The sequence below is a fragment of the Paenirhodobacter sp. genome (assembly GCF_047600745.1).
In the GTDB taxonomy this organism is placed as follows: Bacteria; Pseudomonadota; Alphaproteobacteria; order Rhodobacterales; family Rhodobacteraceae; genus Rhodobacter.
In genome coordinates this window covers 282,811-340,481 of sequence record NZ_JASGKI010000002.1, presented here as the reverse complement: position 1 = coordinate 340,481, position 57,671 = coordinate 282,811, and the positions used below count along the sequence as shown (strand labels likewise).

General features: G+C 66.8%; 47 protein-coding genes and 5 pseudogenes (2 of these 52 only partly in view). 34 read left to right on the top strand and 18 right to left on the bottom strand.

From position 1 onward, the window contains the following. From QM789_RS06040 to purU, 5 genes and pseudogenes are all read left to right on the top strand, one after another. Positions 1–927 carry the 3' portion of a WD40 repeat domain-containing protein gene (locus QM789_RS06040; protein WP_420351058.1) on the top strand. The gene continues 126 nt to the left of window position 1, outside the view, so the window shows 927 of its 1,053 coding nt (coding positions 127–1,053); its start codon lies off the left edge, out of view; it ends in the stop codon at positions 925–927. Positions 928–1,585: 658 nt separating this feature from the next. After that, positions 1,586–2,800 carry a pyridoxal phosphate-dependent aminotransferase gene (locus QM789_RS06035; RefSeq protein WP_420351057.1) on the top strand — a complete coding sequence of 405 codons (1,215 nt, stop codon included), beginning with the start codon at positions 1,586–1,588 and terminating at the stop codon, positions 2,798–2,800. Continuing rightward, the gene (locus QM789_RS06030) at positions 2,797–3,213 is read left to right on the top strand and encodes a RidA family protein (RefSeq protein ID WP_420351056.1); all 417 of its coding nucleotides are present in this window, start codon (positions 2,797–2,799) and stop codon (positions 3,211–3,213) included. The genes QM789_RS06035 and QM789_RS06030 overlap by 4 nt, the downstream gene beginning before the upstream one ends. Positions 3,214–3,350: 137 nt before the next feature. Further along, on the top strand, positions 3,351–4,226 hold the full coding sequence (folD, locus tag QM789_RS06025; protein WP_420351055.1) for a bifunctional methylenetetrahydrofolate dehydrogenase/methenyltetrahydrofolate cyclohydrolase FolD: 876 nt from the start codon (positions 3,351–3,353) through the stop codon (positions 4,224–4,226). A gap of 78 nt (positions 4,227–4,304) precedes the next feature. Next, positions 4,305–5,066: pseudogene (gene purU, locus QM789_RS06020) on the top strand (formyltetrahydrofolate deformylase); the annotation flags it as partial. Positions 5,067–5,908: 842 nt separating this feature from the next. Here purU and QM789_RS06015 read toward each other — a convergent pair. The 6 genes from QM789_RS06015 to QM789_RS05990 form a co-directional block, all read right to left on the bottom strand. Continuing rightward, positions 5,909–7,030, bottom strand: a complete 1,122-nt coding sequence (locus QM789_RS06015) for a c-type cytochrome (RefSeq protein ID WP_420351054.1) — start codon at positions 7,028–7,030, stop codon at positions 5,909–5,911. A 110-nt stretch (positions 7,031–7,140) separates the two neighbouring features. Beyond that, positions 7,141–7,677 (bottom strand): SCO family protein, encoded by a 537-nt coding sequence (locus QM789_RS06010; protein WP_420351053.1) that lies wholly within the window; start codon positions 7,675–7,677, stop codon positions 7,141–7,143. After that, on the bottom strand, positions 7,674–9,536 hold the full coding sequence (locus QM789_RS06005; protein ID WP_420351052.1) for a hypothetical protein: 1,863 nt from the start codon (positions 9,534–9,536) through the stop codon (positions 7,674–7,676). Before QM789_RS06005 ends, QM789_RS06010 begins: the two co-directional genes overlap by 4 nt. After that, positions 9,521–16,492: a hypothetical protein gene (locus QM789_RS06000; RefSeq protein WP_420351051.1), complete on the bottom strand. Its 6,972-nt coding sequence runs from the start codon at positions 16,490–16,492 to the stop codon at positions 9,521–9,523. The genes QM789_RS06005 and QM789_RS06000 overlap by 16 nt, the downstream gene beginning before the upstream one ends. A gap of 57 nt (positions 16,493–16,549) precedes the next feature. Continuing rightward, positions 16,550–17,206 (bottom strand): hypothetical protein, encoded by a 657-nt coding sequence (locus QM789_RS05995; RefSeq protein ID WP_420351050.1) that lies wholly within the window; start codon positions 17,204–17,206, stop codon positions 16,550–16,552. 773 nt (positions 17,207–17,979) lie between these two features. Continuing rightward, positions 17,980–18,114 carry a hypothetical protein gene (locus QM789_RS05990; RefSeq protein WP_420351049.1) on the bottom strand — a complete coding sequence of 45 codons (135 nt, stop codon included), beginning with the start codon at positions 18,112–18,114 and terminating at the stop codon, positions 17,980–17,982. A gap of 452 nt (positions 18,115–18,566) precedes the next feature. Here QM789_RS05990 and QM789_RS05985 point away from each other — a divergent pair, with 452 nt between their 5' ends. Then, positions 18,567–18,818: a helix-turn-helix domain-containing protein gene (locus tag QM789_RS05985; RefSeq protein WP_420351048.1), complete on the top strand. Its 252-nt coding sequence runs from the start codon at positions 18,567–18,569 to the stop codon at positions 18,816–18,818. 232 nt (positions 18,819–19,050) lie between these two features. Here QM789_RS05985 and QM789_RS05980 read toward each other — a convergent pair. From QM789_RS05980 to QM789_RS05970, 3 genes and pseudogenes are all read right to left on the bottom strand, one after another. Beyond that, positions 19,051–19,455, bottom strand: a pseudogene (locus tag QM789_RS05980) (IS5/IS1182 family transposase); the annotation flags it as partial. Positions 19,456–19,501: 46 nt separating this feature from the next. Continuing rightward, positions 19,502–19,627 (bottom strand): annotated as a pseudogene (locus QM789_RS05975) (IS5/IS1182 family transposase); the annotation flags it as partial. A gap of 128 nt (positions 19,628–19,755) precedes the next feature. Continuing rightward, positions 19,756–20,748 carry a GntR family transcriptional regulator gene (locus QM789_RS05970; RefSeq protein WP_420351047.1) on the bottom strand — a complete coding sequence of 331 codons (993 nt, stop codon included), beginning with the start codon at positions 20,746–20,748 and terminating at the stop codon, positions 19,756–19,758. A 281-nt stretch (positions 20,749–21,029) separates the two neighbouring features. Between QM789_RS05970 and QM789_RS05965 the strand changes: the two genes are divergently transcribed. The 12 genes from QM789_RS05965 to QM789_RS05910 are packed head-to-tail and all read left to right on the top strand — an operon-like array spanning position 21,030 to position 32,083. Next, positions 21,030–22,103 carry an ABC transporter ATP-binding protein gene (locus tag QM789_RS05965; protein ID WP_420351046.1) on the top strand — a complete coding sequence of 358 codons (1,074 nt, stop codon included), beginning with the start codon at positions 21,030–21,032 and terminating at the stop codon, positions 22,101–22,103. Then, on the top strand, positions 22,100–22,987 hold the full coding sequence (locus tag QM789_RS05960) for an ABC transporter permease (RefSeq protein WP_420351045.1): 888 nt from the start codon (positions 22,100–22,102) through the stop codon (positions 22,985–22,987). Before QM789_RS05965 ends, QM789_RS05960 begins: the two co-directional genes overlap by 4 nt. Position 22,988: 1 nt before the next feature. Further along, positions 22,989–23,828: an ABC transporter permease gene (locus tag QM789_RS05955; RefSeq protein ID WP_420351044.1), complete on the top strand. Its 840-nt coding sequence runs from the start codon at positions 22,989–22,991 to the stop codon at positions 23,826–23,828. A gap of 2 nt (positions 23,829–23,830) precedes the next feature. Further along, positions 23,831–24,559, top strand: coding sequence for an SDR family NAD(P)-dependent oxidoreductase (locus QM789_RS05950; RefSeq protein ID WP_420351043.1), 729 nt, complete (start codon positions 23,831–23,833; stop codon positions 24,557–24,559). Continuing rightward, positions 24,556–25,311 carry an SDR family NAD(P)-dependent oxidoreductase gene (locus QM789_RS05945; protein WP_420351042.1) on the top strand — a complete coding sequence of 252 codons (756 nt, stop codon included), beginning with the start codon at positions 24,556–24,558 and terminating at the stop codon, positions 25,309–25,311. Before QM789_RS05950 ends, QM789_RS05945 begins: the two co-directional genes overlap by 4 nt. Before the next feature lie 29 nt (positions 25,312–25,340). Beyond that, the gene (locus QM789_RS05940) at positions 25,341–26,567 is read left to right on the top strand and encodes an ABC transporter substrate-binding protein (protein WP_420351041.1); all 1,227 of its coding nucleotides are present in this window, start codon (positions 25,341–25,343) and stop codon (positions 26,565–26,567) included. Between the two features lie 53 nt (positions 26,568–26,620). Next, positions 26,621–27,673, top strand: a complete 1,053-nt coding sequence (locus QM789_RS05935) for an ABC transporter ATP-binding protein (protein WP_420351040.1) — start codon at positions 26,621–26,623, stop codon at positions 27,671–27,673. A gap of 21 nt (positions 27,674–27,694) precedes the next feature. Beyond that, a complete protein-coding gene (locus QM789_RS05930) occupies positions 27,695–28,570 on the top strand; it encodes a polysaccharide deacetylase family protein (protein ID WP_420351039.1) in 876 nt (291 codons plus the stop codon). Between the two features lie 48 nt (positions 28,571–28,618). Further along, complete coding sequence (locus QM789_RS05925; RefSeq protein ID WP_420351038.1) at positions 28,619–28,942, top strand: hypothetical protein; 324 nt, start codon at positions 28,619–28,621, stop codon at positions 28,940–28,942. Then, positions 28,939–29,904 (top strand): CobW family GTP-binding protein, encoded by a 966-nt coding sequence (locus tag QM789_RS05920; protein WP_420351037.1) that lies wholly within the window; start codon positions 28,939–28,941, stop codon positions 29,902–29,904. Before QM789_RS05925 ends, QM789_RS05920 begins: the two co-directional genes overlap by 4 nt. Further along, complete coding sequence (locus QM789_RS05915) at positions 29,901–31,139, top strand: ABC transporter substrate-binding protein (protein WP_420351036.1); 1,239 nt, start codon at positions 29,901–29,903, stop codon at positions 31,137–31,139. The genes QM789_RS05920 and QM789_RS05915 overlap by 4 nt, the downstream gene beginning before the upstream one ends. Next, positions 31,121–32,083 (top strand): asparaginase, encoded by a 963-nt coding sequence (locus tag QM789_RS05910; protein WP_420351035.1) that lies wholly within the window; start codon positions 31,121–31,123, stop codon positions 32,081–32,083. Before QM789_RS05915 ends, QM789_RS05910 begins: the two co-directional genes overlap by 19 nt. Here QM789_RS05910 and QM789_RS05905 read toward each other — a convergent pair. Next, positions 32,080–32,976 carry a LysR family transcriptional regulator gene (locus QM789_RS05905; RefSeq protein ID WP_420351034.1) on the bottom strand — a complete coding sequence of 299 codons (897 nt, stop codon included), beginning with the start codon at positions 32,974–32,976 and terminating at the stop codon, positions 32,080–32,082. The genes QM789_RS05910 and QM789_RS05905 overlap by 4 nt on opposite strands. Before the next feature lie 213 nt (positions 32,977–33,189). Here QM789_RS05905 and QM789_RS05900 point away from each other — a divergent pair, with 213 nt between their 5' ends. The 5 genes from QM789_RS05900 to QM789_RS05880 all read left to right on the top strand — a co-directional run bounded on the left by QM789_RS05900 (position 33,190) and on the right by QM789_RS05880 (position 38,229). Next, positions 33,190–34,224: an acetyl-CoA carboxylase gene (locus tag QM789_RS05900; protein ID WP_420351033.1), complete on the top strand. Its 1,035-nt coding sequence runs from the start codon at positions 33,190–33,192 to the stop codon at positions 34,222–34,224. A 5-nt stretch (positions 34,225–34,229) separates the two neighbouring features. Then, positions 34,230–35,588 carry an acetyl-CoA carboxylase biotin carboxylase subunit gene (locus QM789_RS05895; protein ID WP_420351032.1) on the top strand — a complete coding sequence of 453 codons (1,359 nt, stop codon included), beginning with the start codon at positions 34,230–34,232 and terminating at the stop codon, positions 35,586–35,588. Between the two features lie 9 nt (positions 35,589–35,597). Further along, positions 35,598–36,473, top strand: a complete 876-nt coding sequence (locus QM789_RS05890; RefSeq protein WP_420351031.1) for a 5-oxoprolinase subunit B family protein — start codon at positions 35,598–35,600, stop codon at positions 36,471–36,473. Further along, positions 36,463–37,431: a biotin-dependent carboxyltransferase family protein gene (locus QM789_RS05885; protein WP_420351030.1), complete on the top strand. Its 969-nt coding sequence runs from the start codon at positions 36,463–36,465 to the stop codon at positions 37,429–37,431. The genes QM789_RS05890 and QM789_RS05885 overlap by 11 nt, the downstream gene beginning before the upstream one ends. Before the next feature lie 354 nt (positions 37,432–37,785). Beyond that, on the top strand, positions 37,786–38,229 hold the full coding sequence (locus QM789_RS05880; protein ID WP_420351029.1) for a hypothetical protein: 444 nt from the start codon (positions 37,786–37,788) through the stop codon (positions 38,227–38,229). Between the two features lie 197 nt (positions 38,230–38,426). Here QM789_RS05880 and QM789_RS05875 read toward each other — a convergent pair whose 3' ends face one another. Further along, the gene (locus QM789_RS05875; RefSeq protein WP_420351028.1) at positions 38,427–38,561 is read right to left on the bottom strand and encodes a hypothetical protein; all 135 of its coding nucleotides are present in this window, start codon (positions 38,559–38,561) and stop codon (positions 38,427–38,429) included. Between the two features lie 30 nt (positions 38,562–38,591). Then, a complete protein-coding gene (locus tag QM789_RS05870) occupies positions 38,592–40,097 on the bottom strand; it encodes a PLP-dependent aminotransferase family protein (RefSeq protein ID WP_420351027.1) in 1,506 nt (501 codons plus the stop codon). 103 nt (positions 40,098–40,200) lie between these two features. Between QM789_RS05870 and QM789_RS05865 the strand changes: the two genes are divergently transcribed. The 5 genes from QM789_RS05865 to QM789_RS05845 all read left to right on the top strand — a co-directional run bounded on the left by QM789_RS05865 (position 40,201) and on the right by QM789_RS05845 (position 44,119). After that, a complete protein-coding gene (locus QM789_RS05865; RefSeq protein WP_420351026.1) occupies positions 40,201–41,013 on the top strand; it encodes a YggS family pyridoxal phosphate-dependent enzyme in 813 nt (270 codons plus the stop codon). 40 nt (positions 41,014–41,053) lie between these two features. Continuing rightward, on the top strand, positions 41,054–41,953 hold the full coding sequence (locus QM789_RS05860) for a dihydrodipicolinate synthase family protein (protein ID WP_420351025.1): 900 nt from the start codon (positions 41,054–41,056) through the stop codon (positions 41,951–41,953). Then, positions 41,950–42,432 carry a glutamine amidotransferase-related protein gene (locus tag QM789_RS05855; RefSeq protein WP_420351024.1) on the top strand — a complete coding sequence of 161 codons (483 nt, stop codon included), beginning with the start codon at positions 41,950–41,952 and terminating at the stop codon, positions 42,430–42,432. The genes QM789_RS05860 and QM789_RS05855 overlap by 4 nt, the downstream gene beginning before the upstream one ends. Before the next feature lie 467 nt (positions 42,433–42,899). Next, entirely contained in the window at positions 42,900–43,217 is a 318-nt protein-coding gene (locus QM789_RS05850; protein ID WP_420351023.1) for a hypothetical protein, read from the top strand. Positions 43,218–43,246: 29 nt separating this feature from the next. Then, the gene (locus tag QM789_RS05845; protein WP_420351022.1) at positions 43,247–44,119 is read left to right on the top strand and encodes an L-lactate permease; all 873 of its coding nucleotides are present in this window, start codon (positions 43,247–43,249) and stop codon (positions 44,117–44,119) included. A gap of 860 nt (positions 44,120–44,979) precedes the next feature. On the opposite strand, the pseudogene QM789_RS05840 reads toward QM789_RS05845, so the two are convergent. Beyond that, positions 44,980–45,458: pseudogene (locus tag QM789_RS05840) on the bottom strand (IS630 family transposase); the annotation flags it as partial. On the opposite strand from QM789_RS05840, the gene QM789_RS05835 reads away from it, so the two are divergent. Then, positions 45,458–45,808: an aldolase/citrate lyase family protein gene (locus QM789_RS05835; protein ID WP_420351021.1), complete on the top strand. Its 351-nt coding sequence runs from the start codon at positions 45,458–45,460 to the stop codon at positions 45,806–45,808. The pseudogene QM789_RS05840 and the gene QM789_RS05835 sit on opposite strands and share 1 nt — an antisense overlap. Here QM789_RS05835 and QM789_RS05830 read toward each other — a convergent pair. Further along, positions 45,712–46,638 (bottom strand): LysR family transcriptional regulator, encoded by a 927-nt coding sequence (locus QM789_RS05830; protein WP_420351020.1) that lies wholly within the window; start codon positions 46,636–46,638, stop codon positions 45,712–45,714. The genes QM789_RS05835 and QM789_RS05830 overlap by 97 nt on opposite strands. 155 nt (positions 46,639–46,793) lie before the next feature. Between QM789_RS05830 and QM789_RS05825 the strand changes: the two genes are divergently transcribed. The 3 genes from QM789_RS05825 (at position 46,794) to QM789_RS05815 (ending at position 51,448) form a co-directional block, all read left to right on the top strand. Then, positions 46,794–48,674 carry a bifunctional sugar phosphate isomerase/epimerase/4-hydroxyphenylpyruvate dioxygenase family protein gene (locus QM789_RS05825; protein WP_420351019.1) on the top strand — a complete coding sequence of 627 codons (1,881 nt, stop codon included), beginning with the start codon at positions 46,794–46,796 and terminating at the stop codon, positions 48,672–48,674. A 498-nt stretch (positions 48,675–49,172) separates the two neighbouring features. Further along, positions 49,173–50,558 (top strand): MFS transporter, encoded by a 1,386-nt coding sequence (locus tag QM789_RS05820; RefSeq protein WP_420351018.1) that lies wholly within the window; start codon positions 49,173–49,175, stop codon positions 50,556–50,558. 56 nt (positions 50,559–50,614) lie between these two features. Further along, the gene (locus QM789_RS05815; protein WP_420351017.1) at positions 50,615–51,448 is read left to right on the top strand and encodes a shikimate dehydrogenase family protein; all 834 of its coding nucleotides are present in this window, start codon (positions 50,615–50,617) and stop codon (positions 51,446–51,448) included. Here the strand turns inward: QM789_RS05815 and QM789_RS05810 are convergent. Beyond that, positions 51,442–51,795 carry a hypothetical protein gene (locus QM789_RS05810; RefSeq protein WP_420351016.1) on the bottom strand — a complete coding sequence of 118 codons (354 nt, stop codon included), beginning with the start codon at positions 51,793–51,795 and terminating at the stop codon, positions 51,442–51,444. The genes QM789_RS05815 and QM789_RS05810 overlap by 7 nt on opposite strands. An 8-nt stretch (positions 51,796–51,803) precedes the next feature. Further along, complete coding sequence (locus tag QM789_RS05805) at positions 51,804–53,636, bottom strand: TonB-dependent receptor (protein ID WP_420351154.1); 1,833 nt, start codon at positions 53,634–53,636, stop codon at positions 51,804–51,806. 696 nt (positions 53,637–54,332) lie between these two features. Between QM789_RS05805 and QM789_RS05800 the strand changes: the two genes are divergently transcribed. Continuing rightward, entirely contained in the window at positions 54,333–55,397 is a 1,065-nt protein-coding gene (locus QM789_RS05800; RefSeq protein ID WP_420351015.1) for an aminotransferase class V-fold PLP-dependent enzyme, read from the top strand. Between the two features lie 741 nt (positions 55,398–56,138). Here QM789_RS05800 and QM789_RS05795 read toward each other — a convergent pair. Continuing rightward, positions 56,139–56,396 (bottom strand): annotated as a pseudogene (locus QM789_RS05795) (IS110 family transposase); the annotation flags it as partial. A 261-nt stretch (positions 56,397–56,657) separates the two neighbouring features. On the opposite strand from QM789_RS05795, the gene QM789_RS05790 reads away from it, so the two are divergent. Beyond that, on the top strand, positions 56,658–56,873 hold the full coding sequence (locus QM789_RS05790) for an NAD(P)H-hydrate dehydratase (protein WP_420351014.1): 216 nt from the start codon (positions 56,658–56,660) through the stop codon (positions 56,871–56,873). Positions 56,874–57,053: 180 nt separating this feature from the next. On the opposite strand, the gene QM789_RS05785 is transcribed toward QM789_RS05790, so the two are convergent. Continuing rightward, a protein-coding gene (locus QM789_RS05785) for an ABC transporter permease (RefSeq protein ID WP_420351013.1) crosses the window boundary here: on the bottom strand, positions 57,054–57,671 show its 3' portion. It continues 330 nt past the right edge of the window; 618 of the gene's 948 nt are visible here — the last part of the coding sequence; its start codon lies beyond the right edge, outside the window; the stop codon is at positions 57,054–57,056.

Genomic DNA, 57,671 nt, shown 5'->3' with positions numbered 1-57,671 from the left:
CGGCTGCGGATCTTCCGCCCGGACGATCCGCCCGAGGTCATCCCCCTGCATCGGGGTGCGATCCTGTCGCTGGCGCTGGCCCCGGACGGGGCGATCCTGACCGGAGGCGATGACGGGCGCTTCATCCGCACCCGGCCGGACGGCGTGTCGGAAACGCTGGCCGAGTTCGCGCGCAAATGGGTGGATCACGTCGCCGCCAGCGCGACCGGCGCCCTCGCCTGTTCGGTCGGGCGCGAAGTCCACCTGACCGAGCCTTCCGGCTTTCGCCAGACCTTTGAGCACCCGTCCTCGGTCGGCGGGCTGGCCTTCGATCGCAAGGGCAAGCGCCTTGCCGTTGCGCATTACGGCGGCGTGACGGTCTGGTCGCGCGAAGCCCGGCGCTGGAAGCCAACCTCGCTCAAATGGGCGGGCAGCCATATGCGGGTGATCTGGTCGCCCGACGACCGCTTCCTGATGACCGCGATGCAGGAAAACGCCCTGCACGGCTGGCGGCTGCGCGACAAGGCCGACCTGCGCATGTCGGGCTATCCGGCGAAGGTCGCGGGGCTGGCCTGGGCGGGCGCCCTGCCCTGGCTGGCCACCACCGGCGCCGAAGCGGCGATCCTCTGGCCCTTCGACGGCATGAGCGGCCCGATGGGACGCGCGCCCCTACAGCTTTGCCCCGGCGGCCCGGACCTCGTGACAGCCGTCTGCACCGTTCCGGGGCGCGAGGCGCTGTTCGCCGGCCTCTCGGACGGGAGCGTGCTGTTTTCCGAGATCGGCGAAGAGGCCGAGCCCGCCCTCGTCCGGCGCGGCACCGGCAGCCCCGTCACCGTCATCGCGGCCAGCGGATCCGGCAGGCTGTTCGTCGCCGACGAGGGTGGCGGGGTGCTCTGGGTTTCGCTCGCCGGGGAGGGTTATCAGCCCGTCCGCGCCACGACGACATAACGGCCCGCACCCGTTCCGAAGACCGCGTGGCGGGCGGCCTTCCTGCGACCGGCCCGGCATCGGCAGGCGGATGTTCCAGCGCAGCTTCACGCCCGGACGACACGAACAGATGTCCGCCGGGCTTCGGCCATCGGGGGTGAGCATCACTTCGACGACGGATGGGTCTTGCTGCACTTGCCCGGATATGCGGCGGCGGGTCTCACGTCTACCCGGACGCCAGGCGCATCCTGCCCCCCCCGAGGTCGACGCGCGTCGTCTCCGGCAGCACGTCGAGGTCGCTGTCAGCGCGATCGTTACCTGTCAGGACGGAACCGAAGACATGGGGATCCGGGCCGCGAGTGCGCGGGACAGGCCCTGTTGCAGGGCCTGAGTATCCGCATCGCAAGGATTCCCTGCTGCCAACATCGACGATCCGGGGGCGGCAGCCAATCCGCGCGATCATTTCCCGAACCGACACCGGATCAGGCTCGCCCATGGCGCCACATTTCCATCCCGTCGATCGGATCCATTGGCACCTGAGGGGCGACCCGCTGCTGGGTCATGCGGCTCCGGGAATTCATTTTTCCCATCATCTGAAACTGAAAAAGATGGTTTTTGCCACGCCTCAAACTGGCATAGGCTGCCCGCAACATTCGTCCGCGGGCCAAAGGGGGAAGGCATGACGATCCAGGCCAAGTTCAGCAGGCTGGGCACAGACAATGCACCGGGGCAAGAGGTCCGGCAGGGCGGGGACGGCACGGACTTCCTGCAAGGCGACCGGCTGCCCGGCCGCCGCGTCGATTTCTCGCATGGCGATGTCGATGCGCATGAACCAACGCCGGGTTCATTCGAGGCCTTCGCCGCTGGCGTCGCCTTGGGCGGGGCGCAGGCCTATACCGAATATCGCGGCGACCTGGGCATCCGCGAGGATCTCGCCACACGGCTGGCCGCGTTCACCGGCGCCCCGGTCGATGCCCGCGACGGCATGATCGTCACCCCCGGCACGCAGGGCGCGCTGTTCCTGGCCGTCGCCGCCACCGTGGCGCGCGGCGACAAGGTGGCCATCGTGCAGCCCGACTATTTCGCCAACCGCAAGCTGGTCGAGTTCTTCGAGGGCGATATGATCCCCGTCCAGATGGGCTATCGCGCGGCGGGTCCGGGACAGGCGGGGCTGGACCTCGACGGGCTGGAGGCGGCATTGCGCGCCGGGGCGAAGGTGTTCCTGTTCTCGAATCCCAACAACCCCGCCGGGGTGGTCTATTCGAAGGGCGAAATTGCCCGGATCGCGGCGCTGGCGGCGCAATATGGCGCGACGGTGATCGTGGATCAGCTCTATTCGCGGCTGCTGTATACCGGCGCCAGCTATACCCATCTGCGCGCGATGGATCTGGACCCGGAAAACGTGATTACGATCATGGGCCCGTCGAAGACGGAATCGCTCAGCGGCTATCGGCTGGGCGTGGGGTTCGGGTCCAGAGACATCATCGCGCGGATGGAGAAGTTGCAGGCCATCGTTTCGCTGCGCGCGGCGGGCTATTCGCAGGCCGTTCTGCGCACCTGGTTCAATGAGCCCGAGGGCTGGATGACCGAGCGCATCGCCCGGCATCAGGCGATCCGCGACGACCTGCTGGCACTGTTTCGCGGCATCGACGGCTGCTTTGCCCGCACGCCCGAGGCCGGCAGCTACCTGTTCCCGCGCCTGCCCGCGCTGACGATCACGCATGGCGCATTCGTCAAGGCGCTGCGGCTGCAAGCCGATGTGATCGTGACGCCGGGGACCGAGTTCAGCCCGCATACCGGGGACAGCATCCGCCTGAACTTCTCGCAGGACCACGCGGCGGCGGTCGCGGCGGCAGAGCGGCTGGCCACCCTGGTCGAGCGGTATCGCGCATGAGCGGCGCCCCGATCCCACAGGGCGATTACGTCCCCGCGACCCGGCACGGCGCGCTGATCTTCACCGCCGGGATGACACCGCGCCGGGACGGCAGGCTGATCCAGCAGGGGGTGATCGGCAAGGACACTCCGCTGGACACCTGCCGCGCGGCCGTCGTCCTGGCCTGCGCCAACGCCCTACAGGCCGCGCGCGGCACGCTGGCCGAGGGCGAGCGCATCGCCGCCATTCTGTCGATGACGGTCTATGTCGCCGCCGAGCCGGGCTTCACCGCCCATTCCCGCCTGGCCGATTTCGCCTCGGCATTCCTGCGCGCGGAACTGGGCGATGCCGGGATCGGCAGCCGCTGCGCCGTCGGCGTCGCCACCCTGCCCGGCGATGCACCCGTCGAAATCCAACTGATCGCCGCGGTGTGATCACAGGCCACGCCCCTGCCCCATCCGAACGAAAGGCGAGACGATGACGGCATCCCCGAGGGCCTTCGCATGCGTTCGGCGGCGGGCTCGCTCTGGCATGCGCTGGAAACCGCGATGGAGCGGCAGGGGGAACTGACATGAGCGTTATGATTGACGGGAAGGGCTTCGCTGCGACACTTCGGGCCCGGGTTGCGGGGTATGTTTCGGGTCTGGGCGTGGTCCCCGGTTTGGCGGTGGTGCTGGTTGGGGACGATCCGGCTTCGGCGGTTTACGTCCGCAACAAGGGGATCCAGACGCGCGAAGCCGGGATGAACAGCTTTGAGCACCGGCTGCCCGCGGACACGTCCGAATCCGCCCTGCTCGGGCTGATCCACCGGCTGAACGCCGACCCGGCGGTGCACGGCATCCTGGTGCAACTGCCGCTGCCCGCGCATCTCAACGCCGACCTGGTGATCAACGCCATCGACCCCTCCAAGGACGTCGACGGCTTCCATATCCTCAACGTCGGGCGGCTCGGCACCGGGCAAAAGGCGATGGTGCCCTGCACGCCCCTCGGCTGCCTGATGCTGCTGCGCGACCGGCTCGGCTCGCTCGCGGGCCTCGACGCGGTGGTGATCGGGCGCTCCAACATCGTCGGCAAACCGATGGCGCAGCTGCTGCTGGCCGAGAGCTGCACGGTGACCATCGCCCACAGCCGCACCCGCAACCTGCCCGACGTCTGCCGCCGCGCCGATATCCTCGTCGCCGCCGTCGGCCGGCCGGAAATGGTCAAGGCGGACTGGATCAAACCGGGCGCCACGGTGATCGACGTCGGCATCAACCGCATCATCCGGGACGGCAAATCCCGCCTCGTCGGCGATGTGGACTTCGCCGGCGCCGCCCAAATCGCCGGCGCCATCACCCCCGTCCCCGGCGGCGTCGGCCCGATGACCATCGCCTGCCTGCTGGCCAATACCCTCACCGCCTGCTGCCGCGCCCACCACCTGCCCGAACCCGAGGGCCTGACGGCCTGAGGGGCCCCGGCCCCTCGCGCCGCGCATGCCCCTCGACGGGGCATCGCGGCGCCCACCCCCCATCGACAGGAGCCCCTGATGACCGACTATTGCCTGACCGTGACCTGCCCGACAAAGCGCGGCATCGTCGCGGCGATCTCCACCTACCTCGCCGACAAGGGCTGCAACATCACCGACAGCTCGCAGTTCGACGACACCCTCACCGGCCGCTTCTTCATGCGCGTCAGCTTCGCCTCGGAACAGGGCCTCGGCCTCGCACAGTTGCGGCAGGACTTCGCCGCCACCGCGGAAACCTTTGACATGACAGCGCAATTCCACGGCGAAGCGGAAAAGATGAAGGTCGTCATCATGGTCTCCCGCTTCGGCCACTGCCTCAACGACCTGCTCTACCGCTGGCGCATCGGCGCCCTGCCGATCGACATCGTGGCGGTGATCTCGAACCACATGGACTACCAGAAAGTGGTGGTAAACCACGACATCCCCTTCCACTGCATCCGGGTGACGAAGGAAAACAAGGCCGCCGCCGAGGCCGAACAGATGCGCATCGTCCACGAAACCGGCGCCGAACTGATCGTGCTCGCGCGCTACATGCAGGTTCTGTCGGACGAGATGTGCCGCGAAATGTCGGGCCGGATCATCAACATCCACCACTCCTTCCTGCCCTCGTTCAAAGGCGCGAACCCCTACAAACAGGCCTATGAGCGCGGCGTGAAACTGATCGGCGCAACCTCGCATTACGTCACCGCCGACCTCGACGAAGGCCCGATCATCGAACAGGACACCATCCGCGTCACCCACGCCCAATCCCCCGAAGACTACGTCTCCCTCGGACGAGACGTCGCCGCGATTGCGACGGAAAATCCAGAATATTGCCAACCCTGGCTTGCCACGGTCGAGGCCGGATCAGAGACCGCCTTCCAGGCGATAGCGCGCGAGGACAGGCATCAGAACCAGCCTCCGGCAAACCCGGTGCAGTTCGGTCAAGGGCTTCAGAGGTGGCAACGCCCTGTGCTGTGTGCTTGGTTGCCAATACCCGGCTTTGACCGGGCGGCCCTTGAACCTCAGGACGGAAGATGTCCGCGTGAACGAAACGACCCGGGCCAAACCCCGCCCGCACCTCACCGGCAACGCCGGGCTCAACTATGCCGCATGGCAGCTTTCGCGCCGGGGCTGGCACGTCATGCCGACCATCCGCAACGCACGGGGTTCGGACCTCTTTGCCATCAGCGAGGACGAGACGCTCACTTTGGGAATCCAGTCGAAGGCGCTGAGCAAGCGATCTGCCGTGCCGCTCGGCCGGAACATCGAGAACCTGCGGTCGGACTGGTGGATCATCACCATTCACGCCAACAGCGACAACCCCATCTGCCACATCCTGCGGCTGGACGAGGTGCGGGCGCTGGCCGGGCAGGACAAGAACGGCGGGGCGTGCCGGCTCGCATATCGCCAGAACGACCCTGGAACGCAAAATGCCTCGCGAGGGGCATAGGGGCGCGAACGATGCGCGGGTGGAAGGGGGAAAATTCAAGCTATTGATTACGGCATGATCACAGAAGGTCTTGCCTTTGCAACCGGCCAACGGGCCAAAATCCCTTGGTGCGCAAGGTATTTCTTTACCCCAAGCCGCCAGAGAACCCGTGCGGGTGCTTGACGGCACCCTAGCCGGACGGAACCGGGGCGGGCTATTCGGGCCATGCCTTGCCTGCGAGGGGGCCGATCCTGATCAGCTCCGTCGTGCTCTCGCCCCGGCCGGTAAGGCAGTCCGTGGCTTGCAGCAGGCCCGTCCGGGTCAGGTTGCGACCGGCGTGGAGGATCGCCGCCGCGATGTTGCGCGCGGACGTCAGGGCATAGGCCTCGATCAGGGGCCTGCCGGAACCGACCGCTTCGGAGAGGATATCCGTGCCATAGACCAGCACGAACCCGTCTTGCGCGGCAGCGGCTTCCAGATCCTTGCGCAGAATGCCCTCGGGCAGAAGGAGCGGCCTGATGCCGGGGCGGCCCGGTCCGGCGGCACCGATTTGCAGGAATACGGTAGAAGCGGCATCCGGAACCGGCTGATCCGGCGTCAGTATCCGCAGATGCGGATCCACCGCGCGTTCATCCTCAAGAAGGGGCAGCAGGGGATGATCCCGGTGCGGCACCATGACCGCCTCAATCCCCGCTGCCTTCAGCGCCGCGACGAGATCGCGCGCGATTTGCGCCCATCCCGGAAGCAGGGTGCAGGTGAGGCCCATATCCCCGGGCGCGGAGACAAGAGGGTATATCGGATAAAGCACCGGCACCGCCCGGGCGGCAAGGCAGGGGCGCAGGGGGTCCAGTTCGGGCCCGAGGCCGATCACGGCAGCGGCTCCGGTCAATCCGGGCGGACAGGTGCCCGGCGCGACCTTGACCGCCTCGACCTCCGGCACGCGGCCATAGGCGCCTTGCGGACCCAATGCCTCGGCCAGACCGGCGCGCAAGGTCGCGGCATAGGCCGATGCCCGATCCTCGCCACCGGCTCCGAAGGGCACGGCAAGGCGTATGCTGCGCGCGGTGATCCCGGTCCTTTGCTCGGCGGGAAGACGGTCGAGATAGGCCGTCAGTTCGGACAGGACTTCGGGGGAAAGGGAATAGGCGGGCATCAGGGCGGACAGGATCGACCCGTCCGGGCGGCGGCGCTGTTCCAGCGCCAGTTGCATCCCATGCGCATCCACCGATGCCCCCGTCCTGTCCGCAACGATGGCGGGCGCCGCGCCTTCGTTTCCACCCCGGCCGTCGCGGCCATGGCAGGTGTGACAGGCCCGGAAGGTCCGCCCGTCGATCACCACCGAAGGTCCGCCGTCCGCGCCCTGAAAGATCAGCCGCCCCCCGATCCTCGGCCTGGACCGGTGAACCGGCGAGGCACAGGACGAAGGCAAGCCCTATGAGCCGATGTTCAGGACGACCACTGACCAAGGATATCCAGAACCTCCTCGGCAAGCGGCAGGGATTGCGACCGATACAGCCTGCCGGTCGCGGGATCGCCTACCAGAAACAGCGGTTCGTGCAGGAACAGCTCGTCCGCCCGCGCATCCAGCACCCCGAGCAATCTGTCGATCCCCTCGGGCGCGCCGGTCAACCAGAGCCAGTTGCCGCTGGCGTTCATCTCGCGGGCGGCGCGGCGCATGACGGCGGGCGTGTCATGGCTCGGGTCGATGGTGATGGTGACCAGCCGCACCCCCGGATCGGGACCGAGCGTCTCGTCGATTTCGCGCATCACCTCGTTGCCGATGGGGCAGATCGACTCGCAGGTCGTATAGGCAAAGGTGATGACCATCAGGCCCTCAAGCCCCCCTGCCCCCAGACGGTGGCGCTCACCGTTCTGGTCGAGCAGTTCGACATCCGGCAGGCGCAGCTTTTCGCGGCGGAAGACATCGGCCTGCACCGCGGGCGCAAGCGTCAGGGCAAGCAGGAAGGTGATCAGGCGGATCATGGCTCAACCTCGATGACGGGGGTGGCGTTCAGACGGTATCCGGAGGGAAGGCGCAGCGGCTGGACGGCATAGCTGCCGGGAACGGGGAAGGTAACGTCGAGCTGCGCCCCACCCTCCGGCGCGGGCGTGGTCTCGGTCATCTGGCGCGCCGGACCCGTCAGGCTGGTCAGCAGCAGCGTCATCCGGCGCGGGGTGTGGTCGCGGCCCTCAGGGTCCAACAGGTGCAGCACGACCCGGCCCGGGCGGCCCGCCTGCATCTGCGATGCGGTCAGCGCGGCCTGCAACGGGATCACGGGCAGATGCTCGGGCTCGCCCTCGGCGCGGAACGGAATGCAGCGGGCGAAAGGAGGGTCCGTGCCCGCGAGAACCAGTTCCTGCGGGCCGGGGGGCAACATCGCGGTCGTTTCATAGATCCCGGCGGCCGTACGGCGAAAGCTGCGGTCCAGCAGGTACAGGCCCTGAGGCACTCCCGTCCGCAGGCGGATTGCGTCCATCGCCGGTGTTTCGGTCGTCAGCCCGTCCTCGATCAGCCAGGCAAGCTGCCGCGCCGGATCCAGCGCCAGCGCGCTGGACGACGGCGACAACGACACCAGCAGCGGCCCGGTCAGGTCCGGGTCAGGCTCGGCGGCACCCCCCAGATCGACCGTGGGGGCATCATAGGCGCGCCCGGTTCGTACGCGGTCGAGGTCAATCACCTGCACCAGCCCGCCATCAAGCGACAGAGCCAGCGCCCCCTCGGTTGTGGTGATCAAGCCGGTCACGGTTCCCGCGCGCGGCGGGCGGATCGGATGAACGGTCATCGTCGCGCTGTCGATCAGCGTCATCGAGGCCGAACCGGGATGCCAGGCGACGGCATATCTCCCCTCTGGATGGGCGTCGAGGCGGCTGGCCGGGGCAGGCAGGTCCAGCCGCTCGGCCCGGTCTGGATCGTCGCCATAGCGCAGATGCACCGCCCGCCCGCCCGCCGCGAGGATTGCCACCGATGCGCCGTCAAGCAGCGCCGCGTCACGCGGGGCCGCTTCGCGCAGGCGTGCCGTCAGCGCGCCGGTCTCCGGGTCGATCACCAGCACCTCGCCCCGATCCGTCACCACCCCGAACCGGCCAAGCTGCGGCGGGCCATATCCGCGCGGGTCCGGCCTGTGAACCGACAGGAGCCGCGGCATGCCATCGACCGCGATGCGCGCGATCACGGCGCCATCGGCGGCATGCAAGCCGACTTCGCCCGGCGACGCCGCCCAGAACCGGCCATCCGCCAGGGGTTCGGCACCGCCGATCCCCGGGCGGCCCGACAGAAGCACGGACCGCCCGGCCGAAAAGGGCGACAGCGCCAGCAATTCGCCCCGCTCCGGAAGGGTGACCAGAATCCGCATCCCGTAGGAATCCGCCGCAATGGCAGAGGGACGCTCGGGCAGGCTGTGGGCGGCGGTCAGATTGGCCCTGCGGTTGCCAAGTCGGGGGTCGGCGACATGCACCGTCTCGTCGCTGTTCCGGGAAACGACGAGGATCCCGTTCAGATCCACCGCTCCGAACGGCAGCGACCTTGTGCTGCGAAACGCCGCCACCGCCGCCTGACAGGTGGGATTGGCCGGATCGGCGGGGCGCAGCCACGCCGTCAGCCGCCGGTCGCTGGCAGGCCGCCCGGTCACCGCATCGGTCAGGTCCACGCGAACGCGCAGCGCCCGATCCGAGGGCGGTATCCCGAAGGGCACATCCCCGTCGACGGGCAGGAAGCCAAGCCCGACGTCGATGCCCGGCGTGACGTCTTCCTCTGCGAAAACGTCACCCGGCTGCTGAGCCAGCGCCGCGCCCGGCAGGCCGAGGGCCAGCCACAGCGCCACCCGTTTCACTGACGGGCGCATGGCCGGCCCCTGTCGGGTCTCGCGTCCAAACCGACCTCGGGGCTGACCACCTCAAGCAGACCCCAGGCGCCGCCGCTGCGGGTGGTGGCTGGCCCGTCGAACCACAGATAGCAGCCTTCGGTAACCGGCATGGTCAGCGATGCGGTCACTGCCTTGCCCGGCGCTAGCAGCGCGCCGCGCGGGAAGCCGAAGCCCGGAAACAGGTCGTCATAATCCTGACCGATGGTGACGAAGGCGCGTTGCCTTGCCCGCCCGCCCGGATGCACGACATGAATGACCACCTGCTCGCCCGCGACGGAACGCAGCACCGGCATCGGCGGGGTCTCCGCTTCGTCCGGGCGCAGCCGCCAGAAATCCGTGCCGAAGTCGAAGGCATTCAGGTCGTAATGGCTTTCCGGCGGGTTTCCCGCAGCCGAGGGCTCGGACCGCAGGCGGATGTGGAAGGGTTCGGCGCGATAGCTGACGCCCTTCTCCCCCCAGTCATAGCTGTCGGTGCAGACGAGGCAATTCGCCACCAGCCGCCAGTTCCAGCGGATCAGCCGATCCGGCAGCCGAGCGGACGGACCCCCGGGCGGACCGGTCAACTCCTCCCTCCGGATCGGGTCGAGCAGCTTGAGATCGGCGACATAATCGGCCATCCGGGCCGCGTCGAGTTGCAGCGAACCGGTCCCGCTGTCCCCCGGTCGGGTCGCCTCAAGCAGATCACCGATCTGCGGGGGCAACAGAACCGTGCCGGGCGGGCGGCTGTCGGGCACCCCACCGGCAGGGACAAGCAGGTCCGGACTTTGGGCGGCGACCATCGACAGCAGGCTGGAGCGATGCACATCGCGGGTCGCGGCGTCGCGCAGGTTCAGGCCATCCTGCCAGAAGATGGTGAACTGACGGATGGTGTGCGCCCGCGCCTCATCGCGCTGCGGCATGTGCAGACCGCCCTGCGGCAAAGCGGGCAGGCTGAGGACCGAACTGCCGAAACGCGGGAAGCTCCTGCCGGGCGGCAGGATCAGCTTCATATCGCAAGTGCCGACAGGCAGGGCACCTGCCTCGCAGGCATTCACGGGCAGGCGCGTCAGGTCATCGGAGATCCCGGCCTGCTGCGGAACCACGGTGATCGCACCGAAGAGGCCGTGCGTCACATGCCCGACGACATCCGACATCGACCGCAGCGGCAGCGCGCCGAAGGCATAGGGGATATAACGCCCGTCCGCAGCCAGCTTCTGCCGCGCTTCCGCCTGCGCCGCGTCGATGCGGCGCGCCGCTTCCAGTTGCGCCTGATCAATCCGGCCGCGCAGATCCGCGCTCTGATCGACGGGCAGATGGTCGACACGCGTTTGGAAATCGGCGGGGGCGATGGGCTGAAGGAGACCACCCCCACCTTCGGCCGCCCGCACCGCCTCGGGCAGACCGGCATTTCTCAATGCCAGATTGACCTGGGTCGCGTAGCTTTCGGTCAGGGTGCCGATCTGGGCATTGGACAGCAGGAATTCCATCTGGGCGGGGGTCTTGTCGGGCATCACCGCGAGACCGGCATAAAGCTCGGCCACCTGGATCTGACCGCTGCGCTCCTCGACGGGGGCATTGTCCAGCTGCAACTCCCCGTCTGCCGAGGCCAGCATCGGCGGCCGCGTTTGCGCGCCTCCGACGATACGCGGAAGATCGGACAGCAGCCCGGAGACCGGCAGCGGCAGGTTGATCGCAAGCCCCGAGGATGGCGCCACCGTCGGCACATGCCGCGCGGAGACGGTTTCAGGCTGCAACGGCCTGGTCATCTCGGGCCAGTCGTAATCGACATTGAGCGGCGTGATCGGCGGCATCCGCGCATCACCCGGCTCATCCCGCAACCGTGCCAGCGGATCGTGCCTGTCGGCCTCCAGCGCGTTGATCGTGACGAGTTGCAGGCAGTCCCCGGCGTTGACATGCAGCACCAGCGGCTCGGGCCGGTCATAAGCGTCCAGAACCGCATCCAGCACCGCGTCACGCGGAATGGATGGCCATTCCCGCGGGTTCGCGACCTCCATCTGCGGCCTTCTGTCATCCGGCAGACGGTCACGCACCTGACGGGGGTCGATCAGGGCGAAAAACAGCCCGTCGCGATCCGTCAGACCCGGCCTGTATTCGGTCGCGGCGGGGAAGTTGGCGCCCTGCGCGGATGCACGCGCCGCGAGGCTGCGCACCGATACAGCCGCGATCACCGCCTGAAGGCGCGGGGCCTTCGGGTCGCATTGGGCGATCTGGCGATCCTTTTCTTCCTCCTCGCCCTTGTGGACCCGCAGCAGGCCCCAGGCGCCGTTCCACAGCGCATCCTGCGATCCGAAATGGAGCAGGCTGTCGAAATAAGGCGGTTGGCGGCCCATTTCTTCGATGGGCTTGAAGATACCAGGCCGGGCAATCAGGTCGAGCGCCGTCTCGGGCTGGCTTTCGATACCCTTGGTGATCTCCTCAAGCTGCCGGCGGCCAAGCTCGCTGAGCTGGGCATCGGGCACGCGCCGCAACTCCTCGATCACGCCGGAGCGCAGGCTGGACTGCGGCATCTGCCGGAGCAGCGGTTCGATCCTGTCCGGAAGCTGCTGCAATTCCGGCGAAGGGGGGGTTTGCAGATTGTCCCGGTCAAGATTGAACTTCTCGGGATCAATCAAGCGATCTTTCTCAATCTCTAGCTTTCTGAGCATGTGTATTTCAGAACCACCGTGATTGGTCCCGTAGCGATAGGCAGCGGCGAATTCGAAATGTTCGGATATGCCGATTTCCTGCGTCGTGATGCGCCCCTCGGCGTTGAAGCAGCGGGCAAGGCGCTGTTCATGCGCCTGCCAGTAGGGGCGGCTTGCGGGGGGCAGAGCAGCCACCCCGCCCGCGAACCATCGCCCATATTGATCCGGACGGCCCAGATGGGCGAAGGCCGTGGCGATGCCGCCAAACTGTGCGACCTCGCATTCCCGCACCAGCGTCTCCGCGGGCGTGATGTTGTCCAGCGTCAGCATCCCCGAGGGGAACGCCTGATCTATATTGCGCTGCAACATATGGTCTTCGAGCGTGAAGGCATGCTGCACCTCCTGCGCGCCCTGAATAAGCCGGACCGACACCCGGTCGCCGTCGCGGCTTTCGAGGATCGGCGTGATCGGATCGCCCGCGCCGCCCGTGCGGAAGGCCAGCGACATGTCCCGGGTCTGGGTGTCGATCGAGCAGGTGGGTTGCACGCCGCCCGACTCCAGCCCCGCGACCCAATAGGCAAGCGGGCGCAATGCGCAATCGCCCGAGCCGCCGCCCACCCGCAGCGGAATGGGCTCGCCGCGATAGTTCAGCAGATAGGGGTCGTGATGGTCGACCGAGATGGATTCCGGCCGGGCGGGCGGCGCGACGGGCTTGGCCAGAACCCTGCCATCAAGGCTCGCATATCCGGCGGCATTGGCGCGCCAGATCAGCATATGGTGGCGAAGCGCGTCGATCTCCTCGCCCGTGATGACCGGCGCGCCCGGTTCCCATGCGCCGCGATAATACAGTTGATGCGAGGGCTGATCGCCGGGCCGACCGAAGGCATACCATGCCGGGGGCACCTGACCTTCGGGGCCGTGCCAGGCGTTGCCGTCGGCTTCCATCCCGGCCCCGCACAGATCATTCAGCGCAGAGGGATTGCCGGCATTGCGCGCCTCGCAGACCAGGGTGGCCATGCCCTTCATATTGTTGGCCCCGGAGGTCAGTTCCTCGGCGGTCGTCCGGTCGCGCGGATCGTAGAGCGTCGCGAAATCGGCCACCGCCAGCGCGTATTCGCGGGTCAGCAGGTTCTTTGCCTCGCCCTTGCTGTTGCGCCCCATCGCAAGGACGACCTTCCGGGGACCGACATCCTGCCCGTCCGCGAACCGAAGCCTGCGGTCGGTGCGCAGCGGCGTGCAATCGGCCGGATCGCTGTAATCCAGCCGACTGGCATTCTCCGGCGCGCCCTCCAGATCGGCGGCGACGGTGCAGACCCGCGCCCCCTGTTTCTCAAGCACCAGCGCGGTATAGAACCCGTGCTGCTGGATCGAGGACGGGCCGAAATGGTCGTGGCTGAAGACCGTCCGCAAGGTGCGGTCGTCAACGGTCGGATCATCGGCGGCGACCTTTTCATCGCGCGGATGGCGCCGTTCGGACAGGATGGGATCGGCGAACCAGCGCTGCACCGTGGTCTGGAACAGGTGGCGGTTTTCGTCCAGCGGCCTGCGCCATATATCCTTCATCGCCGGAACCCAGAGCCCGTCCTTCATCTCGCACAGCCCCTCCGCCACGCGCAGCTTCTGCGCGCCCGCTGGCCGGGTGCCGAGGGCGAGAATGGCCTCCTGCCCTTCGACATTGCGCGCGGCGCAGATGCGGGCGGCGATCTCGTCCGGGGCGAAGGTGCCGTCCTCGTAATTCCAGCCATTGGCCGATCCGTCCGAGGCGGTGACGTCGAATTTCACCAGATGGATATGCTGGCCGATGGTATCCGTCGGCGTCCTGACCTGAAAATCGTCCAGTTCCAGATCCTTGGGCAATTCGTTCGTATGCCGGAACTCGATACATTCGCCGGACAGGGCGCGGAAGAAGAACGGCGCCTCCGAAGCGCTGACCTTGGGCGAAAAGCGGTTGGCGGGCTTTTCCGGTCCCGTCTTGTAACGGTCCGACACCGCGCTGAGGACGTTGATCCGCGCCTGCGGATCGTGCCAGCCCGCCCGGTTCGTCACCAGATTCAGCTGCACCGCCGAGGCCTCATAGCGCCGGAACCCGATCACGCCGGGATCGGTGGTAAAGCGGGGACCGCCGGTGCCGTCGTCAAGGAACGGGTCATTCTGGCTGATGAGCAGCGGCGAATTGGCGTCACGCGGCAGGGGGCCTTGCCGGTCCAGTTGATGCACCGTCCCGCCGGAAACGTAATACAGCACCGCAAGCCGCGTGGTCAGCGACCCCGGCAGACGGCGATTGGCCCAGTTGGTGACATCCTGATCGGTGGCGGCGTGCGCATCCGGCCCCTGAGGCGTTGTGCCCGCCGGAGTGGCCATCAGGTCATGCTGTTCCCCGCTTTCATCGAGAACCCGGTAGGTGACCGATCCGTTATCATCAAGGCGCAGGATGCGGCCCAGCATGTCGGGCGCGCCGCAGGGATCGGCATAGGGCGCACCTGGCACCGGCGGGGCGCCGTTCACCCCGAAGAGACGGTCGCCAACCGCATAGGCGCCGATCTCCCCCCTGTAGCTGACCGCGGAACCGTCCAGCGCGGCGATGGTGAGCGCCTGCCCGTCCACCGTGCCGTTGTGATGGAACCCCATCGCGGCGCGCTCCAGCGGCGTGCCGTCATAGGGCAGGGTTTCGACCGCCGCGGATTTGAACTTCATCGTCATGTCGCCAAGGGCCAGCGCCTTGGCGATGATCTGGGACTGTGCGATCTCACGGTCACGGCCAAGCGGCGGCAGATCCTTGGGCACCGTGAACTCGGGCGCACGGGTCGAAGCATCGCCGAGCACATGGCGCGGCAGGCCGCCATCCAGATACTCCCCTGTCAGCGACTGACCCGCGCCATCCCGCGCCCGGGCGATATCCATCGGCGCCTGCGGCGGGCGGTGGCCCGGCGCCCCCGGAATATAGAAGGGATAACCGGGAAAGGTCGTGACCCCGGCGGTTTCATCCGCATTGCCTATCGCGCCGCTGGCGTCCAGCGTGGCGACGGCTTCGGGATAGCTCGGCGCCGGAGGCAGGGCCTGATGCGGCAAGGGCACGATGGCCGGGATCGGCGTGCCGATCTGCATCCTGCTCATCCCCTCTGCGGGCTCGATCCGCTGGCCGGTCGCGCGATGCACCGACCCGGGCCGGGCCATCGCCTTGATCCCGGCCTCTTCCTCGGTCAGCGACAGGCCGGGATTCCATTGTCCGTCGGGCAGCTTGCGGCTGCCATCCTCGAACACGTCATGGACGCGCCACAACTCCCACATGCCCTGTGCGAAATGCGGATAGAGGTGGCAATGGAAGATCGAATCGCCCACCGTCCTGTTGCGGTTGCCCGAGCCGAGCGTTTCCCACCAGCCCTTCCCGTCCTGAAGACCGCGGTGATAGACCTCAAGCCCGCCGCCCGAAATATCATAGGAAAATGCCTGCTGCGGACCGACCGTCTGGCTGTCGAGGAAACTGCCGCGATTATTGTCATTCCCCGCATACCATTGATGTGCGTGCAGGTGAAAGACATGGGTTTCCTTTGGTCCCGCGTGGAAATTGCGAAAGACCACGGCATCGTTCAGATAGGAATGGTGAACGTTCGATGGATCGTCGCTGTAATGCTCCAGAAGCGCCGGGTCGCCATTCGCCCAGGATGTCAGGAAGAACTCCTCGTAAAGGCATTCCGCGCAATTGGCGGAGGGCCCGATTCCCTTGCGATTGGCCAGAAGGATCGTCCCCATCCCGGAGGCGCCATAGTTGATCGCGAAGCCGTCGCGCGCGCCTGCCAGTTGCGCCGAGCCAAAGGCCCCCAACTCGTCGAAATTCCGGGTATAGAAGGATTTCAACTCGTCATGGAAGAATACCGACAATTCACGAAAGGCGCGCGGCCCGGATTCGGCCGCGACCAGATCGCCATTCGGATCGCGATGCTCCGGGGTAAGGGTGGAGGCGGGGTTTTCGATGATGGCGTTCAGGTCGGAATGGACGATCCGATAGGCGCCCTCGTTGTCCGACGGCATCAGCATGTCCAGAACCGGGACACCATCGACCTGCGCCTGATAGTCGACGGCCTGCCCGGCGGGCGCAGAGGCGCGCGCCGCCTCCATCGCCCCGCGCGAAACCTGGCTGCGATACCAGCGGGTGCCCGCCTTCTGCACGTTCACGGCCCCGAACAGCCCATGCGTCAGCGAGCCGCCATCGCCTTCGCCACCCGACGGGGCAGCGGTCGAAGCAACAAAATAAGGCCCCTCTCGCAGGACCGCATAATGGCAGGTCACCTCTTCACCGGGTTTGACAGCCATCTCGCCCAGGCAGCGCGTATCGACGTCGCCCCCTTCCGGTGCGACCGCCCGCAGCCCCTAAATCGCGAAATTGACGCCGCGCGTGGCGGGCCAGTCGGGAGGAGTTGCCGGATCTTCGGCATAGTCAGGAGAGGCGGGATCTGCGCAGGATGCCTCGCCATGGCTGACGAGATCGCCGGGCCCGGCGCTGACTGCGCCACCAACGCCGCCGAAACGCGGCTCCATGCGGTTTGCGCAGAAATCGCTGGAAAAGTCGGGCCCGCGCGTGGCATCCCCTTGCCGTTCAACAAACAGCAGATTCTCCAGCCGGATCGTCAGCAGGTCTCCGACATTGGCCCGCAGAACCAGAGGCCGCGGGCGTTTGCAATCGCGCAGACGGACATTCCCTTTCGCCAGTTCCTGACTGTTCCAGGCCGTGCCTGTATCGTCATCACATAGTTCGGCAGTGAATTTCTCCGGCTGTTGATCCGCCGGAACCACATCGCGGCGCAAGGCGAACATCATGCCGAACGGATTGAACGACCCGAAACGATTATACACCAGCGTCTGATCCAGAGCGACGACATCGGCACAGACCGTTCGCTTCAGCCCGTATCGCGAAATCCCGGATGCCTCATGAAGCGCCCTACACTCCATTCCCTGCGCATTGGCTCCACCGGCGACGGAGCTCGCAAAAGTGACCGAGAGAAAGGCAACCAATATCAAGATATTCATAGGAATCGTCCTGTATAAAAACGGACATTTTCCGCGAAAACGGCGAAGGTTTGATCAGAATAATTTGTTAACGGTAACTTAGAATCGCATTTTCGACAACAAGGAATTCGGTAAGGATCATGGAACAGAGCACCAGCGTGCCGGGATAGCTATCCGCTCTTGCTCCGACAGGCTGCCAGACCCTGCGATACCCTCGGGATCGGCGCCCCTGGCACGGCTTTCAGGGCCGACGCCGGAAAGACATTTGCCGGCCCTCAGCCTCGCCGACGCATTGGTGCTGACGAAACGAAGAAAGGGGAAATGGCGACTGCTCCCCCGGACGAGATCCGGGCACGGCCCTATCGACAGGGACAGCATCGAGCACGCCGCGCTGGATACGCACACCGCTTCGACCGCCGAGCGGGGATGAGAGCTTTCATCCGCCATGACCGTCGGATCTTCCCGGTAACATTCTGATCACAAAGGGATCTGCCACACAACGATGCTTGCCATATGCGGGCCTGCCCGGCGGCGGAAGCCGCGGCCGGAGTTGACGATCGCATCCCTACCGCCGGTTCTTCCGGGCGCGTATTTCCTCGGTGAACCGCGCCTTCCCGCCTTCACGAAGCAGCATTTTCTGCACCGTGAACCGCATCCAGACAAGGGTCGTTTCTCGGAAGTGGTGGAGATTTGCAGGCGGCGTAATTTCCGGGTGAACTGCCCCCAACCGGCAGCTGCGACCACCAAGAAGATCACGCCATGAATGAAACGCCAGTTCGTCCCGTTCGCCACTGTCAGATGCCACGGAGTACGACCCGATCGAGGATCGCCTGCGGGCAAACGTCCGGGCCACGATCGAGGAGGAGTTGGCCGAATTTCTCGGTCGCCTGCGCTACGGCCGGGATCGTCTTCAACAGGTCGTTGCGCAAATTCATCTCCTCAGTTCGGGTTGATACTTTCCGCGCCCGAGCGACCCGGATGCGGCGTTGGCAAAAGGAGGTGAGGGCTTCAGACATCCTCTTCCTCATGATCCGGGAGCGATGCTTGCTGCATGCCAATCCCGCCCACCAATCAGGCAAAGGCCCGTCAGGTTGCTCCCGGCCATCCATCCGGCGGCCACCGGCACGCCGAACGCCGGTGCGGTGCAACCGCAAACAGCGGCAAGCCCAAGGTGAACACGAGGGCGAGACTGCCCAGCCGGGCACGGGAAAAGGCCATCATCCCCTCCGGGTGGCTATGTCGATGGTTCGCGTGCTGGCTGGACGCAACAGAGCTTCGCTCCGTCACCTTCGGCTGTCGAATCGCGAGAGAATTCACCATCATTTTGGGGTTTACCCTGCAACAGGGGTAGCAGGGCCTGTCGAGAAATGGCAGGATCCGGTTGGCAGGCAGCGTTCATTCAGATGCTTACCGCACCCTTCTGAAGGCGCTGGTTGCCCTTCGGAACGAAAAGGGCATGTCTCAGGCCGATCTGGCCACGAAACTACACAAGCATCCCTCGTTCGTCGGGAAGTATGAGTTGGGAGAGCGGCGCCTCGATGTCATCGAGTTGATGGTCATCTTGCGCGAATTGCAGGCTGATCCTGCCGATTTCTGGGCGAATGCCAGGATTGTTCTCCCCGAGCGTATCTGAAAAATAGATGGCCACTGTGGTGTCATCGTTGGCCCAGCCGTTCCGCCCGCAGCGTCCACCGCTTCCAGGAGACGTCGGCGAATGTTGGCCTTGTGGCGACATCAAGATACGAAGCCTGTTAGCGTGCCAGATCATTAGTCCGCTCTGAACAATCTTTTCAGGCGGTGATTGGGGCCTCCATGCGGGGCTTTCCTTGGCAACAGGCCGCTGCGATCAGGTGCAGGACCAGGCATCAAATGGTCCGAAGATGGGCGAGGATCTTGCGGATTTGTACCCGCAGGCGCAGAGGGGTGAGGCGTATCGCGCCACTGGTTCAAGCGATGCGCCGGACAAAAACCGCGTCGCCGATGCGGCCCGTCAGCGGGCATCTGGCAAGGCGCCCGTCCATCTTCATGTGACCGATCTCGGGCACGATGGCGCTTCGGCGTTTCAGGAGCCGTGCCAGTAATGGCGTGAGGCCGCGTCGCTGGCCGCTGATCAGGACACGGGTGGTTTCGACGCCATGGCCGCGATAGCCGCGGTCGACGACGGCGGGATCGGGCACCTGGTCGGTCAGGATGGCGACCGGCTCCAGCGCCGACGCCAGGGTGTGGCCGTCATAAGGGCTGCCGGGAAAGCTGCGAGCGCCGACGATGAAGCGGGAGCCACCCACTCCATCAGTGGCGCCTCGATGGACGACCGTTCGGGGCCTCGCTCCACACCAACCCATTACGTTGAATGAAGATTGCTCCGCTCAGCATCCGCCGGTCGTCAACCCGCGGCCTGCCTCGTGATTTCGGAAAGGAGGGGCGCGGTCGCTCCTTGGTTATCCAGAAAACCCGCCCATGACCCTCTCCAGGTCGGGGGAGTGCATCATGACGCCCGCCTGCGATCAAGCAAATTATGGGGCCTGACTGTAGTCTGAGCCGCCCCGATATGTGGAGATCGCGCTGGTGATTCAGGTCTCCCCAGGCTGAAGAAAGGGGGCGAGATTGGTCGGCGGCGCCATCACCGCGACGATCTTCAACTGCGCGATGGTGCGATGGAGGGCATTGGCCAGATGCGTCTCGAACATGCCCTGCGCGGCCACCGGGGCGCGCGCGAGCAGCAGGTCTATCACCAGCCGCAATTCCTGAAGCGATTGCCGTGCCGTGGGTAGACCAAGCGCGAAAAGCGCCCGCTGCGAGGCCGCGAGCGCCTTGCCGTTTATCGTGATGAACCGCGACAGATCCGGGTTGGTCACGGACAGCACGGCCGCTTCGGTAAAGCGATCCGACAGCGCGAACCAGGTCTCGGGCGGGATCGCATCGGCCTCTTCGGCCTGCGCCATGTCCTCGCGCAGCGCGCCCAGCTCCCGCAGGTCATGATTGGCGGAACGGAGGGCCGCTACTTCGAGGATCATGCGCAACTCGAACTTGTCGCGGATCTTGCGCGCCGTCAGAGGCACGACGATCCAGCGCGACGTAGCGCTTTTCGAGACCAGCCCCCGTTCCTGCAACCGGCCGAGGATCTCGCGCACCACCGTGCGGCTGACCTGATACTGCTGTGCCATCGCCGATTCGACGATGCGATATTCGCCGAAAACCACCGTGCGCAGGATTTCCTGCTCGATGATGTCGTGCAGGCGGTACCAGTTCGGTTGACCCGCCATCTCGTCGAGCTGGTCGAGGTCCAGTTCCAGTTCTCGCAGATTGGCGCGATGCGGGCTGCCCCCGCCCGTGCCGACCAGATAGCCGCGCCCGGAAAAGCGGCTGACCAGGCCTTCGCTTTCGAGCAGGGCCAGCGCCCGTTTGACCGGCGCGCGCGACATCGAAAGCCGTTCGGAGAGTGCGCTTTCCTGTAGCACCAACCCCTCGGGCAGCAACCCCCGCGCGATATTGGCCCGGAGCACCTGCGCGGCGGTTTCGAAAAGCTGGGGCGTCATGCTGGGGGCGTCGGTGGCTCGGGTCATCAGGATCTCCGGTTTCGCAGCAAGGATTGTAGCGAAATCATGGCCTTTGCAACCGCTACACAAAACGTACTTAGTATACATTATGTTATAATAATACAGATCAAGTCAGGGGTTTTATTATACGCCGCGCCGCTGACGGCCCCGTGCGGATGATATTTTAAGCGTTGCGATTATGGAATTTTGCCAAACATCGGCCTCAGTGGACAGGGAGCGTTTTTATCCTTGCGCCGAATCATTATCGGCACTCTGTATACATAAAACAAAAATGCAGGGAGATCGACGTGCTGAGACTGAGCGGCATAACGCGTCGCTATGGCGATGTGTGCGCCTTGGAGCGACTGTCATTCGAGGTACCGGACAACCGTTATGTCGCACTCCTCGGTGCGTCTGGCTCGGGTAAGACGACCCTCCTGCGGCTCATCGCCGGATTCGAGGAACCGGACGCGGGGCAGGTCTGGCTTGAGGGAAAGCGCCTCGACGGGGTGCCGACGCATGAGCGCGATGTCGGCTTCGTGTTCCAGAACTTCGCGCTGTTCCCGCATCTCAACGTCTTCGACAACGTGGCCTATGGGCTGCGCCACAGGGCGCGCAATCCGCTCGGCAGTGCCTCCGAGATTCGCGACCGAACGATGGCGATCCTGGATCTCGTCGGCCTGAAAGGCTTCGAGCGCCGGGCCGTCGGCGCCATCTCGGGCGGTCAGCGCCAGCGCGTGGCGTTGGCGCGGACACTGGTGACCGAACCGCGCGTGGTGCTGCTCGACGAGCCGCTCGGCGCGCTCGACGCCAACCTGCGGGCGCGGATGTGCGAGGAGCTGCGCGCGATCCGCGAACGGCAGGGCGTAACCTTCCTGCACGTCACCGGCTCCGAGACCGAGGCGCTGGTGATGGGCGACGAGGTGGCGGTGCTGGCGGAGGGCCGCATCGTGCAGGCCGCCCGCCCGGCCGAGCTTTTCGCCCTGCCGGGCAATGCCGCCGCGGCGCGTCACCTGAACGCATGGAACATCCTGTCGGGCCGGGTCCGCGATGGCGCGTTGCTGACCGGGACGGGATCGCTCGCCCTTCCCCGGCCGCTGCCCGAGGGGAAACCCGCGCAGATGGCGGTGCGCTTCGACCAGATCGACATCTGCGCGCCGGGCCAGGTGCCGCCGGGGCGCGACCATTTCAGCGCACGCTACGTCGCCGGGGAGTTCAACGGCGCGACCGCGCTCGCCTTCTTCCAGACCGATGACGGGCAACTGATCCAGGTCACTGACCATCTGAGCGCGCCGCGCCTGCCGGTGATGACCGAGGGCACCGATTACGCCCTGCATTTCGCGCCCGGGGCGGCGCTCGTCTTCGAGGGGGCCGGAGCATGACCGCGCAGGAAACCAGCCCCGCCCTGCTGCGCGCGAAACGCGACCGGCGCCGGGCGCTGATGCTGCTGTCCCCCGGCATCGCCTGGATGGTGCTGTTCCTGGCGCTGCCGATGCTGATGGTGATCTGGGTCTCGTTCTGGACACAGACCACATTCGCGGTGACGCCGGACCTGACCACGGCAAGCTGGGAACGTTTCCTGACCACGCCGACCTATCTCGACGCGATCCTGACCACGGTGCGGATCTGGCTGACGGTCCTGGTGGCGACCGTCGTCGTGGGCTATCCGGTCGCGCTTTATATCGGGCTGTTCGTGCGCTCGAAGACGGTGCAGACGGCGCTTCTGGTCGCCTGCGTGATCCCGTTCTGGACCTCCTTCCTGATCCGGGTCATCGCCTGGCGGCCGATGCTGGGCACCGAAGGCGCGATCAACGTGATCCTGATGAAGCTCGGGATCATCCACGAGCCACTGACCTTCCTGCTGTTCTCCGAATTCTCGGTACTGGTGGGCATGACGCAGATCTATTGCGTGTTCATGGTCGGGCCGATCACCTTCATGCTGGGCCGGATCGAGCCCTCGGTGATCGAGGCCGCGCGCGATCTGGGCGCTTCGTTCTGGACGATCTTCCGCCGCATCATCGTGCCGCTCTCGCTGCCGGGGGTGGTGGTGGGGGCGATCTTCGTCTCCGTCATGGTGCTGGGCGAATTCGCGACCGCCGCCTCGCTCTCGGGGCGCAAGGTCAACCTGCTCGGCAATATCATCGTGAGCCAGGTCGGCTCGCTCAAATGGGCCTTCGCCGCCGTTGCGGGCGTGGTGCTCACCCTGATCATCACCGCCGTGATCTCGCTCGCGCTGCGGCTGGTCGATCTGCGCAAGGAGATGTGAGATGGAAGCGCGTGCCCTCCGCCCCGTCCTCGCCGTCTATACCGGGCTGTTCCTGCTGTTCCTCTACGGGCCGATGATTGTCCTGGCGGTGCTGTCGTTCCAGTCGGCCGATGGCGGGCCGCAGCTTCCGATCCGGGACTGGTCGGTCTACTGGTATCGGCATCTGCTCGGGCTGGCCGAAACCTCCCGCGTGTCGCGCCTGCCGGTGGGCGAGCCGCTGATCCGGTCTCTGGCGCTGGCCTTCATGACCACGGTCGTCTCCACCATCCTGGGCGTGATGAGCGCCGAGGCCTTCCGCACCCGGTTCAAGGGGTCGGGCCCGGTGTTCTACCTGATCATCATGGGGATGATGGTGCCCGGCGTTCTGGTCGGCCTTGGCATGGCGCTGCTGTCGAACACCATCGGCATGGACCGCGCCTGGTGGGGCACCGCCTTCGTGCTGCATGTGGTCTACACCTATCCCTTCGCCTTCCTGGTGATGCTGGCGATCTTCAACCGCTTCGACCGGTCGATCGAGGAAGCGTCGATGTCGCTCGGCGTGACGCCCGCGCAGACCTTCCGGCGGGTGACCTTCCCGATCATCTTTCCGGGCGTCCTGTCGGCCATGCTGTTCTCGTTCACGCTCAGCTATGACGAATTCGCCCGGACGCTGTTCACCGCGGGGCGCGAGCTGACGCTGCCGCTGGCGATCTACGGCACCTTCGCGGTCGAGATCTATCCGAACATCTTCGCCTTCGGGGTTCTGACCACATTGTTCTCGTTCACGCTGCTGGTGATCTACGGGCTGCTGATGAAGCGTTTCACCGCCCGCGCCGGCCGCTTCAAGGGTCAGGAGGAATGAGCATGACCGCTCTTGTCACCGGCGCGGGGTCCGGCATCGGCGAAGCCATCGCCCTCAGGCTGGCGCGGGACGGGCACCGTGTCGCCGTCAACGACCTGCATCTGGAAGCCGCGCAGAACACCGCCGCCCGGATCAATGCGGCGGGCGGCCAGGCCCGTGCCTATGCGGCCGATGTGTCGGACGAGGCTTCCGTCGCGGCGATGATGGATCGGGTGCGAGCCGAGATGGGCGCACCCGGGATCCTCGTCAACAACGCAGGCTTCGGCCATCAGGCGCTGTTCCTCGACATCGCGCCCGCCGATTTCGACCGGATTTTCGCCGTCCATGTCCGGGGCACCTTCCTGATGACGCGGGCCTGCCTGCCCGCGATGCTGGAGAGGGGTGCGGGCCATGTCGTCAACGTCGCCTCGCAGCTCGGCCAGATCGGCGGGGTCGAACTGGCCCATTATTCGGGCGCGAAGGCCGCCATCATCGGCCTGACCAAATCGCTGGCGCGCGAGGTCTCCGCGCGGGGCGTGCGTGTCAATGCCGTCGCGCCGGGGCCGATCAATACGCCCCTCGTGCGCGCGCTTTCCGAGGAGTGGAAGCGCGAGAAGCGCGCGGGCCTGCCGCTTGGCCGCTTCGGCGAGCCGGAGGAGGTCGCGGGTGCGGTGTCGTTCCTCGTCTCGCCCGATGCCGCGCTGTTCGTGGGCCAGACCCTCGGCCCCAATTCAGGAGATGTGATGCTATGAATACGAAACGGGTCGTGCTGGTCACGGGCGGCGGAATCGGAATCGGCCGGGCCTGCTGCATGCTTTTCGCCGCAAAGGGGGATCATGTCGTCGTCACCGACGTGCTGGAGGATGAGGGCCGCGCCACCGTGGCCGACATCGCCGCCGCGGGCGGCAGCGCGGAATTCAGGGCCCTGAACGTGCGGGACACCGCCCGGGCCGAGGCCGTGGTGGCCGGGGTGCTGGCCGATCATGGCCGGGTGGATGTCGTCGTCGCAAATGCCGGAATCGCGCTGCGCTGCCCGATGGCCGAGATGACCGACGAGAAATGGGACGAGACCCTCGACATCGACCTGACGGGCATGCTGCGGGTGATCCGCCCGGCGATCGCGGCGATGCAGCCGGGCGCCTCGGTGGTCTGTCTCAGTTCGATCATGGGCATCGCCTATGGCTGGGACGAGCATGTGCATTACTCGACCGCGAAGGCCGGGGTGATCGGCCTCGTGCGCGGGCTGGCGGTGGAATTCGCCCGCCGCGGCATCCGGGTGAACGGCGTGGCGCCGGGCTATATCCGCACGGCCCAACTGCTGAACGAAGGGCATTCGCTGGGCGCGCGGGCCGCGGAAATCGCCTCCCCCTATATCCCGATGGGCCGCCTTGGCGAGCCGGAGGAGATCGCGAAGGTCATCGGCTTCCTCGCTTCGGACGATGCCTCCTACCTCACCGGGCAGATCGTCACCGTCGATGGCGGCCTTCTGGTGGGCCGCTACTGAAAAACCAAAGACAACAGGGATCAACCGACATGACACATCAAGGAAAGACCTCCCGTCGCCGCTTCCTGCAAGGCTCGGCCGCGATCGGTGCGGCGGCATTGGGCTCGGGGCTGCATCCGTGGTCGCGCATGGCCCATGCCTCCGCACTGTCGTCGCAGGAGCTGCGCACCACCGGCCTGTCGACCACCGTGCAGGACCGCATCCTCGATGCCTTCAAGGCCGCAAGCGGCGTCAGGGCGGTTTCGGGAACGCCCTCGACCTATCCCGACGCACAGACGAAAATCCTCTCCGGCTCGTCGGATTACGACTGCTGGGAAATCATCGCGGAGCGCCTTCCCGCGATCATCGCCACCAACAACGTCGAGACGATCCCGGTCAGCGCGCTGTCGAACTGGGCGGACATCCGCGACACCTTCACCAGGACCGATCCGAAATGGGACGCGAAGGCGCAGATCTCCGGCCAGATCTGGGCGGACGAAGCGCAGACGGAACTGTACATGGTTCCGGCGGTCTATAATTTCGACTCGATCGGCTACAACCCGGAGGTGCTTTCGGCCGAAGAGGCCAACAGCTGGACCGCGATCTTCGACAGCAAGTGGAAGGGCAAGTCGGGGCTGAACGTCGATCCGCTGATCGCGATCGGACAGGCGATCCTGGCGATGAACTCGCTGGGCCTGCTGGAGGCGAAGAACCCCGGCAACCCGACCGGCGCCGAAATCGACGAGGCGGCGAAATTCCTGATCTCGAAGAAGAAGGAAGGCCAGTTCCGCGCGCTCTGGGGAGATTTCGGCGAGTTGGTGAACCTGCTCGCCTCGGGCGAGATGGTGGTCTGCGATGCCTGGCAGCCTGCGGTGTTGGCGGTCAAGGCGCAGGGCAAGCCCGCGAAATACGCGACGCCCCGCGAAGGCTATCGGGGCTGGACGATCGGGCCGTCGATGCTGCGGGGCACGCCGAACCGCGATGCGGTGCTGGCCTATGCCAACTACTGGCTCTCCGGCCCGCCCGGCGTGACGGTGACGGAACAGGGGTATTATTCGCCCTCGAAGACCATCGAAAAGGCCATGGATCCGAACAGATACGCCTTCTGGTACGAGGGCAAGCCCTGGGTCGGCGCCCCCGACCGCGGCATCAGCGAGGGCGATCTGCGCGATGGCGGCTCGCTCGCCGAACGTTCGGCGAATGTCGCCTACTGGCACCAGTGGCCGGAGGAATATGACCACCTGATCCAACGCTGGGACGAGTTCCTGAACGCCTGATCCCCTGCGCTCCCCGGCGGCCGGGGGGCGCGCACGGACCCTTGAGGACGGCCATGCTCCATGATCTCGAACTGATCCAGGTCGGCAAGACCTATGCGGACGGCACCAAGGCGGTGTCGGATTTCAACCTGAAGGTGGGACAGGGCGAGTTCGTCGCCTTTCTCGGCCCTTCGGGCTGCGGCAAATCCACCACCTTGCGGATGATCGCGGGCTTCGAGGACATCACCGAGGGAGAGATCCTGATCAAGGGGCAGAACGTTTCCCACACCCCGCCCGAAAAGCGGCCGACCTCGATGATCTTCCAGAACTACGCGCTGTTCCCGCATATGACGGTGCGCCAGAACATCGGCTTCGGGCTGGACGTGAAGGGCCTGCCGAAGGCCGAGCGCGACCGCAAGGTCGAGCGCATCCTCGACATGTTCGGCCTGACCGATTTCGCCGACCGCAAGGCGGACCGGCTGTCGGGCGGCCAAAGGCAGCGGATCGCGCTTGCACGCGGGCTGGTGGTGGAACCCGACATCCTGCTGCTCGATGAGCCTCTCGGCGCGCTCGACGCCAACCTGCGCCGGATCATCCAGAACGAACTCAAGCTGCTCCAGCGCGAACTGGGCATCACCTTCGTCTTCGTCACCCATGCGCAATCCGAGGCGCTCGGCCTGTCGGATCGCGTGGTGGTGATGTCGAACGGTCTCGTGGAACAGATTTCGGCGCCGAAAGACCTGTACCTGCGCCCGCAAACCCCGTTCGTGGCCGACTTCATCGGCAACAACACGGTGATCGAGGGCCGCGCCCGGGCCGCTGGCCTGATCGACACCGCCTATGGCCCGATCGCGGGCGTGGGGGGCGAGGGCGCCTCGGTCGCGGTGATCCCGGCGGAGGCCTTCCGCCTCGCGCCCTCCGGTGCGCCGGACGAAATCCGCCTGCCGGGCACGGTGACCTTCCGGCAACTCGTGGGGGCCGCGGGCCATTTCCGCGTGCGCCTGTCGGACGGGCGCGAGGTCAAGGTCGAAACCCATTCGGAAACCCCCGAGGCGCGCAGCACCCGCCCCGGCGACACCATCACCCTCGGGGTCGATCCCCGCTCGGTCACGCTGATCGCGGCGTGACCCATTATAAAGGAGACTGACATGGCAAAGGAAATTCTGGTCGGCTTCGGCGTCGACGTGGATGCGGTCGCGGGCTGGCTCGGCTCGTATGGCGGCGAGGACAGCCCCGACGACATCTCGCGCGGGCTGTTCGCGGGCGAGGTCGGCTCGATCCGGCTGCTCGATCTGTTCGACAAGATGGGGATCAAGACCACCTGGTTCATCCCCGGCCATTCGGTCGAGACCTTCCCCGAGCAGATGAAGGAAGTCGCGAAGCGGGGCCATGAGATCGGCATCCACGGCTACAGCCACGAAAACCCGATCGCGATGACCCCCGAGCAGGAAGAGGCCGTGCTCGACAAATGTATCGGCCTGATCACCGAACTGGCGGGCAGGCGGCCCACCGGCTATGTCGCGCCGTGGTGGGAGTTCTCCAATGTCAGCAATGAATTGTTGCTGAAGAAGGGGATCAAGTATGACCATTCGCTGATGCACAACGACTTCACCCCCTACCGCGTGCGCGTCGGCGACAGCTGGACGAAGATCGACTATTCGGCCCGCCCCGAGGACTGGATGAAGCCGCTCGTGCGCGGGCAGGAAACCGACCTGATCGAGATCCCCGCAAGCTGGTATCTCGACGATCTGCCGCCGATGATGTTCATCAAGAAATCGCCGAATTCGCATGGTTTCGTGAACCCGCGCGACATCGAGGAGATCTGGCGCGACCAGTTCGACTGGGTTCATGCGAACATGGACTATGCCGTCTTCCCGATCACCATCCACCCGGACGTGTCGGGGCGGCCGCAGGTGCTGCTGATGCTGGAGCGGTTGTTCAACCACATGAAGGGCCATGAAGGCGTGCGCTTCGTCACGATGGACGAGATGGCCGACGACTACGCGCGGCGGTTCCCGCGCTGACATCCCCTCTGATGCGGCTTCGGCCGCATCCTTTTTCGCGGAGGCATCATGTGTTCGCTCTGTGGCATTCTGGGCTGTGACGACCACTGGTCCAATCCCGTGGCCCGTCCCGGCGTGTTCTCGCGCAATACCGACGGCCCCTCCCGCCGGGCCGAGGCCGCGCGGCGGCTGGCGGCGGCGAACCGGGTGCTGTCCTTCCGGCGGCTGAAGCTGTCGGACTGGCAGGGCCGCTCCTATGTGCTCGCCGGGCCGACCGGAGCCAGCACCGTCTTCGACGCGCTCTCGCATCTGTGGCCCGAAGCGGAGGCGCTCGCGCCGCGCGGCTTCGACCCGCTCGACCCCGACCTGATCGCCTGGATGGAGCGGCCATGACCCCGGTCATCCTGCTGACGGGCTTTCTCGGCTCGGGCAAGACCACGCTGCTGCAACGGCTGCTGACCGATCCGTCGATGGCGCGGGCGGCGGTGCTGATCAACGAATACGGCGAGGTCGGGCTGGATCATCACCTGCTCGACCGGATCGACGAGACCGTGATGCTGATGAAATCGGGCTGCATCTGCTGTACCGTGCGCGGAGAGATCGCCGAGGCGCTGCTCAACCTCGAAAGCCTGCGCGTGACGGGCCGGGTCGATTTCGACCGGGTGGTGATGGAGACGACGGGCCTCGCCGATCCCTGGCCGGTGTTGCAGACCCTGCGCGCACATCCGGTCCTGCGCAGCCATTTCGCCTCGGGCGGGGTGCTGACGACGGTGGATGCGGTGAATGCGGCGGGGCAGCTCGATCACCGGGCCGAGGCGCTGCGCCAGATCGCCGCCGCCGACCGGATCGTGCTGACGAAAACCGATCTGGCCGCATCGGGCGCGGTCTTCAACCTGCGCCGCAGGCTCGGGCGGATCAACCCCTCGGCCGAGGTCTGCGACGGTGCGGAACCGGTCGCGCGGCTGATCGGCGGGCTGGCCCCCGGGTTCCTGCCGCTGCCGCCCGATGCCTGCGACGGGCAGCACCACCACGACCACGACTTCGGCGTGCAGACCTTTTCGATGGTGTTCGACCGCCCGCTCGACTGGACGGCCTTCGGGATCTGGCTCGGCTTGCTTCTGCATCGCTATGGCGACAGGATCTTCCGGGTGAAGGGGATCCTCGATGTCGAGGGGGAAGAGCGGCCCGTGGCGATACATGGCGTGCAGCATCTGATCCATGCGCCGGTGCATATGACACATTGGCCGGAGGGGCCGCGGGTCTCGCGGCTGGTGTTCATCCTGGAGGGGCTGGATCCGACGCTGGTCCGGCGCTCGTTCGCGGCCTTCCTGCGCCTGCCGGAGCCCGTGGCATGACGGGCCCGCTGCGCATCCTGTGTACCGAGATCCTGCCCTGGAAGCGGCTGAAGGCGCGGGCGGAGGCCGACCTCGGCTTCGCGCTGGAGTTCCACGAGCATGATTTCGTCACCGCCCAGCGGATCGCCGCCACCCGGCCGGACGGCTACGACATCTACGACCAGTGTTTCCACAATCTGGATATCGTCTGGAACTGGGGGGCGGTGCAGCCGATCGACACCACCCGGATCGAAGCCTGGGACGAGGTGTCCGACCTGACCCGCCGGGGCGGCTTCGACGGCCGCAGGCTCGGGGTCGGCGACCACCCGATCACGCGCCTTTATGTCCAGTCGGACGGAACCCTGTCCGATGCCGAAAGCACGGCGATCTCGATGCTGCCCACCGTCCACAACTTCGACAGTTTCGCATTGAACCTCGAACTGGTGCGGGTCGATGTGGACCGTGAGGTGACCTCCTGGGCGGAGATCCTGCAACCGCGCTGGAAGGGCCGGGTCGCGCTGGTGGACGAACCGGCGATCGGGGTCTTCGACCTGGCGATGGCCCTGCGCGCGGTCGGGCTGTTCGCCTGCCGCGACCTCGGCAACCTGACGATCGGGGAGATCGACCAGTTGATGGCGCGCGGGCGCGAGCTGGTGCAGTCGGGGCATCTCGCGCGGTTCTGGCGCACCGCAACCGAGGCGACGGATCGTCTCGCGGCGGGCGAACTGGCGATTTCCTCGCTGTGGTCGCCCTCCGTCGTGGCGCTGAAGTCGCGCAGGCTCCGGGTGCGGCAGGCGGTGCCGGTCGAAGGCTATCGCGGCTGGCACGGCGGTTTGTGCCTTGCGAACCATCTGACGGGCGGACGGCGCGACATGGCCTATGCCTGGCTCAACTGGTTCCTGTCGGGCTGGGCCGGGGCGGTGATGGCGCGGCAGGGCTATTACATGTCGGTGCCGGGGCGGGTGCGGGCCTATCTCGATCCGGCGGAATGGAATTACTGGTACGAGGGGCTGCCCGCGCAACGCCCCCTTCCCGGCCCCACGGGCGACTTTGCAATCCGCGAGGGGGAGGTGCGTTCGGGCGGCTCCTACCGGGCGCGGGCCGCCCGCGTCGCGGTGTGGAACAGCACGATGGACGAGCACAACTACCTGGTGCGCCGCTGGCACGAACTGGTCCGGCTGGCCGAGACCCGGACCGAACGGCGCGGACCCTATCAGCCCAATCCGAAGGAAACGCCATGCCCCATGTCCGACTGATCGCCACTGGCGGCACCATCGCCTCGCAGGAGGATCACGCGGGCGGCCCGGTGAATGCCGGCCTTGCCGGGGACCGGCTGATCGCCAGCCTGCACGAACCGCTGGGCGGCATCACCGTCGATGTCGAGGATTTCCGGGCCGTGGGCAGCTATGCGCTGGATCTGTCCACCGTCCATGCGCTGTGCGGCCGGATCGCCGCGGCACTGGCCGATCCGGCGGTTGCGGGGGTCGTGGTCACCCATGGCACCGACACGATGGAGGAAAGTGCGTTCCTGGCCGATATTCTCGTCGCTTCCGACAAGCCCGTGGTCTTCACCGGTGCACAGCGTCATGCCGGGGTGCCCGATACCGACGGGCCGCGCAACATCGCCGATGCGCTGCGCGTTGCGGCCTGCCCGGACATGCGGGGCGCGGCGATCGTCTTCGAGGGCGATATTCACCCCGCGCGCGAGGTTTCCAAGACGCATACCGCGCGCACCGATACGTTCCGCTCCGCCGGCCTTGGCAAGATCGGCGAGGTCGATCGGGGCGCGGTGCATTTGTACCGCCAACCCCGGCCCCGCCTGCATGTCGCGGCGCCCCGGCTGGCGGAGGTGGAACTGATTGCCGCGGGCCTCGGTGCGGCGCCGGGCTATCTGGAATATTGCGCGGCGAACGGCACCCCCGGCGTCGTGATCGCGGCTTTCGGGCGGGGCAACCTGCCGCAGGGCTGGGCGGCGGCGGTGGCGCGGCTGACGGCGCGGGGGGGGCCGGTCGTCATCGCCTCGCGCTGCCCCGAGGGGCGGACGGCGCCGGTCTACGGCAAGGATTCGGGCGGCACGACGCTGGCGGCGGCGGGGGCGGTGTTCTCGGGTGATTTGTCTGCGGTCAAGGCGCGGCTGCTGCTGTCGGCGCTGCTCGGTGCGGGGGCGGGGCCGGAGGCCATCGCCGCCGCCTTCGCCTAGATCTGCGGGGTATGGAACGCCTGCCGGAAATACGCGTGCAGAACCAGCGTCGCCGGAGTAATGTCCGCACCGCGCCGCCAGGCCAGGCCAATATCCATCGACGGCACCCCCGGATCGGTTTCCACCGTCACGATGCGCTTGCCCTCCAGCGACCAGGGCCGATACACCATGTCGGACAGCACCGTCACCCCCCGGCCGTTCGCCACCATCGACCGCACCGCCTCGATCGACGAGGTTCGCAGCCGGACATTGGGCTGCATGGCGTTGGAATTCCAGTATTTCATCGTCGTGTTCGCGGCCTCGTCCACCGTCAGCATGATATAGTCCTCGGCGGCGATTTCGTCGAAACGGACACGCGCCCGATCGGCCAGACGATGCCCCTGCGGCAGCCACAGCCGCCGGGGCGAGCGCAGCAGGGTTTCGGTCTCGATCCCGGGATTCGAGATGTTCGAGGTCAGCACGAGGGCGATGTCGAAACGGTTCGCCAGCAGCCCCTCCTCGACGCTCTCGCGGTTCAACTCGTGGATCTGGATCTCCAGATTCGGATGCAGCCGGGCCAGCCGATCCAGGTGATAGGGCAGGAAATAGCCGATGACGGTATAGGTCGTGGCCATGATGATCCGCCCGGAGGTGCCGGAGGCGCGCTCGCGGATATTCACCGCCTCGTCGATCTTGGTCAGGATTTCATAGCTCAGCGCCAGAAGCTCGCGCCCCGCCTGGGTCATTTCCATGCCATGGGCGGTGCGGGTGAAAAGGCCGGTGGCAAGCTCGCTTTCCAGCTCGCGGATCGCCGTGGTGATCGCGCTTTGCGAAATCGACAACGCATTCGCCGCGCGGCTGACCTGCCCGGTCTCGGCGGTGGCGACGAAATATTTCAACTGGCGGAAGTTCATCTTTGGAAAATCCGATACTGTCTATCTCAGCAGCCGAAAATCGGAATTCGCAAGCCGCCGCGATTTTCCGGGATGTCGCGATTTCGCAGGGTTTTCATCCGTCCGACCGGCTCATCATTATCTGAAATTCGGAAATGGCAAGGACTGAATTCTGAATTTTACTTGGCCGAGAATCTGCGGAACCCTGAACCGGGGCAAGACTGAGAGAGAGCCATGCGGAAAAGTGTCGATCTGAACTGTGACATGGGCGAGGGCTTCGGCCACTGGACCCTCGGCGAAGCGCCGGATGAGGATCTGATCGAACTGATCACCTCGGCCAATGTCGCCACCGGCTTCCATGCCGGCGATCCCTCGCTGATGAACCGGGTGGCGGGGCTGTGCCGGCAGCATTCGGTGGCCCTCGGCGCGCATCCGGGGTTCCGCGATCTGGTGGGGTTCGGGCGCCGCCCGATCCGTGCGCCCGCCGATGAACTGGTCAACGACATCCTGTATCAGATCGGCGCGCTGCGCGAATTCGGGCGGCGCCATGGCCTTGCGCTGCAACATGTCAAACCGCATGGCGCGCTTTACATGGAGGCTGCGGCGAACGAAGACCTGTCGCGCCATCTGGTCGAGACCCTGCGCACCACCGCCCCCGACCTGATCCTGTTCTGCATGGACATCTCGGTCACCTGCGAGGTCGCCCGCCGCCTCGGCCAGCCGGTGGTGCGCGAATTCTACGCCGACCGCGACTATGACGACAGCGGTTCGATCGTCTTCACCCGCCGGGTGGCGGCGCCCGATCCGGCGACGCTCGCGCGGAAATGCCTGCGCGCCTGCCGCGAAGGCGTGGTCGAGACGGTGACGGGCAAGGACATCCCCATCGCCTTCGAGTTCGATCTGCTTCCATTCCGATACGCCCGGCGCGCTGGCCATCGGCCGTGCGATCAAGGCCACCCTGCAAGACAACGGCATCACCATCGCCCCCGCGGCGGTGGTCCTCGCCCAACAAAGCTGACCCGACAGGAGAGACCCATGAACGAGATCCTTTCCCCCCTTCCCGGCACCTTCTACCACAGGCCCGCCCCCGACGCCGCGCCCTTCATGGCGGCGGGCACGGCCGTCGCCATCGGCGACACCATCGGCCTGGTCGAGGTGATGAAAACCTTCATCGAGATCAAGGCAGAGGTTGCAGGCACCTTCGTGGCCTATGTCACGGGCGATGCCGATCCGGTCATGGCGGGGGCGGTCCTCGCGACGCTGGAGTGAGCGCGATGGCCATCCGCAAGCTCTTCATCGCCAACCGGGGCGAAATCGCGGTGCGGATCATCCGCGCCGCGCGCGACATGGGCATCACGACGGTGCAGGCCCATTCCGAGGCCGACAAGGACATGCTGGCCGTATTGCTCGCCGATCAGGCGGTGTGCATCGGCCCGGCACCGGCGGCGAAATCCTATCTCGACATCGCGGCGGTCGTGGGGGCGGCCCGCGATGCGGGATGTGATGCGGTGCATCCGGGCTATGGCTTCCTTGCCGAGAATGCCGACTTCGCCCGCGCGGTCGAGGCGGCGGGGATGACCTTCGTCGGCCCCGCGCCCGAGACCATCGCGCGCATGGGCGACAAGGTTGCCGCGCGGATCGCGGCAGCGGCGGCGGGCGTGCCGGTGGTACCCGGATCGGAGGGCCGGATCGAGGCGGAACAGGCCCCGGCCGTGGCCGCGGCCATCGGCTATCCGGTGATGATCAAGGCAGCGGCGGGGGGCGGCGGGCGCGGCATCCGCATCGCGCAGACGCCCGACGAGCTTGCGCGTCTCGCGCCGCAGGCCCGGGCCGAGGCGCAGGCGGCCTTTGGCGACGGCGGGCTGTATCTGGAAAAGGTCATCGTCAACCCGCGCCATATCGAGGTGCAGATCCTTGGCGACGGCACGGATGCGGTGCATTGCCATGAACGGGAATGTTCGCTGCAACGCCGCCGCCAGAAGGTCTGGGAGGAGGCGCCCGCCTTCGGCCTGCCCGAGGCCACCCGTCGCGCCCTGTGCGACAGCGCGGTCGCGCTTGCCCGGGCGGTCGGCTATCGCGGCGCGGGCACGATCGAATATCTGTATGACCCGGCGGCGGACCGTTTCTATTTCATCGAGATGAACACCCGCATTCAGGTCGAACACCCGGTGACGGAAATGATCACCGGGCTCGACCTTATCGTGCTGATGCTGCGCATCGCCGGGGGCGAGAAGCTGCCGCTGACGCAGGAGCAGATCCCCTGTCAGGGCCATGCGATCGAGGTGCGGCTGAACGCCGAAGATCCGTTCCTGCACTTCCTGCCCTCTCCCGGCACGGTCTCCGCCCTGACGCTGCCCGAGGGCGCGCGGTTCGACCATTTCCTCTATGAGGGCTACCAGATCCCGCCGTTCTACGACTCCCTGCTGGGCAAGCTGATCGTCCATGCGCCGACGCGTGCGGAGGCGATTGCGCGGATGGCCCAGGCGCTGACGGAGATCGAGATCGGCGGGCTGAAGACCACGGTCCCGCTGCATCTGGCGCTCGCGGCCGATCCCGGGGTGCGCGACGGCGCCTTCCATACGCAATGGCTGGAACCCTGGCTCGCCGCCGGGAACCTGCCCCCCGCCGCATAGGAGAAAGCGATGAAGACACGGTATTCCTTTGGCGGCGACGAACATGTCTATGTCGAGATCGACGAGGAGATGTCGCTCGAAGCGTTCTTCGTCGCGCTGTCGCTGCGCAATGCGGTGGCCGCGGCCGATATCCCCGGTGTCACCGAAATCTGCCCGGCCAATGCCTCGTTCGAGGTCCGGTTCGACCCGGACGTGATCGCGCCCGACGACATCATGGCCCGCGTGCAGGCGCTGGAACAGGCCGCGCTGTCGGGCGAAAGGCGGCTCGACACCCGGATCATCGAGATCCCGGTCTATTTCCAGGATCCCTGGACGCAGGAGACGCTGATGCGGTTCCGCGAGCGGCATCAGGATCCTTCGGGCAGCGATCTCGACTATGCCGCCCGGATCAACGGCTATGACGACGTGGCGACCTTCATCGAGGCCTATCACGCGCAGCCGTGGTTCGTGTCGATGGTGGGGTTCGTTTCCGGCCTGCCGTTCCTGTATCAGCTCGTCGCGCGCGACAGGCAGATCCAGGTGCCGAAATACCTGCGCCCGCGCACCGATACGCCGAAGCTGACGGTGGGGCATGGCGGCTGCTTCGGCTGCATCTATTCGGTGCGCGGCGCGGGCGGCTACCAGATGTTCGGGATCACCCCGATGCCGATCTACGACCCGACGCAGACGATCAGTTACCTCAGGGAGTTCATGGTGTTCTTCCGTCCGGGCGACATCGTGAAATGGAAACCCGTCGACCGCGCCGAACACGACCGCATCGCCGCCGACATCGCCGCCGGAACCTATGTGCCCCGGATCGCCCCGGTGACCTTCGACCTCGATGCCTGGAACGCGGACATCGCGGGCACCAATGCCAAGATCATGGAGGCGCTCAATGGCGTTTGACGTTCTCAAGCCCGGCCTGTCGACGACGATCCAGGACCTCGGGCGGCCGGGCTATTTCCACCTGGGCATCCCCGAGGGCGGCGCGATGGACCGTTTCGCGCTGCGGGTGGCCAATATGCTGGTGGGCAATGACGAAGGCGCCGCCGGTCTGGAAGCGGTGTTCATGGGGCCCGAACTGCGCTTCACCACCGACACGCTCGTCGCCGTGACCGGGGCGGAGATGCCGATCCTGGTGGATGGTGCCCCGCGCGAAGGCTGGAGCGCCTTCATGGTCCGTGCCGGGCAGGTGCTGAGTTTCGGCTTCCTCAAGGCCGGGGCGCGGATCTGCATCGCTTTCGCGGGCGGGATCGACACGCCCCCCGCGCTCGGCAGCCGCTCGACCTATCCGATCGGCGGGCTCGGCGGACTGGACGGGCGGGCGCTCGCGGCGGGCGACGTGGTGCCGGTGGCGCAGGGCGGCACGCTCGAACGCAGCCTCGACCGGGGCCTGATCCCCCGGATGGAGGCGCCGGTGCCGCTGCGGGTGCTGCCCGGCCTCTACTGGCACCGCCTGACGCCCGCCGCGCAGGACCGGTTCTTCGCCGACGACTGGACCGTCGCACCCGAGGCCGACAGGATGGGCTATCGCTTCCGTGGCGGCCACCCGATGGAATTCGTCGCACGCGCGCAGCCGTTCGGCGCGGGGTCGGACCCGTCGAACATCGTCGACGGGTGCTATTCCTACGGGTCGATCCAGGTGCCGGGCGGGCAGGAGCCGATCGTGCTGCATCGCGATGCGGTCTCGGGTGGCGGCTATTTCACGCTCGGCGCCGTGATTTCGGCGGATATGGACCTGATCGGACAGTTGCAGCCCAATACCAAGGTGCGTTTCGTCCAGGTTTCCATGGACGAGGCCCTGGCCGCGCGCCATGCCCGCACCGCGGCATTGGACAAAATCCGCGCGGAGCTTTGCCGCTGAACGGGGGCTGCCCGTCGGCCCCGATCCGCATCGGAATACCCTGATCCCCGAGGGGCGCGGAGACCCGCGCCCCGGCAGCTTTCGCGCAGGCGTTGGCCCCATTCCCGCCAACATCCAAGCGTAGAGTTTCGCACAGTCGTCGTCGCGCAGATCCCCGCTTTGCGACCGTCGTTCTGCTCGGGACTGCCTGATCTCTGGCACGGAAAGCGAGGCGTCAGCCTTTCGAAGGCAGGACTGCACCTCGGGAGGCGTCACGCCTCCCGAGGTGATGCTGTTCGACGAGCCGACCTCGGCGCTTGATCCGGAACCGGGATCGAAGTGCCGAACGTGATGCAGGGGCTCGCGGCGGGCGGCATGACGATGATCGTCGCCACCCATGAAAGGTATTTCGCCGAAAGCGTCTCGGATCGCGTGTTGATCATGGCCGAGGGCAGGATCCACGAACAGAGCCCGAGCACCGAGGTCATGCGCCACCCCCGGACCGGGCGCGCCCGGCGCTTCCTCAGCGCGGTGAAGCCTCGCAAGCGCTCGGCATGGCGGATGTGGGATGCCGCAACTGCTGCGGATCACGCTGCCGTCGATCGTGACCGATGCGATCGGGCTCATCAGGGACACGGCCATCGCCTCGGCGATCGGCATGCCCGAAATCGCCTTCAGGGCGTCGAATGTCTCACAGGCGACGTTCCGCGGGCTGGAGAGCTTCGTCTTTGCCGGGCTGCTTACATCGCGCTCAGCATCCCGATCGCGATGATCAGCCGTCAGGTCGACCTGCATCTGCGCTGGAAGGTGGCGCGATGATGGAGATCCTCGATTTCTCGCGCCAGTCCTTGCCGCAGCTTCTGGCTGTCTCTTCCGCTGGGGCTGCTCCTCGCAGGGCGGGACGGCATGGCTGCGCCGGCCCTCGCTGCTGATCGTCGAGATCGGCCTGACGCTCGCCTCCTTCGCCTCGGTCCTCGTCGCCTTCACATGGTGCACCGCCGCCTGTACCAGCGAGATCATCCGCGCGGGGCTGTGTAATCCGCCGTGTCGAAGGCATCCAGCACGGCGAAGCTCCGCGCCTCGTCGATGGTCCAGCCGAAAACCAGTGGCATGATCTTCAGGCCGGTTCTGCCGAAATCGCGATGTTCCATGGAAACCTCCATCTGCCATCGGTTGCAAGGTCAGTTCCACCGTGTTGCCGGGGCGAGGGCAGGCGCGGTGCCCGGGAACCCGGGACGCGGCTTCGTTGAAATCGCCGGCCTCACCCTGCTGACAGCTTCCGCCAGCAGTTGAACCCCGCGCTCGATCCGCCGGGCGTCGAGCGCGGCGTAACCCATGACCAGCCCGACCCGATCCGGCAGGGTGCCCGCCTGCGGATCGTACAGCGGGGAGATCGGGTAAATGCCGACACCCGCCCGCCCTGCCTCGGCAACCAGCGGGGCCTCGCATGATGGGGGCAGGTCCAGCCACAGGACGAGGTGCAGGCCCGCGTCCGCCCCCTCGATGGCGGCGCCGTCGCCAAAGCAGCCGCGCAGCGCGTTCAGCAGGGTCATGCGCCGCTCGCCGTTCAGGCGGCGGGCGCGGCGGACATGGCGCTCATAGGCGCCGCTTTCGATCAGCGCGGCCAGCGCCTCCTGTTCGGTAAGGGGCGCGTGCCGGTCGGCCAGGTGCTTGGCCGTGGCAAACACCTGCCGAAGATCGGGCGGCACGACAAGATAGCCGATCCGCAGGCTGGGCGAGAGCGTCTTGGAAATCGTACCGAGATAGATCACCCGGCCGCTGTCATCGAGCCCGTAGAGCGGCGGCACCGGCGTGATGTCATAGCGGTATTCGCTGTCGTAATCGTCCTCGACCACCCAGGCGCCCTGCCCTCGCGCCCAGGCCAGCAACTGATGCCGGCGCGAGACGGGCAGCACTCCCCCCAGCGGGAACTGGTGCGAGGGCGTGACATAGGCCAGCCGCGCCCGGACATGCGCCAGCGCCTCGGCGACCAACCCGTCGCGGTCGACGGGCAGCGGCAGGGACATGGCGCCGGTGCTGGCAAAGACCCCGCGTGCCATGGCGTAACAGGGATTTTCGATCGCGAAGCGGTCGCCCGGATCCAGCAAGAGCCGGGCGCAGAGGTCCAGCCCCTGCTGCGAGCCGTTGACGATGATGATCTGGTCCAACGCGCAGCGCAGCCTCCGCGCGCGCCACAGGTAACCCTGCAACGCCGCGCGCAACCGGTACGAGCCGCGCGGATCGTCATAGGCCAGCCGGTCGCCCCGATGCGCCAGAGCCGCATTCACGGCGCGCTTCCACAGCACCGAGGGAAAATCCGAGGGCGCGAGATCGCCATATCGGAAATCGGCGATCAGCTTGTGGTCGCTCCGGGTCGGGGCCGAAAACGCGCGGATACGTTCCCCATAGGCCGAGAGCGGGCGCGCACCGACGGGCGCCACCTTGATCGCGCGCTCGGCCCGCCCTGCCACGGTGACACGCGGCCGCGCACCCTGCCGGACCTCGATATAGCCCTCGGCCAGCAATTGCTCATAGGCCACCGTAACGGTCGTGCGCGAAACGCCCAGTTCCTGCGCCAGCGTGCGGGACGAGGGCAGGCGGCCATCCGCCCCGAAGACGCCGCCGAGGATCTGGTCCCGCAGCACCTCGCAGATCTGCCTTGCGCCCATCGGTCGATCCTGCGCCATGTCCCTGCTCCAACTGGAGCATCTAATTCTTCCAAAACTGGCCGTTATCGGCAAGCCAGTTCAAGGGTAACAGAATAGGATATTCACAAGGATCCACCGCGCCATGAACGGAAATGCCGGGCCCCCGGACCAGCCATCGCCAGCCACCCGCCCCGGACTCTCGGACGAGGATGTCCAACGTTTCGGCCCCGATCCGCTGGCCAGGTTCCGCGACAATCTGGCCCTCGTCGAAGCGCGCATCGCCGCCGCCTGCGCCCGCGCAGGACGCGCGCGGGACGAGGTGCGGCTGCTGCCGATCACCAAGACGGTGCCCGCGCATGTGCTGCGCCTGGCCCATGAAGCCGGCATCCGCACCTTCGGCGAGAACAAGATCCAGGAAGCCGCCACCAAGCGCGAGGCCTTAGCCGAGCTGGAGATCGACTGGTGCATCGTCGGGCATCTGCAAACCAACAAAGTCAAATACCTGACCCGCTTTGCGCGCGAATTCCACGCGCTGGACAGCCTGCGGCTGGCCGATGCGCTGAACCGGCGGCTGGAGCGCGAGGACCGCTTCCTCGACGTCTACATCCAGGTCAACACCACGGGCGAGGCGAGCAAGTTCGGCCTGCACCCGGATGCGCTGCTGCCCTTCGTGGACGGGCTCGGGCAGTTCCCGCGCCTGCGGCCGCGGGGGCTGATGACGCTGGCGCTGTTCAGTTCCGACATGGCGCGGGTGCGGCCCTGCTTCACCCTGTTACGCAACCTGCGCGACCGGGCAGTGACGGTCCATCCCGGCCTGACCGGCCTGTCGATGGGCATGACCGGCGATTTCGAGGCCGCCATCGAGGAAGGCGCCACCGTGGTCCGCGTCGGACAGGCCATCTTCGGCAAGCGCCCGACGCCAGACGGCCATTACTGGCCCGGCGCAGCGGTGTGATCCAGAACGGTACCGGGCTTCTCATTTCAGGGGTAACATCATGATTCCGCCGCGCGGCTTGACCGCCTATCCGATCACGCCCATGGACCGCACCGGTCGGGTCGATGCCACCGCCCTGCGGATGCTGATCGCGCGGCTGGTCGCGGCGCGGGTCGATGGCATCGGCCTGCTTGGCAGCACCGGCAGCTATATGTATCTGACGCGCGAAGAACGCCGCCGCGCCTTGGAGGCCGCGCTGTCCGAGGCCGATGGCCTGCCCGTCCTCGCCGGTGTGGGCGCGCTGCGCACCGACGAGGCGATCCGGCTCGCGCAGGACGCGAAGGCCATCGGCGTAACAGCCGGTCTGCTGGCAGCGGTGTCCTATACGCCGCTGACCGAAGACGAGGTGTTCGGGCATTTTTCCACTGTGGCGCGGGAAGGCGGCCTGCCGATCATCCTCTACGACAACCCCGGCACCACGCATTTCCGTTTCACCCCGGACCTGCTGCACCGGCTGTCGCGGGTGCCTGGCATCCTGGGCGTGAAGAACCCCACCACCGACGCGGCAGAAACCCGGCGCACCCTTGAAGAACAGCGCGGCTTCGCCCCGCCCGGCTTCTCCATCGGCTTCAGCGGCGACTGGAACGCCACCGAGGCGATGATTGCCGGGGCCGATGCCTGGCACAGCGTGCTGGCGGGCCTGATGCCCCGGGCCTGCCTGGAAATCACCCGCGCCGCCGCGCGCGGCGATGCCGACGAGGCCCGGCGCCTCGACGCCACGCTGGCGCCCCTGTGGGACATGTTCCGCCAGCATTCCAGCCTGCGCGTGGTCCATACCCTTGCGGATATGCTTGGCATCTGCCGCGCTGAACCGCCGCGCCCGATCCTGCCCTTGCCCGAGGCGATCCGACGCCAGCTTGCCGAAACCCTCGCCCACCTGCCCAAGGACATTCTCCTGTGACAAGAACCGCCCTCGCCATCCGCCACGTCCCTTTCGAGACCCTCGGCACGTTCGAGGAAGTGCTGGAGGATACCGGCTATTCCCTGCGCTATGCCGATGTCGCAGCCGGGGATATCGCCGCCCTCGACCCGCTGGCGCCGGACCTGCTGGTTGTCCTCGGCGGCCCGGTCGGGGTCTACGAGGCGGACACCTATCCGTTTCTGGAAACGGAACTGGCGCTGATCTCGCGGCGGCTTGCGGCGGGCCTGCCGATGCAGGGCATCTGCCTTGGCGCACAACTGATCGCGGCAGCGCTTGGCGCGAGGGTGGCCCCGACCGGGATCAAGGAAATCGGCTTCGCGCCCATCGACCTGACCGATGCCGGGCAGCGCGGCCCGCTGCGCCACCTTGTCGGCCTGCCCGTCCTGCACTGGCACGGCGACGCCTTCGCGCTGCCCGAGGGCGCGGAGCTGCTGGCGACGACGGCGGTGGCCAACTAGGCCTTCTCGGTCGGGGCCAATCTGCTGGCGCTTCAGTTCCATCCCGAAGCCGATACCAGCCACGACCTCGAAGCCTGGCTGATCGGCCATGCCGCCGAACTGGCCGCCGCCGGCATCGACCCGCGCGAAATCCGCAAGGCGGCGCGCGAACACGGGCCAGCCCTGCGCGAGGCCGGGGCGGCAGCTTTCCGCGAATGGCTGGCGGGGCTGGACCATTCGCGCCCGAACGCCTGAGGACGGACATTGCTCTACCTTGTCTGGGCCCTGCCTGCGCTGGCGGTGATCGGCGCGCTCGCCAGCGGCCGGGCCGGGACGCTGGCCGCCGCGCTGATCGGGCTGGTCCTGGCGCTGCTGGTCGCCCTGACCACCGGTTCCCCCTGTCCGAGGCCGCCCATGCGCTGGCCCGGGGCGCCTGGATCGGCTGGATCATCACCCCTTATATTCTGGGCGGGCTGCTGTTCTGGCAGATGGCGATCCGCCCCGGCGATGCCGCCATGCCGGTCGAGACCACGCGGCCCGACCCCCGCGCCCGCCGCCGCCTGCTGTTCACCGCCTGCTTCCTGATCGGCCCCTTCGCGGAATCGGTCACCGGCTTCGGGGTCGGCATCATCGGCACCATGATGCTGATGCGCCGCCTGGATGTGCCGCCCGTGCCGCTGCTGGCCTTCAGCCTGCTGAGCCAGACCATGATCCTGTGGGGCGGCATGGGCAGCGGCGCCATCGTCACCGCCGCCTTCGCCCGCACCGATCCCACCACGCTGACCGCCTGTTCTTCGCCGCGCTGAACCTGCTCTGGCTGCCGCTCTACTGGCGCATGGCCGATCGCGCCGGCATCGCCGCGGGCTGGCGCGGGAGGGCCGGCGAGGCCGGGTGGCTGGCCCTCGGCCTGACGACGGTGATCCTGGCGACGGCGCTGCTCGGCCCCGAGGTGGCGATGCTGGCCGCCTATGGCCCGCTCATCGTGCTGCGCTACCTGGCGGACGAACGCCCGGATCGCGCCCAGATCCGCCGCGCCCTTGGCCGCATGGCGCCCTTTGCCCTGTTGATCGGCTGGCTGGTCCTGACCCGCCTGCTGCCGGGGCTGAAGGACTTCCTGGAACAGACCGGCCGCATCGCCCCCTTCAGGGGCACCCCGGCATGGCCGCCCCTGTTCCACGCCGGCACCTGGCTGGTGGTCGCGGCGGTCCTGACCGGCTGGCTGCGCGGCCATGCCGCCGCCTTTCCCACCGAGATCCGCGCGGCCTGGAGGACCGGCCGCCTTGCCGTTCTGACCATCCTGACGTTCTCGATGATGGCCGAGCTTCTCTCCGGCTCGGGCATCGCCGGGAGCCTGGCCAGCGGGCTGTTCGAGGCGCTTGGCCGCTGGTCGATCCTGCTCACGCCGCTGATCTCGGCCGTCTTCGGCGCGCTGGCCAACAGCGGCAACGCGGCCAACGGGCTGTTCATGGGGTCGCAGGCCAGCCTCGCGACCAAGGCCAGCCTGAACCTCGGCGCGGTCATCGCGCTGCAACATGCCGCCGCGCTGTCGCTCAACATGGTCTCGCCGGTGCGCATGGCGATCGTCTGCGGCCTCGCCGGTACGCCGCGCCGCGAGCGGGATGCCTATCGCGCCATGGCCCCCTTCGCCGCCGTGGCCGTCGCCCTGCTGCTGGCCGTGTCGCTGATGGTCGTACTGGGGGGCCCGTGAAACATCGCCTGCATTGCGGTTCGTTCGACGCAAGCGCGCAGGCCCACCGTGACACAACCGGCGTAGACCCGGAGGTCGGGACGATACATAAGCGCGCTGCCGCTGGTTACGGTTTGCCTCGTGGCCCCGACCATCGGCAGTGCCCGCCGCGTGACCAGCCGAAAGATCAGAAATTACATCACCCCACGGCGTGACCCTGAGCGCTTCTTCATATTCGGCAGGCTCCAGAAGGTCGCCATCCGCATACACGGTGGGCCAAATCTCGAAACCGTCTCCGACAAAAACCGCAGCGCTCACCACGATTTGCTCATAAGTCTGGCCTGCACACCTCTCCGTTGATTGATTATAGGTGATGGATCTGGGGTTTTGTTGGCTTCGCCCCGCAGGGTTTCGATGCTTTGGCCAGAAACCTTGCGATTTCAGGTTACCGACCAAGCCCCATTCCCGCGCCCCTGAACAAGACGACCAACCATTGGGTGCCGTGGGAGCTGGGAACGCCGGTCAAGCCAAGGGGCTCAGCAAAATGGTGGTTCGCCAAGATGCCCGGACACGCCATCGGGCAACATGACTTTGGAATGGATAGCCCCGTGCTTCTGCCAGTCATGCGGATCCACCGAACCAATAGACCTCCAGCACCTGTTCTTGAAGGGCGCGTATATCCTGTCGTTCGAGAGAGCTTGCTTCCGTGCCATCTTCATCCCACCGCAGTGTCCTTTAGGAACCCTTATTTTGTCCCGCGGCGACATTGACCCATTAGCCGCATATTCTTGGTGTTCCGAGTCTGACGCTTGCTGCCGATTTCCGCAGATATCATCGAGCGCGTCGATGACCCTGCGCTCTCGCCTGAGGATATCTTCGGCCGAGGCGCTGGTGAGCGTGAAGTGCAGCCTGAAACGCGGAATTTCCAGCCAGGCCATGACCTCGGGCGTCTGTGGGTCGCGTAGTTGTCGCGCACGAAATGAATGTCGCGCGGCTTGCGGACCGCCCGGTCGATCCGGCGCAGGAAGCTCAGAAACTCCTTAGCCCGGTGGCGGGGCATGCAGTCGCCGATCACCATGCCCGATTTCACGTCGAGCGCAGCGAACAGGGTGGTCGTGATCATGGGTCATGGTGGCCGCGCGGCCCTTCTTCAGCGGCAGGCCGGGCTGGGTCCGGTCGAGCGCCTGGATCTGCGACTTTTCATCGACACAGAGAACAACCGCCCGCGCTCGGGCGGGTCGAGGTAAAGGCCGACGATCTCGGTCACCTTCTCCTCGAACAGCGGATCGTTCGAAACCTTGAAGCTGCGCGTAAGGTGCGGCTTGAGCCCCGCTTCCGCCCAGATACGGCCCACGCTCGATGGTGAATTCGGCCGCCGTCGCCGCGACCCGCTATCCGCCGCGCGGCATCTCGGGGCTCACGCGGGGGACGGGCTTTGGCCGGATCGCGGATTATGCCGCACGGGCGGAGGACGCGCGGTGCCTGCCGGTGCAGATCGAGACCCGCGCGGCGCCGGACCGGATCGAGGAAATCGCGGCTGTCGAGGGCGTGGACGGCATCCTCGCCCGGCACAGCGAAACCCTGCTGAAGGGCTTCCGGACCTGCCCCCCCCGTCAGACCGTCGGGGAATCCCAGCCCTCGCGCGCCACGGTGGCCGTCAGTTCGCGTCGGAAGCGGCCGATGGTATATTCAGCGAAACTGGAGAGTTGACGATCCTTTTTCGTCACCACCCAGGCGGTGATGCCTGCGCCCTCGACCAGCGGACGGCGCACCACGCCGGGCATGTAGACCTCGGCCACCGAGAATTCGTCGATGATCGCCACCCCCAGCCCGTGGCGCACCAGGCTGACCACGGTCTGCGCGAACCGTCCGCGCATCGAATAGCGCGGCTCGACCCCCGCGGTGCGGAAGGGCTGCGCCAGGATCGCGCCGTAGGGATCCGAGGGATCGACGCCGACGAAGGGCTCGCGCGCCAGTTCATGCACCGAGATCGCCGGTTTCGCCGCCAGCGGATGCCCCTCGGGCACGATGGCGACCAGCCGGCCATGCGCCAGCGGCGCGCTCGACAGCGCCGAATTCTCGATCGCCGAACTCATCAGCACGAATTCGCCGCGTTCGAGCAGCAGGTAATCCGCCGTCTCCTCGATCTTCAGGATGTTCAGGTCGATGAAGAGGTCGGGAAAGCGCGCGCGCACGCCCCGGATCGCCCGCGCCGCGATGAACTGCGCGATCGACGGCGCCGAGGCGAAGCACAGCCGTACATCCTCGCCCTTGCGCAGCGAGGCAACGGCGATGTTCAGGTTCTCCATCTGGCGGTGGACCTGATGCACCATCTCGAAGATCGCCGCCGCCTCGGTCGAGGGCACGAACAGGCCCGCCTTGCGCTCGAACAGCCGGATGCCCAGCGAGTCCTCGGTATGCCTGATCAGCCGGGAAATACCGGGGGAGGACACGTTCAGCAGCTTGGCCGCGCCCTGGATCGTTCCGGCCATCATCACGGCGCGGATCACTTCGACCTGGCGGAGAGTCAGTTCCTTCATGGGGCGATCCTAGCGGGGCAGGCGGCGAATTTCGCGGAAAAAGTCACCGCGCCGCGCAGTTCCGACTTAACATGATGTTATTCTGCACGATAAAACGGCATTTGTCGTTACGCCCGTTCCTTGCGATCCTTGCCACATCAGCGAAAGGGAGCGGGATGAAAACCTCGATTGCCACCGTGTCGATTTCGGGCAGTTTCACCGAGAAGCTCGACGCGATCCAGCGGGCCGGTTTCGACGGGATCGAGATCTTCGAGCAGGATTTCCTCGCCTCGGATTTCACCCCGCGCGAGGTGGGCCGCATGGTGCGCGACCACGGGCTGGAGATCACGCTGTTCCAGCCGTTCCGCGATTTCGAGGGCCTGCCCGAACCGCTGCGCCGCCGCGCCTTTGCCCGCGCCCAACGCAAGTTCGACCTGATGGCCGAACTGGGCACGGATCTGGTGCTGTTCTGCTCCTCGACCCATCCCGAGGCGCTTGGCGGCATCGACCGCGCCGCCGACGATTTCCGCGAACTGGGCGGGATCGCGGCCGAACGCGGCATCCGCGTCGGCTATGAGGCGCTGTGCTGGGGCCGCCACGTCAACGACCACCGCGACGCGTGGGAGATCGTGCGCCGCGCCGATCACCCGAACATCGGCCTGATCCTCGACAGCTTCCACACCCTGGGCCGCAGGCTGGACCCCGACAGCATCCGCCGCATCCCCGGCGACCGCATCTTCTTCGTGCAACTGGCCGATGCGCCGCTGATCGACATGGACCTGCTGTATTGGTCGCGCCATTTCCGCAACATGCCGGGCGAAGGCGACCTGGACGTGACGGGCTTCACCCGCGCGGTCATGGCCACGGGCTATGCCGGGCCGCTGAGCCTTGAGATCTTCAACGACCAGTTCCGCTCCGGCCTGCCGCGGCTGGTGGCCCGTGACGGCCATCGCAGCCTGATCGGGCTGATGGACCGCGTGCGCCGGGCCGAACCGGCCTGTGCGCCGGACCTGCCCGCGTTCCCCGCCCCCGCCCCGGTCGAGCGGGTCGAGTTCATCGAATTCGCCACCGCGGCCAGGGATGCCGGGCCGCTGGAAACGCTGCTCGCCGCGGCCGGTTTCGCCCGGGCCGGTCAGCATCAGAGCAAGCGCGTGGCCCTGTGGCGGCAGGGTGGCGTCAACCTGCTGATCAATACCGAACCGCAGGGCTATGCGCACAGCGCCTGGCTCACCCATGGCACGGGCGTGTCCGAAATCGCGCTGACCGTCCCGGATGCCCGCGCCGCCTTCGCGCGCGCGGTGGCGCTTGGTGCCGAGCCCCATGTGGCGCCCCATACCGCGCGGGAACTGGAAATCCCCGGCATCTGCGGCGCCGGGAACAACGTGATCCGCCTGCTGGACCGGCAAAGCGATCTGGCCCGGATCTGGGAGGTGGATTTCGCCATCGACACCCCCACGCCGCAGGGCGCCGGGCTGAGCGGCGTCGATCATCTGGGCCAGACCATGGCCTATGACGAAATGCTCAGCTGGTCGCTGTTCTATACCTCGCTGTTCACGGCGGAAAAGGCGCCGATGGTCGATGTCGTGGATCCTGACGGGCTGGTGCGCTCTCAGGCGATCCGGGCGGGCGGGCTGCGCATCACCCTGAACGGCGCCGAGGCGCGGCACACGCTGGCCGGGCAGTTCCTGCAAGAGACCTTCGGCGCCTCGGTCCAGCACATCGCCTTTGCCAGCGATGACATCTTCGCCTCCGCCGCCGAAATGGCCGCGCGCGGCTTCCCCTTCCTGCGGATCGGGGCGAATTACTATGACGATGTAGAAGCCCGTTTCGGTCTGGACCCGGAGTTCACCGCCCGGCTGCGCGCGCATAACATCATGTATGACGAGGATGCGGGCGGGCAGTTCCTGCAATTCTATTCGACCGCCCTGCCCGGCGGCTTCTTCCTGGAAATCGTGCAGCGGCGCGGCGGTTATGGCGGTTATGGCGCGCCGAACGCCCCGTTCCGCATCGCCGCGCAAAAGCGGACCATGCAGCCGAAGGGGATGCCCCGGGCCTAGGCGACGGCCGGGGCCTGCACCAGAGGCGGCATCGGGCGGTGGATCACGGGCGGAACGCCGATCAGCGTATCGCGGCCCGACGTTTCCACTATATGGAACATGATTCAAATGTAAAAACATCTTCCATTTTAACATCCACTGTGACAAGTTGCCCCACACATCGGGCGAGGGGGGAGGATCGCGCATGATTTCGACGAAGACGGGGACCGGCGGCGATGTCCGGCCCTTCGGTGCCTGCGAAACGACCGGCGCCGATCTGCGGCGGGCAGCGGGCGGAAACGGCGTGGTCTTCCATCGCCGATCCCGCCATCCGGCCGATGTGCGGATCCGTTTCCTGCCGGAAACCGGCGGCCTCGCCGACAGCCGACACCGGTTCCGCAGATTAACATCATGTTATCAGGAGTCGAAAACCGGTCTTTGACGTTACGACAAGGCTTTGCGACTTTGCCATGAACCGCGCGGAGGAATAGGCGCGGTCAGTTTCGGGGAGGAGAACCCATGACCTCATCAACAACCGCTTCGGCGGGCCGGAGTCAGTCGAGCAAGGCAGCCGCCAGCGGCTGGATCGGCTCGGCTCTGGAATATTACGACTTCTTCATCTACGCGACCGCCGCTTCGCTGGTATTCCCGCAGGTGTTCTTCCCGTCCGACAACCCGCGCACGGCGATCGTCGCCTCGCTGGCGACCTATGGCGTGGGCTATATCGCCCGCCCGGTCGGGGCCTTCGTGCTGGGCCATTGGGGCGATACGCATGGCCGCAAGAACGTGCTGATCCTGTGCATGTTCCTGATGGGGATCTCGACGCTGCTGGTCGGCCTGCTGCCCACCTATGCGCAGGTCGGCATGCTGGCGCCGATCCTGCTGGTGCTGCTGCGTCTGGTGCAGGGCTTCGCCGTCGCGGGCGAGATTTCGGGCGCAAGCTCGATGGTGATGGAACACGCGCCCTTCGGACGGCGCGGCTTCTTCGCCAGCTTCACGCTGCAAGGTGTGCAGGCGGGCCAGATCCTGGCCGCCGCCGTCTTCCTGCCGCTGGCCCATTTCATGCCCGACGAAGCGTTCAACAGCTGGGGCTGGCGCATCCCGTTCCTGCTGTCCTTCGTCGTCATCGTCGCCGGCTGGATCATCCGCCGCGAGGTGGACGAGACCCCCGCCTTCCAGCAGGAGGAAGCCGCCCACGCCACGCCGAAATCCCCGGTGATCGAGGCGATCCAGACCAGCTGGCCCGACATGATCCGCGTGGTCTGCATGGCGCTGATGAACACGATCCCGGTCGTCGCCACCGTCTTCGGCGCGGCCTATGCGGTGCAGGCGGCCTATGGTATCGGCTTCCACAAGGACGTGTATCTGTGGATCCCGGTTCTGGGCAACATCCTCGCCTGTCTCGTCATCCCGATCGTGGGCAACCTGTCGGACAGGATCGGCCGCCGTCCGCCGATCATCATCGGCGCCCTCGGCTCGGGCCTGCTGGCCTTCGGCTATCTCTACGCGATCTCGATCCATTCGGTACCGCTCGCCATCCTGATGTCGCTGCTGATGTGGGGGCTGGTCTATCAGGGCTACAACGCGATCTTCCCGAGCTTCTTCCCCGAACTGTTCCGCACCCGGACCCGCGTGTCCTCCATGGCGATCTCGCAGAACGTGGGCACCACGATCACCGCGCTGCTGCCCGCGCTGTTCGCGACCGTGGCGCCTCCGGGCTCGGCCAATGTCTGGCTGGTGGTGGGCTCGATCGCCTTCGCGATCACGGTCATCGCCGCCGCCGCAGCCTGGTCCGCGCGTGAAACCTACCGTGTCCGCATGGAGGATCTGGGCAATCCCGACGCCGTTCCGGTGCCGCGCGCCGAATATGACCGGCTGCGCGCCGAAGCGCTGGCAAAGCGCTGACACCACGGACCCGGCCCTTCGGGGCCGGTCCCCATCCAGACGAAAGGTCAGGACAGATGATCAGCGGAACCACCCGGCTCATCGCGCATGTGGGCTATCCGACCCATACCTTCAAATCCCCGATGATCTACAACCCGTGGTTTCAGGCCCGCGGCATCGACGCCGTGGTGGTCCCCATGGGCTGCAAGGCCGAGGATTACCCCCAGTTCATCCGCCTGCTGTTCCGGCTGTCGAACATCGGCGGCGCGCTGATCACCATGCCGCACAAGGTCACGACACAGGCGCTGGCCGACCGGGTTTCGGTGACGGCCCGGATCGCGGGCGCGGCCAATGGCCTGCGGCTCGGGCCGGACGGCGCGCTTGAGGCCGACATGTTCGACGGCGAGGGCTTCGTGCGCGGCGTGCTGAACAAGGGCCAGCCGGTTCAGGGCCGCTCGGCGCTGGTGGTGGGCGCGGGCGGCGTCGGCTCGGCCATCGCCGCATCGCTGGCCAGGGCGGGCGTGGCGCGGCTGGCGCTGTTCGATCCGAACGCCGCCACGGCGCAGGCGCTGGCCGGGCGCATTGCCGCCGCCTATCCGGGGATCGCGCTGCAAACCGGCTCGAACGATCCGGCGGGGTTCGATCTGGTGGTGAATGCCTCGCCGCTGGGGATGAACGCGGACGATCCGCTGCCGCTGGACCCCGCGCGCATCGACCCCACCGCCTTTGTCGGCGAGGTGGTGCTGAAGACCGAGATCACCCCCCTGCTCGCCGCCGCGCGCGCCCGTGGCTGCCGCTATCAGATCGGCACCGACATGCTGTTCGAACAGATCCCGGCCTATCTGGAATTCTTCGGCTTCCCGAAGCCCAGCGTCGCCGAACTGCGCGAAGGCGCCGCGATCCGCTATTGAACGACCGACTGGCCCGAGCGCGCGCAATAGCTGCGGCGCGCGCCCTCGCGGACCTCCCGGCACGGCGCATCCTGCGCGAGCGGGGTGACGGTGAAAGTCTCCCCCACCAGATCGACGCGGTAGCGGTTGGTTTCGGCGCTTTCGGGCATGCCATGCACGAAGGGCGTCAGGCGCAGGTCGCTCTGCCCGCACAGCGCCAGGATCGGCGGGCGGCCGGCCCCCGTCAGAATGGTGGTGACCGCATCGCGGTTCGCCTCGCATTCCACCATGTCATCGGTCGCGGACAGCGTGACCCGGACCGAACCGTCCTGCATCGTCGTGAGCACCAGAAGCGCGATTTTCAGCATGGTTCACCTCAGAAAGCATAGGTCATGAAGAGGCTGAGCGACCGCTCCGCCCCCGGCATCTGGGCATAGGGGGTATAGCTGCGGTCGGTCAGGTTGTTCAGTTCCGCGACCAGCGACAGCCCGTTGCCAAGCCGCATGTCGCCGCGCAGGTTCAGCGTGCCATAGCCCGCCGCCCTCGACACCACGGCCCCGCTGTCGTCGCGGTATTTCACCCCGGTTTCGCCGCGCAGAAAGACGTCGAGCGTGCCCGTCGTCTCGCCGAGTTGCCAATCCTGCCGCAGCCCGATCCGCCCGGAAAAACCGGGGGTGCCGCTGTCGCCCGTGGTGTAGCCGTTGGCATATTCCAGTTCGCGCCGCATCGCCGTGACCGAGGCATAGGGCGTCAGGCCGGAGGCCAGCCGATGCTCCGCAACCAGTTCCAGCCCCCAGCTCCGCGCCCGGTCGACGTTTTCATAGGTGCCAACAGGGTCGCGCAGGACCGAGGCGATATAGTCCCGCGCATCGGTATAGAACAGCGCCGCGTCCAGCGAGGCATTCCCATAATCCAGCCGGGCGCCCAGTTCATAGGTGGTGGCGCGTTCGGGCTTCAGGTCGGGGTTGCCGACGATGGTCTGTCCGCCGCCGGTGGTGGTCAGGAACAACTGCCCGAGCGCCGGATAGACATAGCCCTGCGAGATGTTGCCGCGCAGGCTCAGCGTTTCGTCGGGCGCCCAGACCAGCCCGGCCGAGCCCAGCAACAGATCGTCGGATTTGTCCGCACCCGGGCGCGCGGTGCCGTTCTCGACCGACTTGTCCAGCCTGGCCCGGACCTTGTACCAGCGCAGGCCCGCCGTCGCGGTCAGGTCATGGCCGAGCCGCTGTTCGTGCTGCGCGAACAGCGACAGGGTGCGGATCCCGGCATCGTCATGGCGCAGCGACCGGCGCGGGAAGGGCAGCATCGGCAGGGTGGTGATACTGGTCTTGTTCGCGACCAGCCCGTCGTCTTCGTATTCCAGCCCGGCGACGGTGCGGCTGCTGTCGGTCAGGGACATCTCGCCGCGCAGGTTCAGCCCATAGGTCTCCTGCTTGTCGAGCGAGGTCGATTGCACCCGCACCGGCCCCATCCGCACATCGTTGCGGAAATCGCGGTCGATGGTCTGGCGATACAGATCGACGCTCAGCCGGTCCAGCCAGGGGGTCAGGGCGGTGCCCTCGTAGAACAGCCCGTATTTGCGCAGGTCGCGCTTCGGCAGAGAGATCAGGAACCCCGGATCGCCGGTGTGGACATTCGCCGCCAGATCAAAGCGCTGCGCCTTCAGCCCGAAATAATGCTTGCCCTGCCGGTAGCCCAGATGCGCCGACAGGTTGCGGTCGTTGACATCGGAGCGCTCCAGCACCCCGTCCGGGGTCCGCCGGTCGCCCTGATCCATCCGCCCGTAGCTGAGCCGATAGTCGAACGCACCCAGCGTCCCCGCCGCCGAGACAGAGCCGCGATAGCCCTCGGTCGCCGACATCCAGCCCGCCGTCGCGGTGACTTCGAGCGGTTTTTGCGCGCCCTTTTTGGTGATCACGTTGATGACCCCGCCGATGGCCCGGCTGCCCGACACGACCGAGGACGAGCCGCGCACGATCTCGATCCGCTCGATGGTGGTCGGATCGACCAGCACCGGCTGGCCGTAATTGGTGTGGTCGGTCAGGTGCTGGCCGTCGATCAGCACCGCCACCCGGCGCGCGCTTTCGCCCCGGATCGAGATCCGCTCGATGCCCTCCTCGCTGACCTGCACCCCCGGCACGTCGCGCAGCAGCTGCGCGATCGACACCGGCGGCGCGCGGCGCAGGGCCTCGCCCTCGATGACCGAGATCGAGGCCGGATTTCAGCCGCACCTCGGTCGGCAGGCCGGTCCCGATGATGGTGATCGTGTCCAGCACCACGGGCTCGGCGTCCTGCGCCAGAAGCGGCGCGGTCAGGCCCAATGTCACGGGCAGGGCGAACAGCGGCGAAACGCGGAGCATGACGGATCCTTTCTCTGGAACAGAACGGACCTGGCGTCATGCTGGGATGCGGGCCGATTCGCTGGCCCCGCCCGAACTGGATAGTCAGGACGCCAAGGCCGCGCAAGCCACCGGCGCAGGGATCGCCGGTCCGTCACCCGCGCGCCACATGGGGCATAGGGTCGCGGCCCCGTCCGGGCGTTCAGCCCCGATAAGTGGGTCGGATTGGCTGGCGCGGAGTGTCCGGAATGGCGGAGAGCACAGGCGGGATGTCCACAAGGCGCCGATCCCGGTGGCGGTTGCGCGGGTCTGGAATATCCCGCATAGCTCCGGTCGCTGGGGTCCGGATCGCCGCGCCGGACCTGACGCCATGGACCGGAAGGGCGGCTGAGCCGGAACGCCAGACCTTCATCACCTTACACAGCCAGATATGGCGATGAAGGCGGACTGAACCGCGCGCCCCGGATTGCGACCCAACGGCGGCAGATGCGCCACCAATGTATTGTGATGCAATCCTGTGCTGGATCGGCCAGAGTTCTGCACTCAGAACCGTTCGGGGGATACCTATGCCAATCTATCTGAATGCTGGTGGGCACGGTCTTCCCTCCGCCGAAACGCTGGAACGGCAGAGATCGCAGCTTCAGGCCGAGATACGGGATGGCACGGTTGCCGCCGCCGAGGGCGCCACCGCGGCCGTCGCGCAGGTCCGCACCTGCGCGGCGCGGCTGCTGGGAACCGGCCCTGCCCGGATCGCTCTGGGAAACACCACCTCCCAATTCTGGCTGGCGGCACTGGCGCGGCTGCCCCTCGCCCGGCGGCGCGTGCTGGTCGCGCCCCATGAATGGGGCAGTCATGTCCGCTATTTGCAGCAGATCGCCCCTGACCTCGGGCTGACGCTGGAGCCGATCCCCGAGGCCGAGGCAATGGACCCTTCGGCCTGGGCCGCCCGGATGGATCAGGATCTGGCTGCGATCGTCCTGCCCCATGTGACCAGCGTGCAGGGGCTGATCTATCCGGTCGCGGAAATCGGCGCTCTGCCGCGCCCCGATACCACCCTGCTGGTGGTCGATGCGGCCCAGTCGGTCGGGCGCGTGCCCGCGACACTGCCGGAGCTGAACTGCGACGTATTGGTCGCCACGGCCCGGAAATGGCTGCGCGGACCACGCGCGACTGCGATGATGGCGCTGTCACCCCGGGCCGAGGTCCTGCTGGGCCGGGCCGCAACGATAGAACCGATGGATGCGAATGTGATGCTGCGGCTGGGCATGGGTGCGGCGCTGGCGCAGACGCTGGATCAGGGCGTGACCGCGATTGCCGCCGAACTGTCGCAGATCAGCGAGACCTTTCGCGACACGCTGGGACAGCACGCGGAACTGGCCCAGTGGCTGGAGGCAGGCACACCCGCCGTCAGGACCGCGCCGGGCCATATTACACTGTCCGTTCCGGCTGCCCGCTGCGCGGCGGTGGACGCCCGCCTGACAGCGGCCGGGATCAGGGCCAAATGGGCGAACCCGGCCGGGGAGGAGCCGCTTTCTGCGGCGGCGAACGGCAGCCGCATCCTGCGCATTACCCCGCATCAATATAATACCGCCGCCGATGCCAAGGCCCTCGCGGCAGCACTGACGGGATAGAGGGCGGGGCGCCGCGTCGGCCTTGCTCCGGCGAGCTTGGTGCTGTCGTTCGATGCGCGTTGCGCGGGTGGCCGCTTTTCTGGTTTCTTGCGGCTCGATGCCGTAACGCCAACAGACGCCTTCCGCCCTCTTGTTCGAGCACACGCCACCGCGAAGGCAGGAACCGCTGCGATAGATGATGTCTGCGCGCCCACCTTCGCAATCTGGATGCGCGACGTCCCGATCCCGGAGATCGAGCCGGGAACCGTCGTTCGGCCCTCTCACCCGAACCGTGTATGGATGGCTCCCATGTGGCAAGGAGGTTCTGTGATCCTCGGGCCATGTCTTCGGCGTCTCGTCTGCGGTGTGCCCGCGCGCCCTGATGGATGTCTGCGTCTGGCCCGGGGCCCAATCAATGGCAGCGCTCCGGTTCGACCGGGGTGTCCCAATCTCTTGTCCGTCAGCTTGCCATCATCTCACGCTGCCCGCGCCATATCGGTCAGGCCGCGCGCGACCCTGATCGCATTGGATTACGCGGCCCGCCAGGCTTCGCCGGTTCTCAGCAGTGCCCAGACGGCCCGCGCCATGCGGTTGGCGACCTTCAACGGTTTCGCCCTGATCAGGCCACCCAGCCTATCGTCGCCGGGATGCGCGCTGTCGTGTCGGTGATCGGCCCGATGAGCAGATCGAGCGGCAGGCGCTTCGGCATCATTCGTCGGCCTATGCGGCGGCACCGCAGCCGCGGTCCTCCTCACCACCCGTCTTGCCATGCTTGACGAAGGGCCTGACACAGGATGGTGGAATGAAACCTCATGGCCGAACTTCGCAAGTTCCCGCCCCCCGGCACAGAGACCCATGCCGATCAGGCACGGGTGCAAACGAGAAGAACAAGAGCCTCTGCACCCGCCGGATGACGACCGATCCCGCAGCATCAACAGCATGCACTTGGATCGAAGAGGCGCCGAAGGCGACAAACACGTTCCTGGCCAGATCGAGGCCGACCGTGGCAATCTCCTTCATGGGTCAGATGACAGCAGCCAATGTGGCTCAGTGCGATGCCGGAAGCGGGAGCCAGCCACTCCATCAGTGGCGCCACGATGGACGACCGTTCCCTCGACAACCTCGCCACTCACCGCAACAAGGAGGCCGCCGACGCTCTGCGCTTTACCAATGCCATTTCGATAGAGGATGAGATCAGGACTGTAGGGGCTGGAGGCAAAAGAAAAGCGCCGGGCGGGCGATTTTTCCCGAGCAACGGAACAAGAACCGAGCCTTGGGCGGGTGCGTGAGATGGCACCCTGGCTTGCGACGGCGGGTTCTGGTGATGTTCTGAGCGGGATCATTGTCGGGTTGCTGGCGCGGGGGGCGGAGCCGTTCGAGGCTGCCTGCGCCGCCTGTTGGCTGCATGCGGCGGCGGCACGGGCCTTTGGGCCGGGCCTGATCGCGGAGGATCTGCCCGACCTGCTGCCCGGGGTGTTTCGGGATCTGGGTCTGTAGCGGGGATTGCGCCGCCTTCGGCGCCTGCTTTTTGTTGCGCGGCTTTTGGCGTTGGCCGCTTTTGGCGCCGCCGAAGGCGGCGCCACCGGGCGCCACCGTCAGGTGGCGCAACCTGTCATTCCCTCCCCCGCGCCTCATCGCGCTGCGCGAGGGCGCACCACAGGCGGCGCGGGGGCTGTGTCAGCTGCTGATGCCGCGCAGGCGTTCGGAGCGGCGGCGCAGGAGCTCGACGGTGGTCAGCAGCAGGATCGAGATCACCACGAGCAGCGTCGCCACCGAGAGGATCGCCGGGCTGATCTGTTCGCGGATGCCGTTCCACATCTGCCGCGGGATGGTCTGCTGATCGGGGCTGGCGATGAACAGCACGGCCACCACTTCGTCGAAGGAGGTGACGAAGGCAAACAGCGCCCCCGACACCACGCCCGGCAGGATCAGCGGCATCACCACGCGGAAGAAGGCGACCCGCGGATTGGCGCCGAGGCTCGCCGCCGCGCGCACCAGCGACTGATCGAAGCCCGAGAGCGTCGCCGTCACGGTGATGATCACGAAGGGAATGCCGAGCGCCGCATGCGCCATGATGATCCCCAGATAGGAGCCCGCGAGCCGCATCCAGCCCACGCCCTCGGTGCTCGGATAGGGCACCTGCGTCGCCGAGTAGAAGAAGAACATCCCCGTCGCCGAAATGATGATCGGCACGATCATCGGCGAGATCAGCACCGCCATGATCTGCTTGCGACAGGGCATTTCCGGCCGCGTCAGGCCAAGCGCCGCGATGGTGCCGAGCGTGGTGGCCAGCAG

Excerpts from the sequence above, each read along its gene's own strand:
- QM789_RS06035 (WP_420351057.1), top strand. The coding sequence starts at position 1,586 with ATGACGATCCAGGCCAAGTTCAGCAGGCTGGGCACAGACAATGCACCG.
- QM789_RS06030 (WP_420351056.1), top strand. The coding sequence starts at position 2,797 with ATGAGCGGCGCCCCGATCCCACAGGGCGATTACGTCCCCGCGACCCGG.
- folD (WP_420351055.1), top strand. The coding sequence starts at position 3,351 with ATGAGCGTTATGATTGACGGGAAGGGCTTCGCTGCGACACTTCGGGCC.
- QM789_RS06010 (WP_420351053.1), bottom strand. The coding sequence starts at position 7,677 with ATGATCCGCCTGATCACCTTCCTGCTTGCCCTGACGCTTGCGCCCGCG.
- QM789_RS06005 (WP_420351052.1), bottom strand. The coding sequence starts at position 9,536 with ATGCGCCCGTCAGTGAAACGGGTGGCGCTGTGGCTGGCCCTCGGCCTG.
- QM789_RS06000 (WP_420351051.1), bottom strand. The coding sequence starts at position 16,492 with ATGGCTGTCAAACCCGGTGAAGAGGTGACCTGCCATTATGCGGTCCTG.
- QM789_RS05995 (WP_420351050.1), bottom strand. The coding sequence starts at position 17,206 with ATGAATATCTTGATATTGGTTGCCTTTCTCTCGGTCACTTTTGCGAGC.
- QM789_RS05970 (WP_420351047.1), bottom strand. The coding sequence starts at position 20,748 with ATGACCCGAGCCACCGACGCCCCCAGCATGACGCCCCAGCTTTTCGAA.
- QM789_RS05960 (WP_420351045.1), top strand. The coding sequence starts at position 22,100 with ATGACCGCGCAGGAAACCAGCCCCGCCCTGCTGCGCGCGAAACGCGAC.
- QM789_RS05955 (WP_420351044.1), top strand. The coding sequence starts at position 22,989 with ATGGAAGCGCGTGCCCTCCGCCCCGTCCTCGCCGTCTATACCGGGCTG.
- QM789_RS05950 (WP_420351043.1), top strand. The coding sequence starts at position 23,831 with ATGACCGCTCTTGTCACCGGCGCGGGGTCCGGCATCGGCGAAGCCATC.
- QM789_RS05945 (WP_420351042.1), top strand. The coding sequence starts at position 24,556 with ATGAATACGAAACGGGTCGTGCTGGTCACGGGCGGCGGAATCGGAATC.
- QM789_RS05940 (WP_420351041.1), top strand. The coding sequence starts at position 25,341 with ATGACACATCAAGGAAAGACCTCCCGTCGCCGCTTCCTGCAAGGCTCG.
- QM789_RS05935 (WP_420351040.1), top strand. The coding sequence starts at position 26,621 with ATGCTCCATGATCTCGAACTGATCCAGGTCGGCAAGACCTATGCGGAC.
- QM789_RS05930 (WP_420351039.1), top strand. The coding sequence starts at position 27,695 with ATGGCAAAGGAAATTCTGGTCGGCTTCGGCGTCGACGTGGATGCGGTC.
- QM789_RS05925 (WP_420351038.1), top strand. The coding sequence starts at position 28,619 with ATGTGTTCGCTCTGTGGCATTCTGGGCTGTGACGACCACTGGTCCAAT.
- QM789_RS05920 (WP_420351037.1), top strand. The coding sequence starts at position 28,939 with ATGACCCCGGTCATCCTGCTGACGGGCTTTCTCGGCTCGGGCAAGACC.
- QM789_RS05915 (WP_420351036.1), top strand. The coding sequence starts at position 29,901 with ATGACGGGCCCGCTGCGCATCCTGTGTACCGAGATCCTGCCCTGGAAG.
- QM789_RS05910 (WP_420351035.1), top strand. The coding sequence starts at position 31,121 with ATGCCCCATGTCCGACTGATCGCCACTGGCGGCACCATCGCCTCGCAG.
- QM789_RS05905 (WP_420351034.1), bottom strand. The coding sequence starts at position 32,976 with ATGAACTTCCGCCAGTTGAAATATTTCGTCGCCACCGCCGAGACCGGG.
- QM789_RS05900 (WP_420351033.1), top strand. The coding sequence starts at position 33,190 with ATGCGGAAAAGTGTCGATCTGAACTGTGACATGGGCGAGGGCTTCGGC.
- QM789_RS05895 (WP_420351032.1), top strand. The coding sequence starts at position 34,230 with ATGGCCATCCGCAAGCTCTTCATCGCCAACCGGGGCGAAATCGCGGTG.
- QM789_RS05890 (WP_420351031.1), top strand. The coding sequence starts at position 35,598 with ATGAAGACACGGTATTCCTTTGGCGGCGACGAACATGTCTATGTCGAG.
- QM789_RS05885 (WP_420351030.1), top strand. The coding sequence starts at position 36,463 with ATGGCGTTTGACGTTCTCAAGCCCGGCCTGTCGACGACGATCCAGGAC.
- QM789_RS05880 (WP_420351029.1), top strand. The coding sequence starts at position 37,786 with ATGACGATGATCGTCGCCACCCATGAAAGGTATTTCGCCGAAAGCGTC.
- QM789_RS05875 (WP_420351028.1), bottom strand. The coding sequence starts at position 38,561 with ATGGAACATCGCGATTTCGGCAGAACCGGCCTGAAGATCATGCCACTG.
- QM789_RS05870 (WP_420351027.1), bottom strand. The coding sequence starts at position 40,097 with ATGGCGCAGGATCGACCGATGGGCGCAAGGCAGATCTGCGAGGTGCTG.
- QM789_RS05865 (WP_420351026.1), top strand. The coding sequence starts at position 40,201 with ATGAACGGAAATGCCGGGCCCCCGGACCAGCCATCGCCAGCCACCCGC.
- QM789_RS05860 (WP_420351025.1), top strand. The coding sequence starts at position 41,054 with ATGATTCCGCCGCGCGGCTTGACCGCCTATCCGATCACGCCCATGGAC.
- QM789_RS05850 (WP_420351023.1), top strand. The coding sequence starts at position 42,900 with ATGGCGATCCGCCCCGGCGATGCCGCCATGCCGGTCGAGACCACGCGG.
- QM789_RS05845 (WP_420351022.1), top strand. The coding sequence starts at position 43,247 with ATGGCCGATCGCGCCGGCATCGCCGCGGGCTGGCGCGGGAGGGCCGGC.
- QM789_RS05835 (WP_420351021.1), top strand. The coding sequence starts at position 45,458 with ATGGTGAATTCGGCCGCCGTCGCCGCGACCCGCTATCCGCCGCGCGGC.
- QM789_RS05830 (WP_420351020.1), bottom strand. The coding sequence starts at position 46,638 with ATGAAGGAACTGACTCTCCGCCAGGTCGAAGTGATCCGCGCCGTGATG.
- QM789_RS05825 (WP_420351019.1), top strand. The coding sequence starts at position 46,794 with ATGAAAACCTCGATTGCCACCGTGTCGATTTCGGGCAGTTTCACCGAG.
- QM789_RS05820 (WP_420351018.1), top strand. The coding sequence starts at position 49,173 with ATGACCTCATCAACAACCGCTTCGGCGGGCCGGAGTCAGTCGAGCAAG.
- QM789_RS05815 (WP_420351017.1), top strand. The coding sequence starts at position 50,615 with ATGATCAGCGGAACCACCCGGCTCATCGCGCATGTGGGCTATCCGACC.
- QM789_RS05810 (WP_420351016.1), bottom strand. The coding sequence starts at position 51,795 with ATGCTGAAAATCGCGCTTCTGGTGCTCACGACGATGCAGGACGGTTCG.
- QM789_RS05800 (WP_420351015.1), top strand. The coding sequence starts at position 54,333 with ATGCCAATCTATCTGAATGCTGGTGGGCACGGTCTTCCCTCCGCCGAA.